This window comes from Candidatus Kuenenia sp., assembly GCF_039794105.1.
Taxonomy (GTDB): domain Bacteria; phylum Planctomycetota; class Brocadiia; order Brocadiales; family Brocadiaceae; genus Kuenenia.
Window position 1 is genome coordinate 57,672 of sequence record NZ_JBDIWA010000007.1, and the last position, 57,671, is coordinate 115,342.

The 57,671-nt window shown below is 41.4% G+C and carries 51 protein-coding genes (1 of these 51 only partly in view); 20 read left to right on the top strand and 31 right to left on the bottom strand.

All coding sequences use genetic code 11. From position 1 onward, the window contains the following. The 9 genes from ABJL82_RS05765 to ABJL82_RS05805 all read right to left on the bottom strand — a co-directional run. Positions 1-543, bottom strand: partial view of a ribonuclease Z gene (locus ABJL82_RS05765; protein WP_347273773.1) — the 5' portion only. The gene continues 225 nt to the left of window position 1, outside the view; only the first 543 of its 768 coding nucleotides appear in the window; it begins with the start codon at positions 541-543; its stop codon lies off the left edge, out of view. A gap of 171 nt (positions 544-714) precedes the next feature. Next, complete coding sequence (locus ABJL82_RS05770) at positions 715-2,640, bottom strand: FAD-dependent oxidoreductase (RefSeq protein ID WP_347273774.1); 1,926 nt, start codon at positions 2,638-2,640, stop codon at positions 715-717. Between the two features lie 363 nt (positions 2,641-3,003). Beyond that, positions 3,004-4,125, bottom strand: a complete 1,122-nt coding sequence (mqnE, locus tag ABJL82_RS05775) for an aminofutalosine synthase MqnE (protein WP_347273832.1) — start codon at positions 4,123-4,125, stop codon at positions 3,004-3,006. Positions 4,126-4,730: 605 nt separating this feature from the next. Next, the gene (locus tag ABJL82_RS05780; protein WP_347273775.1) at positions 4,731-5,873 is read right to left on the bottom strand and encodes a restriction endonuclease subunit S; all 1,143 of its coding nucleotides are present in this window, start codon (positions 5,871-5,873) and stop codon (positions 4,731-4,733) included. Next, complete coding sequence (locus tag ABJL82_RS05785; RefSeq protein WP_347273776.1) at positions 5,870-7,435, bottom strand: N-6 DNA methylase; 1,566 nt, start codon at positions 7,433-7,435, stop codon at positions 5,870-5,872. Before ABJL82_RS05785 ends, ABJL82_RS05780 begins: the two co-directional genes overlap by 4 nt. Then, positions 7,436-8,914 (bottom strand): Fic family protein, encoded by a 1,479-nt coding sequence (locus ABJL82_RS05790; protein ID WP_347273777.1) that lies wholly within the window; start codon positions 8,912-8,914, stop codon positions 7,436-7,438. It abuts the gene before it with no gap. Between the two features lies 1 nt (position 8,915). Further along, positions 8,916-9,089 carry a hypothetical protein gene (locus ABJL82_RS05795; protein WP_347273778.1) on the bottom strand — a complete coding sequence of 58 codons (174 nt, stop codon included), beginning with the start codon at positions 9,087-9,089 and terminating at the stop codon, positions 8,916-8,918. Positions 9,090-9,194: 105 nt separating this feature from the next. Beyond that, a complete protein-coding gene (locus ABJL82_RS05800) occupies positions 9,195-9,614 on the bottom strand; it encodes a PIN domain-containing protein (RefSeq protein WP_347273779.1) in 420 nt (139 codons plus the stop codon). 3 nt (positions 9,615-9,617) lie between these two features. After that, entirely contained in the window at positions 9,618-9,944 is a 327-nt protein-coding gene (locus ABJL82_RS05805; protein ID WP_347273780.1) for a hypothetical protein, read from the bottom strand. Positions 9,945-11,518: 1,574 nt separating this feature from the next. Here ABJL82_RS05805 and ABJL82_RS05810 point away from each other — a divergent pair. After that, positions 11,519-12,202, top strand: coding sequence for a glycosyltransferase family 2 protein (locus ABJL82_RS05810; protein ID WP_347273781.1), 684 nt, complete (start codon positions 11,519-11,521; stop codon positions 12,200-12,202). Positions 12,203-12,260: 58 nt separating this feature from the next. Beyond that, a complete protein-coding gene (locus tag ABJL82_RS05815; RefSeq protein WP_347273782.1) occupies positions 12,261-13,901 on the top strand; it encodes a glycosyltransferase family 39 protein in 1,641 nt (546 codons plus the stop codon). Positions 13,902-13,942: 41 nt separating this feature from the next. Here ABJL82_RS05815 and ABJL82_RS05820 read toward each other — a convergent pair whose 3' ends face one another. After that, positions 13,943-14,137, bottom strand: coding sequence for an inositol monophosphatase family protein (locus ABJL82_RS05820; protein ID WP_347273783.1), 195 nt, complete (start codon positions 14,135-14,137; stop codon positions 13,943-13,945). Between the two features lie 469 nt (positions 14,138-14,606). Between ABJL82_RS05820 and ABJL82_RS05825 the strand changes: the two genes are divergently transcribed. Both ABJL82_RS05825 and ABJL82_RS05830 read left to right on the top strand, forming a co-directional pair. Then, on the top strand, positions 14,607-15,038 hold the full coding sequence (locus ABJL82_RS05825) for a peptidylprolyl isomerase (protein ID WP_347273784.1): 432 nt from the start codon (positions 14,607-14,609) through the stop codon (positions 15,036-15,038). A gap of 25 nt (positions 15,039-15,063) precedes the next feature. Beyond that, positions 15,064-15,450 (top strand): Ig-like domain-containing protein, encoded by a 387-nt coding sequence (locus ABJL82_RS05830; RefSeq protein WP_347273785.1) that lies wholly within the window; start codon positions 15,064-15,066, stop codon positions 15,448-15,450. On the opposite strand, the gene ABJL82_RS05835 is transcribed toward ABJL82_RS05830, so the two are convergent. Beyond that, positions 15,431-16,549, bottom strand: a complete 1,119-nt coding sequence (locus ABJL82_RS05835) for an XdhC/CoxI family protein (protein WP_347273786.1) — start codon at positions 16,547-16,549, stop codon at positions 15,431-15,433. The genes ABJL82_RS05830 and ABJL82_RS05835 overlap by 20 nt on opposite strands. Before the next feature lie 154 nt (positions 16,550-16,703). Between ABJL82_RS05835 and ABJL82_RS05840 the strand changes: the two genes are divergently transcribed. From ABJL82_RS05840 to ABJL82_RS05880, 9 genes are all read left to right on the top strand, one after another. Further along, complete coding sequence (locus ABJL82_RS05840; protein WP_347273787.1) at positions 16,704-17,951, top strand: FAD-dependent oxidoreductase; 1,248 nt, start codon at positions 16,704-16,706, stop codon at positions 17,949-17,951. Between the two features lie 204 nt (positions 17,952-18,155). After that, complete coding sequence (locus tag ABJL82_RS05845; RefSeq protein WP_347273788.1) at positions 18,156-19,103, top strand: UDP-glucuronic acid decarboxylase family protein; 948 nt, start codon at positions 18,156-18,158, stop codon at positions 19,101-19,103. 176 nt (positions 19,104-19,279) lie between these two features. Continuing rightward, positions 19,280-19,852, top strand: coding sequence for a flavodoxin family protein (locus ABJL82_RS05850; protein ID WP_347273789.1), 573 nt, complete (start codon positions 19,280-19,282; stop codon positions 19,850-19,852). 27 nt (positions 19,853-19,879) lie between these two features. Then, complete coding sequence (locus ABJL82_RS05855) at positions 19,880-21,388, top strand: phosphomannomutase/phosphoglucomutase (protein ID WP_347273790.1); 1,509 nt, start codon at positions 19,880-19,882, stop codon at positions 21,386-21,388. Continuing rightward, positions 21,388-22,245 (top strand): HEAT repeat domain-containing protein, encoded by an 858-nt coding sequence (locus tag ABJL82_RS05860; protein ID WP_347273791.1) that lies wholly within the window; start codon positions 21,388-21,390, stop codon positions 22,243-22,245. The genes ABJL82_RS05855 and ABJL82_RS05860 overlap by 1 nt, the downstream gene beginning before the upstream one ends. Before the next feature lie 160 nt (positions 22,246-22,405). After that, positions 22,406-22,915 (top strand): UpxY family transcription antiterminator, encoded by a 510-nt coding sequence (locus ABJL82_RS05865; protein ID WP_347273792.1) that lies wholly within the window; start codon positions 22,406-22,408, stop codon positions 22,913-22,915. A 68-nt stretch (positions 22,916-22,983) separates the two neighbouring features. Next, complete coding sequence (locus ABJL82_RS05870) at positions 22,984-23,556, top strand: winged helix-turn-helix transcriptional regulator (RefSeq protein ID WP_347273793.1); 573 nt, start codon at positions 22,984-22,986, stop codon at positions 23,554-23,556. Positions 23,557-23,706: 150 nt separating this feature from the next. Further along, positions 23,707-24,423: a sulfite exporter TauE/SafE family protein gene (locus tag ABJL82_RS05875; protein WP_347273794.1), complete on the top strand. Its 717-nt coding sequence runs from the start codon at positions 23,707-23,709 to the stop codon at positions 24,421-24,423. 316 nt (positions 24,424-24,739) lie between these two features. After that, the gene (locus tag ABJL82_RS05880) at positions 24,740-24,982 is read left to right on the top strand and encodes a hypothetical protein (RefSeq protein WP_347273795.1); all 243 of its coding nucleotides are present in this window, start codon (positions 24,740-24,742) and stop codon (positions 24,980-24,982) included. On the opposite strand, the gene ABJL82_RS05885 is transcribed toward ABJL82_RS05880, so the two are convergent. Continuing rightward, positions 24,966-26,711 (bottom strand): carbon starvation CstA family protein, encoded by a 1,746-nt coding sequence (locus tag ABJL82_RS05885; protein ID WP_347273796.1) that lies wholly within the window; start codon positions 26,709-26,711, stop codon positions 24,966-24,968. The two genes, ABJL82_RS05880 and ABJL82_RS05885, sit on opposite strands and share 17 nt — an antisense overlap. Before the next feature lie 676 nt (positions 26,712-27,387). On the opposite strand from ABJL82_RS05885, the gene ABJL82_RS05890 reads away from it, so the two are divergent. The 3 genes from ABJL82_RS05890 (at position 27,388) to ABJL82_RS05900 (ending at position 29,264) form a co-directional block, all read left to right on the top strand. After that, positions 27,388-27,921: a hypothetical protein gene (locus ABJL82_RS05890; RefSeq protein WP_347273797.1), complete on the top strand. Its 534-nt coding sequence runs from the start codon at positions 27,388-27,390 to the stop codon at positions 27,919-27,921. Between the two features lie 164 nt (positions 27,922-28,085). After that, positions 28,086-28,646, top strand: a complete 561-nt coding sequence (locus ABJL82_RS05895) for a hypothetical protein (RefSeq protein ID WP_347273798.1) — start codon at positions 28,086-28,088, stop codon at positions 28,644-28,646. A gap of 207 nt (positions 28,647-28,853) precedes the next feature. Then, positions 28,854-29,264 carry a globin family protein gene (locus tag ABJL82_RS05900; RefSeq protein WP_347273799.1) on the top strand — a complete coding sequence of 137 codons (411 nt, stop codon included), beginning with the start codon at positions 28,854-28,856 and terminating at the stop codon, positions 29,262-29,264. A gap of 981 nt (positions 29,265-30,245) precedes the next feature. On the opposite strand, the gene ahbC is transcribed toward ABJL82_RS05900, so the two are convergent. The 11 genes from ahbC to ABJL82_RS05955 form a co-directional block, all read right to left on the bottom strand. Beyond that, the gene (gene ahbC, locus ABJL82_RS05905) at positions 30,246-31,469 is read right to left on the bottom strand and encodes a 12,18-didecarboxysiroheme deacetylase (protein WP_347273800.1); all 1,224 of its coding nucleotides are present in this window, start codon (positions 31,467-31,469) and stop codon (positions 30,246-30,248) included. 164 nt (positions 31,470-31,633) lie between these two features. Beyond that, positions 31,634-32,779: a PQQ-binding-like beta-propeller repeat protein gene (locus ABJL82_RS05910; protein ID WP_347273801.1), complete on the bottom strand. Its 1,146-nt coding sequence runs from the start codon at positions 32,777-32,779 to the stop codon at positions 31,634-31,636. A 218-nt stretch (positions 32,780-32,997) separates the two neighbouring features. Further along, positions 32,998-33,831 carry a LysM peptidoglycan-binding domain-containing protein gene (locus ABJL82_RS05915; RefSeq protein ID WP_347273802.1) on the bottom strand — a complete coding sequence of 278 codons (834 nt, stop codon included), beginning with the start codon at positions 33,829-33,831 and terminating at the stop codon, positions 32,998-33,000. Positions 33,832-34,342: 511 nt separating this feature from the next. Next, on the bottom strand, positions 34,343-37,816 hold the full coding sequence (gene secD, locus ABJL82_RS05920) for a protein translocase subunit SecD (RefSeq protein WP_347273803.1): 3,474 nt from the start codon (positions 37,814-37,816) through the stop codon (positions 34,343-34,345). Between the two features lie 80 nt (positions 37,817-37,896). Continuing rightward, entirely contained in the window at positions 37,897-38,283 is a 387-nt protein-coding gene (gene yajC, locus ABJL82_RS05925; RefSeq protein ID WP_347273804.1) for a preprotein translocase subunit YajC, read from the bottom strand. 103 nt (positions 38,284-38,386) lie between these two features. After that, on the bottom strand, positions 38,387-39,493 hold the full coding sequence (gene tgt, locus ABJL82_RS05930; protein WP_347273805.1) for a tRNA guanosine(34) transglycosylase Tgt: 1,107 nt from the start codon (positions 39,491-39,493) through the stop codon (positions 38,387-38,389). Between the two features lie 25 nt (positions 39,494-39,518). Continuing rightward, positions 39,519-40,706, bottom strand: coding sequence for a SpoIID/LytB domain-containing protein (locus ABJL82_RS05935; RefSeq protein WP_347273806.1), 1,188 nt, complete (start codon positions 40,704-40,706; stop codon positions 39,519-39,521). Between the two features lie 63 nt (positions 40,707-40,769). Then, on the bottom strand, positions 40,770-41,405 hold the full coding sequence (locus ABJL82_RS05940) for an epoxyqueuosine reductase QueH (protein WP_347273807.1): 636 nt from the start codon (positions 41,403-41,405) through the stop codon (positions 40,770-40,772). Between the two features lie 22 nt (positions 41,406-41,427). Further along, entirely contained in the window at positions 41,428-42,459 is a 1,032-nt protein-coding gene (gene ruvB, locus ABJL82_RS05945) for a Holliday junction branch migration DNA helicase RuvB (RefSeq protein ID WP_347273808.1), read from the bottom strand. Between the two features lie 45 nt (positions 42,460-42,504). Continuing rightward, positions 42,505-43,095: a Holliday junction branch migration protein RuvA gene (gene ruvA / locus ABJL82_RS05950; protein WP_347273809.1), complete on the bottom strand. Its 591-nt coding sequence runs from the start codon at positions 43,093-43,095 to the stop codon at positions 42,505-42,507. Between the two features lie 237 nt (positions 43,096-43,332). Continuing rightward, a complete protein-coding gene (locus tag ABJL82_RS05955; RefSeq protein WP_347273810.1) occupies positions 43,333-44,478 on the bottom strand; it encodes a tetratricopeptide repeat protein in 1,146 nt (381 codons plus the stop codon). Positions 44,479-44,889: 411 nt separating this feature from the next. Here ABJL82_RS05955 and ABJL82_RS05960 point away from each other — a divergent pair, with 411 nt between their 5' ends. Continuing rightward, positions 44,890-45,582 (top strand): hypothetical protein, encoded by a 693-nt coding sequence (locus ABJL82_RS05960; protein WP_347273811.1) that lies wholly within the window; start codon positions 44,890-44,892, stop codon positions 45,580-45,582. A 636-nt stretch (positions 45,583-46,218) separates the two neighbouring features. Further along, positions 46,219-48,171 carry a SulP family inorganic anion transporter gene (locus ABJL82_RS05965; protein ID WP_347273812.1) on the top strand — a complete coding sequence of 651 codons (1,953 nt, stop codon included), beginning with the start codon at positions 46,219-46,221 and terminating at the stop codon, positions 48,169-48,171. A 149-nt stretch (positions 48,172-48,320) separates the two neighbouring features. On the opposite strand, the gene ABJL82_RS05970 is transcribed toward ABJL82_RS05965, so the two are convergent. Further along, positions 48,321-49,310 (bottom strand): cache domain-containing protein, encoded by a 990-nt coding sequence (locus ABJL82_RS05970; RefSeq protein WP_347273813.1) that lies wholly within the window; start codon positions 49,308-49,310, stop codon positions 48,321-48,323. Between the two features lie 324 nt (positions 49,311-49,634). On the opposite strand from ABJL82_RS05970, the gene ABJL82_RS05975 reads away from it, so the two are divergent. Beyond that, complete coding sequence (locus ABJL82_RS05975) at positions 49,635-50,126, top strand: DUF456 domain-containing protein (protein WP_347273814.1); 492 nt, start codon at positions 49,635-49,637, stop codon at positions 50,124-50,126. Positions 50,127-50,150: 24 nt separating this feature from the next. Here the strand turns inward: ABJL82_RS05975 and ABJL82_RS05980 are convergent, their stop codons facing one another. From ABJL82_RS05980 to ABJL82_RS05990, 3 genes are read right to left on the bottom strand one after another with little or no spacing between them, the layout of a single operon-like run. Then, positions 50,151-51,938, bottom strand: coding sequence for an ATP-binding protein (locus tag ABJL82_RS05980; RefSeq protein WP_347273815.1), 1,788 nt, complete (start codon positions 51,936-51,938; stop codon positions 50,151-50,153). Further along, positions 51,932-52,624, bottom strand: a complete 693-nt coding sequence (locus tag ABJL82_RS05985) for a response regulator transcription factor (RefSeq protein WP_347273816.1) — start codon at positions 52,622-52,624, stop codon at positions 51,932-51,934. The genes ABJL82_RS05980 and ABJL82_RS05985 overlap by 7 nt, the downstream gene beginning before the upstream one ends. Continuing rightward, positions 52,617-53,204, bottom strand: coding sequence for a hypothetical protein (locus ABJL82_RS05990; RefSeq protein ID WP_347273817.1), 588 nt, complete (start codon positions 53,202-53,204; stop codon positions 52,617-52,619). Before ABJL82_RS05990 ends, ABJL82_RS05985 begins: the two co-directional genes overlap by 8 nt. A 254-nt stretch (positions 53,205-53,458) precedes the next feature. On the opposite strand from ABJL82_RS05990, the gene ABJL82_RS05995 reads away from it, so the two are divergent. Continuing rightward, positions 53,459-53,902 (top strand): hypothetical protein, encoded by a 444-nt coding sequence (locus tag ABJL82_RS05995; protein ID WP_347273818.1) that lies wholly within the window; start codon positions 53,459-53,461, stop codon positions 53,900-53,902. Between the two features lie 144 nt (positions 53,903-54,046). Here ABJL82_RS05995 and ABJL82_RS06000 read toward each other — a convergent pair whose 3' ends face one another. From ABJL82_RS06000 to ABJL82_RS06015, 4 genes are all read right to left on the bottom strand, one after another. After that, positions 54,047-54,814, bottom strand: coding sequence for a type III pantothenate kinase (locus ABJL82_RS06000; protein ID WP_347273819.1), 768 nt, complete (start codon positions 54,812-54,814; stop codon positions 54,047-54,049). 14 nt (positions 54,815-54,828) lie between these two features. Then, the gene (gene obgE / locus ABJL82_RS06005) at positions 54,829-55,833 is read right to left on the bottom strand and encodes a GTPase ObgE (protein WP_347273820.1); all 1,005 of its coding nucleotides are present in this window, start codon (positions 55,831-55,833) and stop codon (positions 54,829-54,831) included. Between the two features lie 259 nt (positions 55,834-56,092). Next, entirely contained in the window at positions 56,093-56,662 is a 570-nt protein-coding gene (locus tag ABJL82_RS06010; RefSeq protein WP_347273821.1) for an isoprenylcysteine carboxylmethyltransferase family protein, read from the bottom strand. Then, complete coding sequence (locus tag ABJL82_RS06015) at positions 56,634-57,665, bottom strand: BadF/BadG/BcrA/BcrD ATPase family protein (protein ID WP_347273822.1); 1,032 nt, start codon at positions 57,663-57,665, stop codon at positions 56,634-56,636. The genes ABJL82_RS06010 and ABJL82_RS06015 overlap by 29 nt, the downstream gene beginning before the upstream one ends. Positions 57,666-57,671 lie beyond the last annotated feature (6 nt).

Here is a 57,671-nt window from a genome sequence, read left to right on the forward strand (position 1 = left end):
AACTAACAGATCGGTATTTTTTGCCAGAAGAATTATGCCGTCGCAGTAATCAGTATCTCCGGAATAAGCAATTGTCCTGCCTGCAGAAGACTCTATCCTGTAGCCTATGCTTTGGGATGAGTGCTGCACGGGTTCTGCGGTAATTTTCCATCCGTCATAAGTGAGTTCGCCACTCTCTATTTCCTTCAGATGTAGGTCAAAGGTCTTTGGCGTAATCGTGTTGCCGTAAACAGAAACTAATCCCTGATGGAACTTGTGCAAACCACAGGGGCCTGTAATGTAAAGAGGTTTTGTCCTCACCGGAGAATCATATTTCATGGCGAAAAGGAAGGAGACGAGATCCAGGGAGTGGTCAGGATGGAAGTGCGAATAGTAGATATAATCAACATCCGCATAGGTAACGCCGGCAAGAAGCAACTGGCGTAATGAACCGGGGCCTGTGTCAAATACAAGGTGTTTGTCCTTGACTTTTATCAAAGTACACGGATATGCCCTTGATTTTGAAGGCGCTCCTGTACCAGAACCGATGATGGTCAATTCCATTTTTAAAAATTATCGCTGTACATCAGCCAAAAAGAGTTTTACCACGAAGAAAAATCGAAAGTCCGCAGTCCACAATCGGCAAATTGCAAATTGCCGATTGCGGATTGTTTTTGACTTTTAAATCTATGCCCCCAGTCCCTTTTTGGATGGGGTTTGGAGGTGGGCGGATTACTATATCTTTAACCCTATTTCCACCCCTTCGGCAATTGCCTCAAGCGCTGTTCTGCCCTCTTTTGCATCGCCAATGGTATATACTTCAGGAGCGAAGGATTGAAGCATTGGTTCAAGCTCTGTGTTGTGCTGGTGCAGTGTGGGAATGACTATCGTGTCAAACCCCTCTAGTTTTTCGTCCGGCTGCCTCCTGCGGCTTATGATAATGTAATCGCTCCCTATTTCGGTTACTTTCGCGTTTACAATAAGCGTGGCGCCTTGTTTTCTCAGGCGTTCGCATACATGAAACCTGGGGTGTGCAACCAGTCCAAGCCCCAGGACTCGCCTCATCTCAATAACGAAAACCTTTTTTCCCCGCGAAGATAGAAAATCAGCTAATTCGCATCCTTCTGCTGCTCCTCCGATAATCGCCACGTTATTGCCAATAGTGTCAAGTGAGGAAAACGCCTGCTTGACGGTTAATGCGCCGCTTTCCCGCATACCATTTATTTCGACAGGGACGTCTTTGGCTCCCTGCGCAAGGACAACGACGTCAGCCCCAAATTGTTTAATGTTATCCTCGTTTGCTTCTTTGTTTAGCTCTACCGGGATATGCTTCTTTTCTATTTGTTTTGTTATATAACGGAGGTACTTCTTTACAGGTTCCTTTTTCGGAGGCATGGAGGCATAGCGCAAATTACCGCCGAGTTCTCCGCTTTTTTCCCACAACGAGACGTCGTGCCCTCTGCCCGCCAGCGTTATGGCCGCAGACATACCCGCAGGGCCGCCACCGACAATCAGCACCTTTTTGGGTTTTGCGGTTTGTTGCAGGTGAATGCGTTCGTCTTTTCCAATATAGGGATTTACCGTACAAATGAGTTTTTTATCCGAGATGCTTTCTATACATCTGTTGCAGCTGAAGCATACCTGTATATCATCAAGGCTTCCTTCTTTTACCTTATTTGGCCAATAGGGGTCGGCGATAAGCGAACGTCCCAGAACAATAAGATCCGCCTTGTTTTCTTTCAGCGCTTCTTCAGCCATTGCGGGATCCTGAATCCTTCCCACGGCTAACACGGGTATGTTTACAATTGCCTTAATCCCTTCCGCGAGGTGAATGAAACATCCTTCATCCAGATAATAGCAGGGTATGTTTAAAAAGGCCGATGCATAATTACACGCTGATACATGAATGGCGCTCGCCCCCGCCCTTTCCAGTATCTTTGCAATTTCTTTGCTCTCTTCCAGCTTCAGTCCTGTTTCGGTATACTCATCTGCGCTGATCCGGCAAATAACGGGGTAATCCGCCGGAACCTTTTTTCTTATCCCTTCAACAATTTCTCTTCCGAATCGTGCCCTTCGCGTGGCGTCGCCTCCATAATCGTCCGTTCGTGTATTGGATTCAGCCGAGAAAAACTGATTCACAAGATACCCGTGCGCCATGTGAATTTCTATGCCGTCAAAACCGGCTTTTAACGCCCGTTCCGCACCGCAGGCAAAAGCATTGATAATCGCTTTGATTTCGTCGATGGTCAATTCCTTCGGCATTTCCTTTGTTAAAGGGCTGGGTATAGCCGAAGGGGCAACGGTTCCCGTTCCGGTAAAATACGGCAGCGCTTCTCTGCCTGCATGGCTTAACTGAAGTACGATTTTCCCTTCAACTGCGTGGACGGCATCAACAAGGTTTTTCAATTCAGGGATGAACGTATCATTATGAATGCACATCATGCCGTCATTTACCCTGCCCACAGGGTCAACGGCAGAGTTTTCAACCGTAATATATCCTGCGCCGCCAAGGGCGCGTTCTCTGTAATAATTGATGAGTTCTTTAGTGACAAAACCTTCCGCATTGCAGAGATGCGTCTCCATAGGAGACATCACAATACGATTCCTGGTATTCAGGGAACCTATGCGGAAGGGACTGAAAAGATTGGGAAATGCTGTCATCTGTAATACGGTCTCCAAAAATAGGTGAGAGAAAAACTGTGATATACGTGCCTTAGTACCTTATCAGTAATTTATTTGAGTTTTGGCAAAATATTTAATTGTAAAATCCGAAATGCTAAATACGAAATACGAAACAAATCCTAATTACAAAGCATAAAATTCAAAACATCCCTGTCTGCGTGTGATCACGCACAGGCAGGCAACAATACGAAGCACGAAATACGAAAGATGCGCTTGTTTAGAAAATTAAATCATTTTGTCATTAGAATTTGTTTCGTATTTCGTGCTTCGTGTTTGTTTGGTTCTGGCTATGCCAGCTTGGAGGTGGTTAAACCATTACAACATTTCTTGTGTATCAGTAACTCAAACTCCCTCCAGTACTGCATCCCGGGGTTTTCCTGTCACGGGATTGTAGAGGGTGTCCCTTTCAACGGGTTCACGCCCTGCCTCCCTGATCAGTCGAATAATTTCAGTTACGGAAAGCGCTTCAGGTGTATTTGCTCCCGCGGCATGGGTGATCTTTTCCTCCTGCACAGTGCCGTCAATATCGTCCACCCCGAAACTGAGGGAAATCTGGGAAAGTTTTATGCCCAGCATGATCCAGAACGCCTTGAGGTGGTCAAAATTATCAAGCATCAGACGGCTGATAGCGATCACCTTAAGATCAAGCATAGCGGTAGTGTTTGCATAAAAAGACAATTCAGTGTTTTGGGGGTGGAATGCGAGCGGGATAAAAGACATAAACCCGCCTGTTTCATCCTGCAATTCCCTAAGTTTTATGAGATGATTGACTCTGTCTTCCGGTGTTTCCACATGACCATACAGCATAGTGGCATTGCTCCTGAGGCCTAGATTGTGGGCTTTCCTCATTACCTGAAGCCATCTTTCCCCGCTGATCTTTTCCGGGCAGAGTTTTTCCCGAACCTGTGGAGAGAACACCTCTGCGCCTCCTCCGGGAAGAGAACCCAGCCCAGCCTCTTTCAGTTTTTCCAAGGTATCCGTTACGGAAAGCCCTGCAATTTGGGACAGGTGTTCAATCTCTACGGCAGTAAATGCCTGTATGTGAATATCGGGATGTTTTTCGTGAATTGCATTCAGCATTTCGACATAAAAATCAAAGGGAAGTTCAGGGTGCAAACCGCCCACTATGTGGAATTCCGTTGCTCCCTCCAGCGAAGCAGCGGCGGCTTTGTCCATGATTTCCACCATGTCCATGGCGTATCCGTTGGGGTCTTCCTGTTTTTTGCTAAACGCACAAAACTTGCACTGATTCTTGCAAATGTTGGAATAATTGATATGGCGGTTAATGATATAGTATGCCGTGTTGCCGTTCTTCCGCTCCCGGATGCTGTTGGCAACAAGGCCTATATGAAGGAGATCATTCGATTTGAAAAGCCGTACGCCGTCTTCAAATCCTAAACGTTCCTGCTGTTCCGCCTTTTGAAGAATGTCATAAATAGAAGATTGTTTTAAAAGCCGTTCCATCATTGAAAAAATATCAGAAATGTACTTTTAAATCAAGGACTATAGTAATGCTCTGCAAAAACCTTTTTTTGTAAGTTTTTGTAGATTGAAGATTGTTGCCTGAATCTTTCTCCAAATAGACCGCTTCCGTGTGTGCGGTGAATTTTTATCAAATCGGCATCAGTGATTGCGGATTGCGGCGGGTTCAAGTTTGCAAACCTGAACCCGCGAATGTAGTTTCCAGCGCCAGTATGTTCCCAAAAGTAGCGGCAAGGCATGCCTTGCCGCTACTTTTGGGAACAAGAACGAAAAATTCATGTAGTGCGACTAGGTTCGTCGTACTATTTGAGTAGACCTTATTCCTTATCGCACTGCTTTTTTTGGTGCGACGAACCTCGTCGCACTACATGAATTTAGGGTAAAGTCTCGCCTTTCCCTTAAGTCTGTATGAAAACCTTTTAACATTTTTTCCAAAGGCTCACGGATTTTATCTTTTGGAGAGTAGGCTAAAAATTCAAAAATTGCTGTTATCCATTGACGAGTGATATTGTTTGAGGGCGTATTATACAATTCGTTAATAAGGTACGGAAGTATTTGCAATTTCATATCATCACGTACAAAAAGTCTTAAAACTTCCTTCTGACTTTTTTGTTTATACACATCTCCCCGTGAAATGCCTTCTGGCTCAGACAGCCATACAGATTTTCCAACTCCTGTAAGCTTTGTTTGTATTGCTCTTTTAACGCTTCTGTTTTTTCTACGATTCGGGCAAATTTGGTTTGGAGTTCGAGGGGTGGTTTTATCATTTTTATTTTCTCAAACTCACCTTTGGTTAATATTTTCTTCATTCCTTTTGAAGCATGATTTTGAATATACTTTTTGGAGATTTTAAATAACCAATACAAATACAATGGCTCAACGTCCTTATTTGGTTGAATGGCATTTATCTGTTGATTGAAAGAAACAGTTCTGTCTGTTAATGCGGCTCTACCAACTGATTCAATGCTTCCTGCTATACAAGCAACAAGTAATGAACCGCTACTTGCTGTCCTTGCATTCTTTAATCCTCTTTCTGATAAGCATTCTACTGCCTTTATTACATAAGTATTGTCTGAGGTTATATTATCTGTTTTAATCCATTCGATAAAATTCGAAGAATAGTTATCAGGGTTTTTTCTTGATGGAGTGTTTCCAGTTATGATTTCACCAAAATATTTAAGCTCTACTTTATCAAATTTTTTCTTGTTACATGATACTTCACCAAACATCTCCAAAAAGGTGCTTTTCAAAAATTCATCCAGCAGGCGGATGCTTTCTTTGCGTTGGGCTATAAGATTTTCGGCTTTGCTTAATAGGTTGGCGATGTGGAGTTGGTATTCTTTGCTTTCAGGAATATCTAAAACTATTTTACTTAAACCCTCTCTGGTAATTTGTGGTTGGGCCGCACCTGTAATAACATCTTTAAAACCTCTCCTATTCAATGCATAATACAGAAACTTTTGGTCAACATCTTCACTAATATTGTCCAATGCCATTGCATTAGATGTGATGTAGGATTTTGGTTCTGTACTATTTATTGTTCCACATGTTGCACCTCTACAAGTAATCGCTAAAGTTGGAAATTGATGATTGTATTCTTTGTATCTTCCTATAATTCCATTGGCTCCATAAACAGGAAATCCTTCCGTTGACAATTCTGAAATCGGTAGGTTCTTCCATTGCTTAAGCTTGGAAATATCAGTAAGTCTTACTTTTTTCCACTTCATCATACAAACTCCTTTAATTCAGCCAAAGCTTTTTGAATAGCGGCTTCAATAGTTTCCAATTTCCCGAAAATCACATTCGGCTTTTCATAGCTTACTTCTTCATATACCTCTTCTTTGTAGGTGCTCAGGTTCAGGTCGTAGTTGTTTTCTGTAATTTCTTTTTTCGGCACCATAAAGTATTTCAATTTTCGGTCGGTGTCTTTCTTGGCATCCCGTTGTTTAAGGCGTTGCACAATGTCGTGCAAATCGCTGTCGGCAATTTTATTACGCTTGTCGTCCAATGTGTAGCCGTCTGCCTGCATATCGTAAAACCACACGTTGTTGGTTTCACCGCCTTTTGTAAAAATCAAAATAGCTGTGCTTACTCCTGCGTATGGTTTAAATGCTCCGCTGGGTACAGCTATCACGGCTTTCAGTTCGGCTTTTTCAATAATCAGTTTCCGCACGGCTTCAAATGCTTTACCGCTGTTTTGTATTACACCGCTGGGCACAATCACGGCAGCCGTTCCGCCAATTTTCAGCATATTGAACATACGTTCTACAAACAGCAGTTCGGTTTTTGTGGTGGGCAGTTTCAGCCCTTCGTTAATATCGCCTTTATCAATGTTGCCCGTAAATGGCGGGTTTGCCATGATGATGTCGAACTGGTTGTCTTCGTTGTAGCTTTTGCTCAGGGTGTCTTTGTAGTCAATTTTAGGTTCGTCAATGCCGTGCATCATCATGTTCATCAAACTCAAACGCACCATAGTGGTGTCAATATCGTAACCCACAAAACTTTGGTCGAGAATTGTTTTTGCTTTTTGAGTAAGCACGGCACTAATGGCGGCACGTTCAAACCCGTCTTCGTCTTTCTGCAATTTGGCAGGGTCTTTCTTTCTTACCAGGTCGGTTAATATATATTGATAAGCACCCAAAAGAAAACCGCCTGTTCCGCAGGCGGGGTCGGCAATACGTTGTCCCAATTGCGGAGCCACCAGTTCAGCCATGAGTTTGATAATGTGGCGTGGGGTGCGGAATTGTCCGTTTTTTCCTGCCGTGGCAATTTCACTCAACAGCATTTCATACACATCGCCCTGTATGTCCTGAAAAGCATGGCCGCCTTTGGTGGCGTCTTTTTCAATCTCCTTGAAAATTTCTTCCACAATGTTAATGGCAGAGACCAGCAAACTTGCCTTGGGCATAATGAACACCGCATTGGCCATGTGCCTGGTAAAAGGTGATGTTTCTCCGTTCAGGTCTTTCAAAAATGGAAACACTTTCATCTGCACATGTAGCAGCATTTCGTCTGCCGGTTTGTGTTTGAAAACACTCCAACGCAGTTTGCTTTTATCAATGGTTTCGCTGCTGCCCGGAATGGTGAATTTTCCTTTAAAGCGGCTGGTATATTTTTCACCTGTAAACTCCGCATCTCGTTCACGCTTGGCTTCTAAATCGTCCAAACGCTTCATAAAAATGAGGTAGGTAATTTGCTCAATGGCGGTTAAGGGGTTGGCAATGCCGCCTTCCCAGAAGTTTTGCCAGAGCTTGTCTATAAGCGATTTTAATTGTGCGTTGTTTTGGAGCATTTATTTTTTCTTTTTCAATATTTCTTTAAGTGCTTTGCCTTTGGCGGTGAGGCGGTATTTTTGAGTTGGGCTATTGGGTGATTCAGGTTGTGTCATTTCTATCAGCATTTCAATCAGAGCAGGGTTTAAATAGTTATCTCTGAAAGTTTGCCCATGCTTTAAGCCGAGAAGCTGCATCAAATCATTTCGGGAGTGTTCGTTTTCCATCAAGCGTATAAGCGCCTTTACTTGGTCGGTACTTGGTCGGTGCTTGGTCGGTGCTTGGTCGGCGCCTGACCGGTAGAGTATCGTTTTAAAGTCCTCAGCCTGTATAAATCGAGGTTCCAAAAGCCCTGCGGTCAGGCACTTGTCCACGATATCCGTAGTGCCCGTGCCAAGCCGTTCGATATAACCGGCTAAGTACAGCGGTTCGGCAAGCAAGGGGTTGGCCGGGACGGACGTGTGCAATTGTTTCAGTTTTTCAGTTGTCCATCCCATGGGTAAAGCACCGGGGTTCCAAATTTCTATGCGGTCTCTAAACACCATTACCTGCACACTGGCATTGCTGGTATAATCGCGGTGCGCTATGGCATTGACAATGGCTTCGGCCACCGCATCTTTGGGAATTTCATACGAGCCGGGGATGGAAATTTGTTCCACCCGCGTTTCTATGCGATAATCCAATTTGGTAAGAACAAACTCCAATGCCTGGTCAGCTAATTCAAACAATGTTCCCTTAAACACTTTGTAGGATGGGATGGGTTTTTCTACGACAGTTCCGGCAAAAGAGGCGCAACGCACTTCTGAATTGATAAAAAAACGCTGAGGTTCTTTTCCGAAAAGCAATAGAGTCGCATTGGTTATTCTGCCCTCCGCATAAAGATTGAGATGCGTGAGAATTTTCTCCTTAGGTTCTGCTTCACTCAGGGGAAAGCCCCTTTTTAATTGAGCAATCCGCACAAACCGTATTACTTTTTCATTGTCAATATCATCCAGAGTGGCTTTCTCATGAAAGCTGACGTCAAAGGGTCCTGTGCGAATAATTTCTTTTTCTTCCAGATAACGAACCAGTGCAGCATATACCGCAGACTTTAATTCATCAACGGTGTTAAATTTTTTCCGGATCAGCACTTCCTGGGCTTTGTTGATGAGTTGGTTTACTTTGGGGTGTCTTTCGTGGGTTTTATGATCCGTTAGAAAAACGAACCGGGTTTTGTGTAATTCAGTAGCGTGAAGAAACTCCATCTCTGTAGGTGAAATACCGACTTCATTTTCAGAACCGTATTCCTTTCCAAAAATTCCCATATAGATGTCGCTTTGTTCAACTTCATTCAGGTAAAGCGCATCTGCACGTTGATCAATGGCCGGGAGTAGTTCAAAAAGAAAAGGTTCAAAGAATTTCCCCAACAGTGGGTCGGCACAGATGTATTCATGCAGAGCTTTACGCTCCTGCGAAAACTCTGTTTGTACACTACTGATGAATATTTTTCTCTTTGCCATATTATGCCGCCAATACTTTTTCGGTCAAACGTAAAATTTCATCAATCTCTTTTTGATTGAAAATGCCTCTGATTCCTTCGGGGTGTATCATGGTAAAAGGCGATTCGATCAGGTTGCGTTTGCTTACTTCGTTTCTTAGGTGGCGAAAGACACTGTCATAGCCCGCCAATATCACGAAGCGATAATGTTTTCAAGTTGCTGTTTTGGAAGGGGCAAGCTAACCGTTGCTAATCAGCCACGTTGCTTTTTGCGTCGGCTGAATTAGCCTGGCTGGGCTTTCTCATATTATTTCAATTCCCCTTTTAAGACAAATATCACTGAAATCAGCATCGTTGAAAGTTGCTAGCCAGTTAACTTTCACATTAACATCTTCAAGAATCAGTCTCATTAAGCAATCTACCAAGCTTAGAGGACGATTAGCCTGCAATGAAGATGAAAAGCATAATTCCAATGCGCTTTCACGATAGGGTTCGTCACCTAAAAATGTAATGTTTGGCCGCTTAAGATATAATTCGAATTGTTGCAGGGCGCTGCGATTTCTTGATAACCTTGTCCTGAGCGTTTCGTAGAGAGTGGGCCAAGGCAGCACAAGATAGCAAATGTCAAGGTATTCCGAAATCTCCTTAACTTTCTCTTGATGTTGATCTCTTGGATCAAACATCGCAAACCAGATGGATGTATCTACAAGGGTGTACTCCATAGCTCAAATTTCTTCATCTTCAAATTCTGACTCACTGACAGCGTATCCACTCCAGGGGGGCGATTTTCTTGTTCCAAAAATAAAGCGACCTTTCATCTTTTTAGTCTTATTATCGCTCCAAATCACGTATATTCTGGTCTTTTTTGTTATATCAATTGACTCCTTGATGTCTCCTTTGAGAGCCTCGATGAGATCGTCCGAAAATTCGTATTTAAGGTATGCCAAACTATCACCACACTCTACAGCATCGTGCTCATCCAGCCACGTGTAAAATCCTTCGTAATCTCCACGTACACCAAAATCATATGATATCCATATAGCACTTTTCACAATTTTCTCCTTTCAATTGAGTTGCCTAACGCTGCTCAATCTTTTTTTATAAGTGTTTGCCAAAAAGTATGCAAATGAAGATTTTTTTTCATAGCCCTTGTGACATTTGCCTTATGTCTTTTCAGATGTTGAGCAATCAAACTTGCACTGAAATGACCTCAGCATATAATAAGTATCCACAGATACGTGGGGATTAATTTTTCGTAACACTTTAGCTTTTTGAAAAAGTCCGACAATAACGATGTGCCTCATTAATGTAAGGGACAAAACATTGCCATAATCCAGTATAGATGCGTGCTTAGTATCAGGAGCATCCCTGCTCCTGACTACCCGCCATCAAGGATGCTGGCGGTACATTTCTCAAACCGGCAAATGTTTCGCCCATACCTTTTCAAAAAACTAAAGTGTTACAATTTTTCTATAACCATTCTGGAATTACGCCGTAAGAGCATCTTGAAAATAAGCGAGGTTGAGAATGGCTGAGTAATGGCTATCTCCTTATTGAATAAAGTGTTAATGAAAACACAAAACTACAATGATTCGTAAGGATAACATATTTTATGCTGTTCTCAACCCTTATTTTTCAGGCTTTTTTGAGTGGTATTTGAGTGACATTTGCATGGCTTTCCCTGCGATGCCTTACATGCGCAAAAGGAAACCGCCCGTTATCTGGTAGAAGACAAAAAAGCAGAATATATATTCACGGTGAAAGATAATCAAAAAACCATGAAACAAGCCATTCAGGAACTGAATCTCAGTTCTTTTCCCCCCCTCAGCACGAAACAATTGAAAAAGGCCACGTCCGCATAGAAATCCGCAGGATTTGTACCAGCACCGAATTAAACGAATATCTTGATTTCCCCTACGTTAAGCAGGTATTTTGCATTCATAGAATATTTACAGAAGTCAAGACCGGCAAAAAAACCGAGGAAATTGTTTACAGTATTACCAGCCTGACACAACAAAAGGCAAGTCTCAAAACCATTCTTAAGTTTTTCCGCGGACACTGGTCAATAGAACTTGTACTGAGTTTATCGAAGTAAATGGACTTCATTCTGTGCGTGATACCGCTTTCCGTGAAGATCATTCTCAAATACGCACGAAAAATGCCCCTAGGGCAATGGCTTCTTTGAGGAATCTGGTGGTTGGGCTTTTTCATTTTCTCCAGGTAACAAATATTGCAAAGACGCTCAGAAATTTTGCGGCAAGACCTTTTCTTTCACTTCAGATGCTTCGCTGGTAATGTAGAGAACAAAAAAGCCTTTATTTTTTTTACTCTCTCTCTCTCTCTCTCTCTCTCTTTCGTTACTACAGGGATATTCCCGTTACATTTTGTTTGTTTTGCTCATTCTTGCCCATTCTTGCCTATTTACATGAGAACTCTATCGTTTTTTGCTTTCTTCTCCACTTATTGACGGGAGCTTTTGGCGCAAATTCTTGATCCACGTCTTTCGTAGGGTGACTTTGACGTTGCCGTGTCCTTTTTTGTGATATGTGTTGACTTTTTTAAGAAATTAAGATAGGTTCCTGTGCCAGAGCTGTTTTTATGAGACAAAAAACTTTGCCAGAACAAAATGAAACTTTCCATAATAATGCCCGTCTTCAACGAAGAGCAAACGGTCTCTGAAGTAATTGAGCGCGTTAAAGCAATTCCTATTGATAAAGAAATAATACTGGTGAATGACGCATCATCAGACGGTACGTTTGAAATTGTAAAAAAGCTGTCTTCCCGCGATATTAAAATAATTCATCATCCTGTGAATCATGGTAAAGGAGCTGCTATCCGTACAGGCCTGAATATCGCATGCGGCGATGTTGTCGTCATACAGGACGCAGACCTGGAATACAACCCGAATGATTTTCTTCAAATGATTGCGCCAATCAATGAGAAAAAGGCCGATGTTGTATACGGTGTACGTTTGCTCAAAACACAGAAACTGATTATGCGCACAGGCAACAGATTTTTAACCTTTGTGACGAACTTTATATACGGACAGCATTTGAAGGACATGGAAACATGCTACAAGATGATGAGGCGTGAAATTGCCGTAAGCCTGGATCTCGAATGCCGCCGCTTTGATGTGGAGGCGGAAATAACGGCTAAATTGCTGCGTGGAGGATACACAATATATGAAGTTCCCATCAGTTATCATGCACGGTATGAAAATAAGAAACTTACCATGTTTGACGGATTGCCCGCATTGAAAGCGCTATGGAAATACCGGCATTGGAACCCTTGCCCGGATACGCCTCTCTAAAAGAATACATAGTTCAGGATTGTGTTTTGCGAAATTTTATTTTGCGATAACAATGAAAATGGCATACACAGAAGTTGTTCTCAACGGAGAGAATGAACGTTATAAAACCTCTGGATGGGGAATTGTATTAGCTATTACCGGATTTTATTGTCTTTTTTCAACACTTCTTACGGTTGGCAATTACCATTTATCCGGGGACAGCTTTGACTATCTTACCCTTGCGCGGAATATTTTCCGGGGAGAAGGGTTTTCGCGTGTCGGGCAGGTTGAGGTATACCGGCAGCCCGGATATCCTTATCTTATTGCAGGATTTTTATTCCTTTTCCGTGATCTTGAGCTGACAGGGCACGTTGTCTCGCTATTCTGCGGAGCCCTTTCAATTCCCGCAGTATTTTGGGCGGCAAAACAATTTTTACCCGCTCGTTATGCGCTTTACAGCACAGTGCTGCTTGCCGTAAATCCATTTTTTGCTCATGCAGGCTCTGAGGCCTTATCAGAAACCTCGAACGCTTTATTTTCCATTATTGCGTTAGGTTTTCTGTTTGCCGCCTACCGGCAAACAACCTTTAAATCGGTAGTTTCCAGTGTGTTTTTTGGACTCTTTTGTGCTGTCGCGTATTTCTGCAGAAGTGAAAGCCTTCTTCTTCTGCCTGCGGGAATTATTTTCCTGATCGTATTCAAATGGAAAGAACGCTTAAAGTGTTCCCTGTGCGTTATTGCCGCAGTCATTGCGTTAACTGTTGCCTGTTTTCCTTACTGGAATATGTTGAAGACAGCTACAGGTCGTTTCAATCTGGGAGGGAACAGTGTGAACCTGATCTGGTACCAAAGCACGCTGGATAAAAGGCCTCCAAAATCATTTGATCCCGATTGGGCCCCGCGGCCATTTGATCCTTTGTGGCCGTCTGTTACCCATCCTGCGGATTTCAATCCGGGACGCTATGTCAGGCTAAACGCTCCCGAATTAATAAAACGTTATGTGTGTAATACTATCACATACCTGACACCTTTGGCAGAAATACTGTTTTTTGGATTTGGATTTGTTCTGTTATTTTCCGGTATAAGGCGGGGGCCTGGAATTACAAAACAAAATGTATTTCATGGTATATGGGCAGGGCTCTTTCCCTTGCTTACTCTTTCGTTCCGGGCGGGTACAGACCGGTTGCTTATTCCCTATCTTCCTGTTTTTTCCATTTTAATGGCAATTGGACTGCTGGGGATAAGCGAATGGATTCAGGAAAGAATTCCATTTTTTCGCTTTAAATCGCCCACATTGAAAATAATAATCATTATTTTTATACTCCTGTTGCCAATGATAAAAATGACGAGGCATATTGGCCGGGGGGAAAATTGGAGACATTTCCGCTATCGCGACGTTGGCGACTATATTAAAAAAGATTTAAAAGGAGGGCAAAGTATAAAAATTGTAGCAGATGACAGCGCGCCTGCTTTCTTTGCAGGAGGAGATGCGATAGCTATTCCAGACACTACAAAATATAAGAAATTAATTGAACAAATGGATGCTTACGGCGCTCAATATCTCATTGTAACACGGGAAAAATCGCCAATTGGCGGTATAAAAATTCCTGAACTGAAAAACCCTGCGCATCATGATGAATTGAGACTACTCAAAACATTTCCCGGAGAAATAGATTTGTATCGGCGCACAGAATACCATACACCGCTATCTGAAAAGTAGGGGATTCAGGATTTTGTTACCTTACACCATCACCGCAGTTATTATGTAATAGAAGGAATGATAATATTTTCCCCCGTTCCTACAAAAAACTGATTGACCATGTTTTGTTTATTATATTTTAGAGACGAATTGGTTTCTATATCTGTTATTTTCCCATTGCTCTGTTCAACAATTGCCTGTCCCGCTGCCGTATCCCATTCCATTGTAGGGCCGAATCTGAGATAATTATGGGACATTTCCCATATTGCCTGCTTGATCTTGTTGGGAAAATAAGGGAAGTGCCCCCTATATTCCTCCAAAATCCGAAACAATTTCAAAATTACAAATTCAAATGCTCCCCTCCAAACGCCAAACCTCGTTTTTAATTTATTTCATTTTTGCCTGTAATGCCACTTATGCGCTGCAATCTATTTACTTCTTGATATGAATCCAGAGAAATGTTATTTTTTTGTTAATGGGGAAAATGAAGTACATTTCTCTGGAAATCTCTTCCGCATTGTTACCAGGAAAAGACCTGATTATACAGACTAAATCATCGGCTTATCATGCATTCAAATTACGTGGAATAGCACTGCCGGATATTTTTTATTCCTGCCATGTAAAACCTGTCATTTTTCGACTTTGCAAATGGTGAAGGTAATGGTTGGTGATATATTTTAAACTATTTTACTTTTACCCTTAAGTATGAAACGAAAGGAGAAAAAAATGGCACAAGTAAAACCGGGCGATACCATTCATGTTCACTATACGGGCAAATTAAGAGACGGCACGATCTTTGATTCTTCCGTTAACCGTGAACCATTGGAATTTACTGTTGGAGAGGGGCAATTAATTCCTGGTTTTGAGCAAATGGTAGTAGGGATGAATCCCGGCGAATCAAGGACGGCAACAATTCCACAGGGCATGGCTTACGGCCCTTATTATAATGAAATGGTATTAAAGGTGGATAGAAGCCAGGTCCCCGACAACGTAGAACCCAAAGTAGGCCAGCAAATACAAATGCGAAACAATGAAGATGGCAGGGAGATAATTGCGACAATAACGGAGGTCTCTGCGTATAGCGTCACACTTGACGGCAATCATCCTTTGGCAGGGAAAGACCTGACCTTTGATGTTCATCTCGTAGGAATTCTTTAAATGTTTTATCGTATACATGGTGTATATGCCAAAGAAAAATATGTATGAAAAAGCAATTTTTGTTTTAGGCATATTATCTTTTTTCCTCTTAAACTCATGTGCCCAAACGCCTGCCCCCCGCGATGAAATAAATTTGTTTGCAACTCCTTTTAAATTGAACGTACACTCCGGATCGGTAAATAAAGGTTTCATTGAAGTGCTGGATAAACAAGGTATGCCAATTTCAGGTGCAATAATTAAGGTATTCAGCACTTCTCCAGCGGTGGCCGTGGTAAAACCGGAAGAAATTACGACAGACTCTTTGGGAAAAGCCAGTGTATCGATATATGGTATTTCCCCGGGAGGAACGAAAATTATCTTTTCCGCTGAGGGGAGGGATGTTTCGATTGACGTTATTTTTTCGGAACATTAAGGGGATTTGCATTCACTTTTGATGCTTGCATTTTTAACGAACCTCCGTCGCCGCCATAGCGAATCATTATAATTTCCGCCATAATGCTTACTGCTATTTCTTCCGGGGTAACGGCTCCGATATTCAAGCCTATAGGGGCGTGTATTTCTTTGATCTTCTCAAGGGAAGCATCTTCTTTCAAGAGACTTTTGAATATTTCCAGCGATTTCCTTTTGCTGCCCAAAAGCCCGATGAAACGGGCTTGCGTTTGCGTGGCGGCAAACAAGGCCAGATCATCGTAACGATGCCCGCGTGTGGCTACTACTATATAACTATCTTTGGTTAACGGAATATTCTCAAGGCACTTCCTGTAGTTAGAGATGATACATACTTTTGCAGCAGGAAAAACTTCTTTTTGAACATAATCCTTTCGGTCATCCACAATAAAGACGTCAAAGTCCAGCATAGCGGCGATTCGCGAAACCGCCCTGTTTACGTGCCCTCCCCCGATTAGGATAAGTGCTGGCCTCGCCCGAAACCCTTCTATGTATATATCTGTTCCGTCGCTTGCCTGAAAAAATATTTTCTCCCCGTGAAGAGCAATATTTCCGGCAACCCCGATTGCTTCCCTTTCAAGTGTTTCACTACCCAGGCTTCCCTGTTTTGTACCGTCTGCTTTAACAAGAAATTTTGCCCCCGGGACATGTTTCCCTCCTCTATCGTTTACGACTGTTGCAAGGGCAAGAGAGGCGTATCCTTCATAGGCAAGGAGTATTTCTTTTGCAAATATTTCAAAGGAGTGTGGTGTTATCAGGGGATCAATAAAAAAAGACATAGTCCCTCCGCATACCATGCCGTCTCTTGCGGAGAATTCCTCGTTCAAATCATACGTGCGGAGCACAGGCATACCATTCTCCTTCAGGAGTTGTTTTGCCTGAGACCATATTTCCCCTTCTATGCACCCGCCGCCGAGAGCGCCGATACTACTGCCATCCTTGAGGATTAACATTTTTGCGCCGTCTTTTTGCGGGGTAGAACCCTTTGTGCAAACAACAGTAACCAGTACGCAGGGTTCTTTTGTTTCTGCTAAGCGAAGAATTTCTTTAAAAATTTCGTACATATCGTTAAAAGCGTATAAAGAAAAACCCTGTCGGTAATTTATGTGCAGGATGTAAGAATAATTTGATTATAAATAGCTATTATAATACCATGTATTTGGTTTAATTATAATCATAATAACGGCATTTATTTTACGTGAATGTACTGGTGTTTTTATGGGAAAAACATATTTAATTGTGGGCAGCGGGCCTGCCGGTATTACCGCAGCGGAGCGCATACGTAATCTGGACAGTGATGCGGAAATTATCGTAATATCTGAAGAAAAGACCCCCATGTTCTACCGTCCAAGAATTCCGGAATACTCTGTGGGAAAGATAGGCATTGAGGGGATTGTGGTGAAAAAAAAAGATTTTTACGTGCAAAAAAAAATCCAGCTTCATTTAGGAACAAGGGCAACAAAACTTGACAAGAAGAAGAGGGTGGTAGAGACATCTGAAGGGAATATCTATGGATATGATAAACTTCTTATTGCTACGGGAATCTTACCAATAGAACCAAAATTTCCGGGGAGCCGTCTTGAAGGCGTTTTTACTATGCATGATTTGATTCAGGCGGAAAGATTAAAGGTTGCCGTCAGGGACGCAAAACAGGTTGTTGTGGTTGGCGGAGGTCTTTTGGGCATGGATATGGCAGAAGAATTCAGGACAACTGGAATGCAAGTTGTTTTTCTCGTAAGGAGAAATAGTTTAGGCGACCCCTTTTTTGATGAATACGGCGGTAAATTAATACGCGATGAATTTAAGAATATGGGTGTTGAAGTCATTGCCGATGCAGAGGTTCAGGCGCTTGACGGTACAAACAATCAGTTAGCATCGGTACTGTTAAAGGACGGGAGAAGATTTGGCAGTAATCTTTGTTTTATAGCAATAGGCGCAACCCATGCGGTTGACTGGCTAAAAGACAGCGGTTTGAAAATAGAGAATGGCGTTTTGGTTGACAGGTATCTGAGAAGCCACGATGACGATGATGCTATTTTTTCAGCCGGTAATGCGGCGCAAATCATGGATCCTGTTTTTGAAAAACATATTGTTCAAACCAATTGGATCAATGCAATAGCGCAAGGCGACATTGCCGGCAACAACATGGCGGGAGGAGGGCTGAGGAAATATGAGACAACGTCAAATTATTTCAAGCGAGTAGGGGATCTTTTTTTTAATCTTATTGGAACAGGCAATCTACGGATAGAAGGGGGGAAAAGAAATTATTTCAAAGGAAAAACCCCGAAGGAATATGTTATGGTCACGACAAAAGAGGGAAGGGTTGTTGGCGCTGTTGTTTGCGGCCGACACAAAATCACCGTAAAATTAAAAGAATCAATAGAGAAGCAAAATGATTTTTCAAATATGGATAAATTAATCGATCAGGAAGAAAAGAGCATAGAAGACTTGTCAAAATTGTTTTAACTTCTCAATAAATTGAGGAAAACAACCCCCCCAGTCCCCTTTATTAATGGGGAATAAGGTGGAAATTATTATAAAAACCTCAACTTATTGAGAAGTTACAGATTATTTTAACAAGATTTCACGCTTGAATATAAATGGAAAAGCGGTAAAATCCAACGTAACACTATTTAATAATGATATTTGCAGAATTTGGGAGAATATTGATTGAGAACGCTAATAACAGGAGGCGCCGGATTTATTGGTTCGCATCTTTGTGAGTATTTTATAGAAAAAGGGCATGAAGTTCTCTGTATAGACAATCTTTTGACAGGCAGTCCGGATAATATTTCTCATTTAATTGGAAATAACCGTTTCCGGTTTATAAAACACAATGTAAGCGATTATATATACGTAGACGGGCGCATCGATAATGTATTGCATTTTGCTTCTCCCGCCAGCCCCTTTGATTATTTAAATTATCCTATACAAACGCTAAAGGTCGGCTCCCTTGGCACTTTGAACAGTCTGGGGCTGGCAAAGGCAAAAGGGGCGCGATTTCTTCTCGCCTCTACTTCCGAAACATATGGCGACCCCCAGGTACACCCCCAAAGGGAGGATTATTGGGGACATGTTAATCCTGTAGGTCCCAGGGGCGTATACGATGAGGCGAAACGATTTGCGGAAGCAATGACAATGGCATACCATCGATATCACAAGATGGATACAAAAATAGTCAGAATATTTAATACCTATGGGCCGAAAATGCGCATTAAAGACGGGCGTGCCCTCCCAAACTTCATGTGCCAGGCAATAAGAGGTGAAGATATTACTGTATATGGAAACGGCTCACAGACAAGGAGTTTTTGTTTTATATCGGACCTTGTGGAAGGCATTTACCGATTGCTCGTTTCAGAGGAAAATAATCCGGTAAACATCGGGAACCCTGAAGAAATAACGATTCTGCAACTGGCAGAAATGATACTCTCCCTTACTAACAGCAAAAGCAAGATTGTATTTAAGGAGCTTCCCATAGACGACCCGAAAGTCCGGCAGCCGGACATATCCAAAGCCAGAAGCCTCTTACATTGGGAGCCAGGGGTTTCCAGGGATATTGGTTTGCAAAAGACACTAAAATATTTCCAGGACACGTTGAACAAAAACAAACAGCACTAAATTCTATATGCGAATTATCTTCACATATGAATCAAATTTTGGAAGAAATTTCGTGAACCATTGATTGCGCAGATTTTACCAAAGCAATCAACACTACGTGTGGTCCGTGAAATCAGTGGTTTTAATCTGTCCTTATCAATCAGAGGCTTGGCCTCACATATCACTGAGGTATTTTTGTGAAAGTTATTGCGGTCTTTGGCAGTCCTCGCAGCGGTGGGAATTCTGATATAATACTCGACCATCTTATTAAGGGCATTGAAGCGAATGGCATATGCGTAGAAAAGATTATTTTGCGGAATTTGAGTTTCAGCCCATGTATTTCATGCGGAAGATGCATGCAAACGGGGATTTGTGCCGTTAACGACGATATGCAAAAAGTATATCCCCACATTGTTGAAGCTAGTGGCATAATCGTGGCATCTCCAATTTATTTTATGGGGGTGAGCGCCCAGCTAAAGGCATTTATTGACCGTTTTCAGGTATTTTGGTCGCGTAAATATATTTTACATCTACCGGTAAGGAAAGATGGGATTACCGCCAAAGGTTTTTTTATTGCCACTGCCGCGCGCCGGGAGAGTGATGGACTTTTTGCCGGGGCAATAAAAACAATGAAATCCTTTTTTCACGTAATTGACGCGGAATACGCCGGTGATATGCTGTGTTCAGAACTGGAAGAAAAAGGCGCGGTATATAAAAAACAGGCCATCCTTAAACAAGCATTTGATACCGGCAAAACATTATTTATCTGATGTATTAGATTTTAATTGAGTAGTTTTATGGGAAATCAAAAAGGAAAACATCGTTGTCCGGGGGAGCCCTACGAGATCAACGATTCTGTATGTAAAGGCAGGCAAAGGGTAAACTACCCCAAATGTAATGTATGTCTGGAAAAAGTAGAAGCTCAACACGAGACTGAACAATCAAAATCAGAAACAGTGGTATCGGCGGGTATTTTCAAAAGTTATGATATTCGGGGAAAATATCCTTCAGAACTTGATGATCTGACTGCCAGGAAGATAGGGACTTCCATTGCCTTGTTTTTTAAAGAAAACAACCCTCGTTCAAAAAACATCGTTGTTGGCAGAGATATGAGGACTTCTTCCAGGTCATTGGCAAACGCACTTATTGAAGGCATTTGTTCCACGGGAACAAACGTGATAAATATCGGCGTTGTGCCGACGGAAATGACCTATTTTGCCGTGGGTTATTACGGGTATGATGGCGGCGTAATGGTAACGGCGTCGCATAATCCCGCGGAATATAACGGATTTAAAATATGCAGAGAGCAGGCAATGCCGGTCAGTTTTGAATCAGGAATAGAAAGAATCGCAAAATTAACAAAACAATACCATCCGCCCCGCATTGACCAGCTTGGAAAGGTAATCTTAAATAATGTTTTTAAAGATTATAAAAAACATGTGTTGAAATTTGCAAACAACCTAAGACCCCTTCGCATTGTTGTGGACGCGGGAAATGGTATGGCCGGAAAAATCATTCCCTTCGTTTGTGAAGGGCTTCCAATAGAAATTATTCCGTTATATTTTGAACTTGATGGGAGCTTTCCCAACCACGAGGCAAATCCACTCAAACCTGAAAATGTTGAAGATTTGCAAAAAAAAGTAAGAGAGACAAAGGCACACCTGGGGGTTGCCTTTGATGGAGATGCAGACCGGTGTGTTTTTGCAGACGAAATGGGGAGGGTAATAGGATGCGATATTATTACCGCGCTGGTAGCGCAAAAATTTCTTAAACAGGAACCAGGCGCTGCGATTGTATATGACCTCCGGTCGAGCAAGGTTGTTCCGGAAGAAATAAAAGCCGCAGGTGGAATTCCCTGCCGTGAACGGGTAGGCCACGCATACATGAAAGCCGCCTTACGAGAAAAAAATGCACCATTTGGCGGAGAACTTTCCGGACATTATTATTTCAGGGATAACTACTATTCCGACTCGGGGATTATCATATTTTTTTTGATCCTGGAACTTTTAAGTTTAAGGAGGGCTCCTTTTTCCAGCATACTCGCACCACTAAAAAGATATTGTTCCTCGGGGGAAACAAATTTTGAGGTAAAAGAAAAGGATGCGAAATTAGAAGAAATTGTCAAAAAATTTTCTAACGCAAAAATAGACTATCTTGATGGAGTAACCGTTGAATACAACGATTGGTGGTTCAATGTCAGAAAATCAAACACAGAGCCTCTTCTGAGATTGAATATAGAAGGAAAAACACCGGAAATTATGGAAAAGGGAAAAAAAACGCTTATCAGCATTATTAAGGGGAAATAATGTCCACATCTGCCTTTCTTTTTCGGCTTAGTTTTTCACGAATTGCCATGTATGCTGCGATTGCAGTCTTTTTCCTGCTGTCACTCCCTCAACTTATCGGCATAGGAACAAACGCCGATGCGGAGGTCTTTGATATTAAATTTACAAATGGGAAATTATCCGTAAAACTGGACGATACTCCGTTGGAAAAGGTGTTAAAGGAAATTATGGCGCAAAGCGGCGCAAGAATATGGCTGACAGATTCAATTGACACAAAAGTCTCTATGGAATATCAGGATGTTCCTATCAGAGAAGGGATACGCAGGATTTTGAAAGACAAAAATTACGCCTTCAGTTATGATCCCAACGAATTAAAAGAAGGAAAAATATCAATAGTCAGCGCCAATAAATCGAAGGAAATTTACACGCCAACAAGCCAAAAACCACCAGAAAAATTAATCAAACGAAAAGACAAAAAAAAGAAAAAAGATCCCAAGTTTGAAGCGCTTGCCAAAGACGCATTGGAAAATGAAGATGCCGAAAAAAGAGAAGATGCTATAATAGCCCTGGGAGAAACTGAAGATAAAAAAGCAATAGAAATTATCGCTAAAGCATTGGAAAAAGATACAAATGTAGACGTACGATTAAGCGCCATCGATGCATTGCTGGAAATAGATATAGATGACGCATCTATAATAAAACCAATTTCCAAAGCTGCTCTCAGCGACAAAGATCCGTGGGTTCGCGAAAGCGCCGTAGAAGCATTGGGCGAAATAGAGAGCAAGGAGGCTATTGAAATTATTAAGCAGGCGCTTAATGATGAAGATGGCTCCGTTCGGGAAATAGCACAGGAAATTCTGGACGATATAAACAAATAACCATTTTTGTTTTTTATATTGACATTTAACAAATAATCGTTTAAATTAACTAACGTTTATATTTTTAAACAGTAGAAATTGCACAATTTCTCACATCTCCCAATTGTGAGGCCCCGCTCCTCCCGCAGGTTTATTGACCTGCGGGAGGTTTTTTAAAAACATGGAAAAAAACGTTGCCTACTGGTTTGCGGTTCACACAAGATCTCGTCATGAAAAGCAAGTAGATTCCTTCTTAAGGGAAAAGAATATCAGCTCCTTCCTTCCACTAGTGAAAACAATCAGCCGCAGACGGGACAGAAAAAAATTTATTGATGTTCCTCTTTTCCCAGGGTATTTGTTTGTCAATATAACACTGGATAATCTATATGAAATAAAAAGCACACGGGGAGTGGTAAGGATTATTGGCGACGGGGAAGGCTTTATTCCTTCTCCTATTCCGGATGCAGAAATAAACAATTTAAAGACATTGATAAACAGCAATGTTGCGATAGATCCTTACAAATATTTGCAAAAAGGCACGAAGGTTCGGGTTGTTTCTGGCCCGCTAATTGGTTTAGAGGGACTACTGGTCAAAAGGAAGACGAATTATCGCGTTGTGGTTTCTATAGACATTTTGCAAAAATCTACGTCAGCAGAAATTAGCATAGCGGATATTGAATCAATTGATTAGTGTTGCCTCAAATTAATACCAATAATCTTTTTTCAGATTAAAATCAGACAGATAATAAATAAAGATGTATGGCAAACGACGAAGAAATCACACAATATAATATCCTTGAAAAATTGTCGGACAGCGACCGGATTTCCCAGCGCCAATTATCCACGCAGTTGGGCATTAACGTTGCTTCTATAAATTTTGCGATAAAAAAACTTACAAAGAGGGGGTTGATAAAAGTTTTGGGGACAAACCCAAGAAAGATTCGCTATATTTTAACTTCAAAAGGGATTACAGAAAAGACGCAGATTGCCTATAATTTTTTAAACAGAAATTTTCGTTTTTACAAGGCGGTGAGAAAAGATGTTGAAAGCAAGATACAAGAGATACCTTTTAACGGTCAAACTCGTGTTGCACTCTATGGCGTCACAGACCTTATGGAAATTGCGTATTTAGTGATCCAGGATAAAGAATTAGATCTGGTCGCTGTAGTTGATGATGAGATGAAGATTAGAATTTTCGGTTATCATGTCATCGGACTCGAAGAAATAAGTACCTGCTCTCCTGATTACCTGCTTTTAACAAAAGAGCCGGATATTGAGGATGTAAAAAAATATGTACCGGATTCAGTCAAAATTGTAGATATACGTGTATAACGCCTCCCCCCCCGGTTTCTCCGCAGCAAATGCATACCAACGCAGCAGTTCTATTTAAAAATTCCCGGTTTCGTAGTTCAATTCTCTCTTTTGCCATCCTGTCAGTTTGTAAGTTAACTTGCCTAACTTGAGTCAGGAAATAACAATATAATGGAACAATGGCTACTTATTTTATCTTCTGCGCTCATAGCGTCTGTTATGGCTGCAATTGTCGGTACGGGAGGGGGCATAATTTTACTTCCTGTTTTGGTTGCAATATTTGGGGTACGCGATGCTGTTCCGATGTATGCCGTTGCCCAGCTTGTTGGCAACCTGAGTCGAGTTGGATTTAACCGGCGATTTATACAATTTCGTGTCGTTTTTTGGTTTGCTGTCGGAGCCGTTCCTTTTTCCATTCTCGGCGCCTGGCTTTTCACCAAATTGCCAGATACTGGTCTTCTCAGGATTTTGGGTGGCTTTTTAATCTGTTCCGTCATTTGGCGGCATTGGCGCGGACGTCTGATCACAGGATTCCGCCCGCATTGGTTTGCCCCCATCGGATCTATGTTTTCTTTGATTTCTGCAATTTCCGGCAGTGCCGGTCCATTTCTTGCGCCATTTTATCTTTCATACGGGCTCATCAAGGGTGCGTTCATCGGAACCGAGGCTTTAGGGACTGCGGCAATACATGTTGTAAAGCTTGTCTCTTATCAGAGTTTTGGCGCGATTTCATCATCTACCTGGGTCTGCGGGCTTTCTATTTGTCCGGTAATGATCCTTGGCGCCTTCGTTGGAAAGAGCATATTAGAGAGATTGTCTATTCAGGCATTTATGAGAATTATCGAAGCTGTGATTACCGGATTTGGACTATGGTTTCTCATAAAATGAAATTTTGGCAACACTTTGGTTTTTTGAAAACTTACTTGTTACGATTTTTTTTAATATGTGTACGCGGTGTAATCTGTGGTTCCTCTTTCATATTTCGTACTTGTTTGGCACTGGTTTGTCTATGTTATGGTTGGGCGAACTATCGCTAAATTTAATTTAATGTGCTTTATGAATTTTGTATTATATTAAATACATTTTGTTTCATTTTTTTATCCACTGCTAAAAAAAAATTCAATACTCATCAGCATCAATAGTAAACATATGCAAAAAAAAACAATGACCAAAAAAAAGAGAAAATACCTTTGGGGGGGGATTTTTGCCGTCGAAGAAAAAAAACAACCAATGCCGCAAGGCGGCATTCCTGGCAAATGTCGCAGAAAAAAGATATGAGGACGCCCCTGCAATGGCATTGCCGGAACAAAAAATCACTGCCATAGGGAAGATGACTAATTCACTGATTGCGAATAGCGTAGGGGGCGAAGCATTTGCTATAAATTGTCATAAATGCGTTCATACCCAAACGGGCAAATGCTTCGCCCCTACTAAATTGTTACGATAGTTTTCCTGTAGTTCAGTAGTGTTTTTACCGCAACCCAAATAATGCCGAAAGAAAGGCCGAGAAGTACAATATCTGCAATAATAAGCGGCACATTGCCCTTTGGTATAAACTGGCGAACAAGCATTCCAACGAGCATTGTCAGCGTAGTGATAATCATAAATACTGCGGGTATCGCCGTGAGCCATAGATTCCTTCTTTTTGACAACAGCCAGAATGAAATTATTATTAAGGTAAATGCCGCAAGGAGCTGGTTGCTCGTCCCGAAAATTAACCATATATTGCTTACCGTATTTTTGTATGCAAGCCCAATCATTAAACCAACCGCCATCCCCGAATTTACCCAATAATACCCAAGAATCTTCGGTGTGCGTTGAAAAACCGTTCTCCATAATTCTTCAAAAAGATAGCGGTTTAATCTTACGGAGGTATCAAGAGTCGTAATGACAAATCCCTCTAAAAGAAGCATTCCGAAGAGTATCCCTAAAGGCAACGGCAATCCTAGCCCGATGTGAAGAGAGCGTCCGAGCGCAAGGGCAAAGGTTAATATTGGATTACATTTAAATCCTGATTCTTCAGAGGGAAATACAAGCTGTTTATACTGGGCCATATCGAGTCCCATAATAACGGTAATGATAACACAAAGGGCAAGAAACGATTCCAGAAGCATCCCATAATAGCCCACCGTATGCGCAGCGCCTTCGGATTTGATTTGTTTTGCGGTGGTGCCGCCGGCGCAAAGTGCGTGGAATCCGGAAATAGCCCCGCACGCAATAGTGATAAAAAGTCCGGGCCACAGGAAACCGAGATACGATGCGCCTTCTTTCATATTATTTGCGGGGAAATTTACTTCAACACCCCGTATTCCGGATGCGATAATTCCCAGAAAAAGCAATATCAGGCCGATATATAGAAGATGCACATTAATAAAATCCCTCGACTGTAAAAATAACCAGACGGGTACACCGGCCGCAACGATGGTGTACAGGGAAATGAGAAACATCCAGTGTTTTGGTTCCATGGTTATCGGCATATAGATTCCGGCGGCAACCGAAACAATACAAATAAAAATGGCGAAAAGAGAGCATTTTATGACAGAAACGTTGCGTTTAATGTAAAGATAGCCCATCAGCGGCGCAAAAACAGTTACAATAATAACCGACATCGATGCTATTCCGCCTATAAATACTTTGCCCCCTGCTTCATCTGCCCACCGAAAGAATTTCTGGTCTTTGCTGAGACCGATATGTGCACTATCAATGATTGACGTCAGTGCGGTTGCAGATGCGTTGAGAAATGTTGCATTCACCAGAACCAGCATAACGATGGCGAAGGAAATGATCATAACAAACGCAGCCGGGCCAAATGACTTTCTGGCGATTTCGCCAATAGATTTCCCCCCTTCCCGCACACTTATAAAGAGAGCGGAAAAATCATGGACAGCGCCGAAGAATATCCCGCCGAGTAATATCCATAGCCATGCGGGCCCCCATCCGTAGATTAGCGCCATAACAGGGCCTATTATTGGCCCTGCACCGGCAATGGCTGCGAAATGATGCGCAAAAACAATAGGGGTTGCGGTGGGCACGTAATCGCGTCCGTCATTTATTTCTACCGCAGGGGTTTTTCTTCCGGAATCAACTCCCAAGGTATTTGATACGAAACGGGAGTAAAATCTACCCGCCAGCAAAAAACAGACAACGGAAATGCACAGAATAAAAATTGGATTCATTGATATGTTTTTTTATTATATAAGTTCGAAAAAATAGAAGAAACGTAATTTCTCAATAGGTTGAGATTTTTATAATAATTCTTTTACAATGGCAACCTTTTCCAGCAAACTCTGTAATTTTGCCTGTTAATTGATTTTCTATGAATCTCCATAACGTCTCTTATGTACCCGGCGAAATGCCAACCAAAACCGACTTTTTTAACATTCCATTCCACCGCCTTATGATACATGGTAATCATGGCATGGGTATTAACGGCATAGTATCAACTTCGTTTATCTGCGTCAATTAATATCCATCTCACTGCACCACTTATTGTTCTATCAATTCATTATATCGCACTTTCTTCGTATCTTATTGTAAATATAGGGCGTCAAAATTAAAAATAGTTTAATTTCCTTGAATGCCTTTGAATTACAGAAATGACATTTTTTACGCATATATTTATACGTTTTTAAATTGCTTTGATCCCTTGTTATATGCCCCCTTTGCATGCCCCCTTTCAGGTCTACCCATTTTAGGGTATTGAAAAAAAAAGAAAATAGTTTAAAAATACAGTTAATACTTTTTTTATTAAAAGTGTATTTATATGTTTTTCTGTAATCCCAAAGTCCCCGCTGTTGTTTTGTTAAATAAATTTTCATCATTACTATTTTAAACGAAAGGAGGTGTTACATAATGAAGTATCTTACCCTGTTTTTTTGTCTTTTAGCCGCAAGTGTTGTTGTAAATGTTCCTGTAACCTCTAATGTGATTATGGCACAAGGGAAAGCACTGGAGCACGAAGAAGTTATAGAGCCAACAAAGGAATTAATGAAAGAAATAGAAAATCGGTTAAATAATATTTTGTCGGGAATCCTGGAGAATAATTTGAAATATGTCGCGAATGAAGCCGGTGCGATTGTTGATAAAAGTTACAAGATAAACCAGATTTTCTTTGATTTTAACAGGAAGGGAAATTCCTGGTTTAAACGTGCAGGCATCGATCCGGCTGATACCGAGGAAATTGCAAAACATAAAGAAGAGTTTACATTATATCAGAGTGGAATCGTGTACAAGGCTTTGAACGTTCGAAAAATGGCCATGACCGGGAGTCAGGAAGAAACCTTAAGGGCATTTACGGATATGATTGAAACAACCTGTTTTGATTGTCACAGAAAAAATAGGGACTGGCTGCTTGAACAGCCCGGAAGCCACGGCCCTGGCAGATAAAACACAAGGCTGTAAAAATAAATATTTTAATGATTTAATTTGTCGAAAAGCAGGAAAAACGCTGTTTTCTGGTTTACGAGAGTTTGGTATTTATTGAATAATGACACGAACATTAAACGCCATTGCCGCTTTTCATACATAATTTTTATAAGGAGAAAATGCATATGAGAAAAAAGGGTAAAAAACGAGCAATTATGGTTATTGTATCTTTTATAGCTTTAATAAGTGTTTTAGGTGTATTTATGGGAGGTATTGCTTCGGGAAAAGATATTGAAAAAAAACATACGGCAGAATACGCGCCAATACGATCGTTGATGTTTATAATAAGTTCTCATACATCAAATATTCTGGATGCTATCATGATGGGTGATTATGATTCGGTGAAAAAAGAAGCAGAGGTCGTCGTTGAGAAAAGCGAGAGCTTGTTAAAAAGTTTTTTCCCGGAAGGGGAACCTGTTGGTAAATGGATGGAAGACGCAGGTATTTCAGGTTTAGATCAAAACAATCCAAAGGTGGTACAGGCGGTGAAAGATGATGTTGAAAAATACGTACTCAAGATTACCAGCTCGGCAAAAAAAATAGCAGAAATTTCTACAAAACAAAATATTGCAGAGACGTATAATAATTTTGATTTGATGTTAAGGGATGTTTGCTTTAAATGTCATGAGACATATCGTGCCAAGTGGCCAGAATGGCCTGAATGGATGCGGATAGGTGGGGGATAAAAACCGTTTTAATAATCGTAACACTTTAGTTTTTTGAAAAAAGCAATTTTTAAATCATTGTAAATAAATAACTTGCGCCGTTTGGTTAAAAATTATATTAAAATACAAGCTGCCATAAAATAGTCACTTACAAATTAATTTTTCAAAATTCTAAAGTGTTACTGAAAATCTTTATTATGTTCTGTGAGAACATTGCAGGAGGAGATAATGAGACCTGAACAAATAGAGCTGGTTCGGAAAACATTTGCAAAAATTCAACCTATTTCCGACAATGCGGCGGAAATGTTTTACCAGCATTTGTTTGAGATGGACCCTTCATTAAAACCTCTTTTTAAAAGAGATATGAAGAAACAAGGGCGTATGCTCATGCAAATGATTGACTTTGCCGTAAAAGGTTTAGACGATCCGGAAACGATCCTGCCAACAATTCAGGCACTGGGAAAACGTCATATTGGATATGGAGTAAAAGAAGAATATTATGACACTGTCGGCAAGGCTTTGCTTTGGACTTTAGAGCAGGGTTTGGGTTCTGATTTTACACAAGAGGCCAAAGAAGCATGGGGCGATGCATATAAATTACTGGCAAGTGTCATGATAGATGGCAGTAAAAATAGTTGATTACATCATATGCTTTGTAGTTCCCTTAAGGATTATCTACCCCCAGAGACCCATGCAGAAGTAAGAGAGGATTTACTGTAGTTATTTTGTATCTATTCAGCGTAATAAATCAAATAGTATGTCTTTGTCTGCCTCTTACGCCGGGTCAGTGGAATTATGTAGAATGGGTCAAACGGAGCCGACCCATCGATTATTACTTTTTAATGGTAACTATTCAGCAGAAACATTACCCGACTCCCGGCGGGTTCAGGTTTGTAACCAGAACCCATGAGTTTATACAGATAATGGGGCCATGTACTGCGGTAAGACTCCAATGATCAAATAAAAAAATCCTTGGCTCGAAAATAAGACTACAAAAAACAGCTCAAGTACATGTACCGCAATATGATATGGCTATAAAACCATTTTCATCGTTTCTGGGTGTTGCTAATGCAATATGATGATTGTTTGGAATTTGGCATTTATTTGTCATTTCTTCTGCCAATAGAAGGGTGTGATTGAAAGTATAAAGCTTTTTTTGGTTCATGCATCGTCGTGAGCCTCAGCAAAACGGTTATAAACCCGAACCCGAGTACCATTACGTTCCCAATTTAATGGATTACGCTGAATAGTTACTTTTAATGTATATATGGCGAAGTGCCTTTTTGCTCATAACGAAACAATCGCTTCGCTCTACAACCTTGAAATTCCTAAAAGTTACACTATGCTGCATGGATAAGGCTTTTACGGCTATACAGGCACAACCGATTTAGCTATAGATTTGCCCCTCTCGTAAAACGTTACGCCCGCGCTATGAATATGCCCGATCTCATCAGGGTTGCTGATATTGTTGAAAAGGGACAAGTCAACTGTGTATGGCAGGTGCAGGTCTCGATTTCGCCCATGATTTGTAGCACGTCTTCGGCGTCAATTCTTGCACAACCTGTAAAGTTCAGCCCTACATGGCATAGGCAACTGTCTAATCAACGAAGGTATTTACACCTATACCAGTATTTTTTGTTTGCTTTCCTTGCCATCTACTGTCCCGCAGTCAATTTCTTCATCTGTTAAGTAGCATGCGGGGTCATGCTCCCATATATCGCCGTAGAATGCCTCTGCCCTTGCTCTAAAGTTTCCTCCGCATATATTCAGCCATTTACACAAGGCGCAACGCCCTTTTATATAGGGGTTTTTGTTTTTAAGTTTTGCCATTAGTTCATTTGATGTATCTTCCCATATTTCGCTGAACTTTCTCTTTCTCACGTTTCCAAATGAATATTGCCTCCAGAATTGATCTGCGTAAACCTCGCCATCCCAACTAATACAGGCCAATCCTTTACCGGAGCTGTTTCCCTCGTTCCACTGAAGAAGTTCCAATACATCCTTTGCCCTCTTCGCGTCTTCTTTCAACAGGCGCAAGTAAATATACGGGCCATCCGCATGATTATCTACTGTAAGCACTTCTATCTTCTTCCCTTTGTCGTGGGATTCTTTTGTTTTATTTATTATTAAATCCACGACTTTCCGCGTTTCTTCGTGAGAAAGATCCTCTTCGATCAAATTGGAACCTCTTCCCGAGTACACCAAATGGTAAAAACATACCCGTGGTATATTTTCCTTTTCAATAAGCTGGAATATCCCCGGTATATCATGCGCATTGCGCTTGTTGATTGTAAAACGAAGACCAACTTTTATGCCGGCTGCCATACAATTTCTTATGCCTTCTATTGCCAGGTCAAATGCTCCCGGAATGCCCCGGAAACGGTCGTTTGTTTCCCTAAGTCCGTCCAGACTGATTCCAACATAAGAAAGGCCGAATTTTTTCAATTCATCCGCCTTTTCTTTCGTAATCAATGTACCGTTGGTACTTATTACCGCCCGTAATCCTTGAGACTTGGCATATTCTATCAATTCCAGGAGGTCTGGGCGCATGAGTGGCTCTCCACCGGAAAAAAGGATCACCGGGGCGCCGTACTCAGCTATGTCATCCAACATTGCCTTTGCCTCTTTTGTTGATAATTCATTTGGATATTCGATATCTTTCGATTGAGAATAACAGTGTACGCATTTTAAATTACATCTTTGGCCTACATTCCAAACCACAACGGGTTTTTTATCTTTTGAAAATTGCAATAAATGCGACGGAAGTTTTTTGGATTCTCTTCCATATCTTAAAGCATCAGAAGGTTCAACCGTCCCACAATATAATTTTGATATACCAATCATATCTTTCTCCTGTTAATAGGAAACATACACAACAACGACTAACAACACCTACTTAAAAATAGCATTATTTTCGCAGTATATATTTCTCTCTATGATGAATAAATTATCATTTATATAATAATATTTATTTTAACAAAATAATGTCCATAAATATATTCTAAAATCTACTGCCCAACTGCATAAAGGCGCCAATCAGCGCAGCCAATGTAAATATTGTTTCGGGAATCTATTGCCGGCGAAGAAAGCAATGAGTTTTTAAAATCAAGTTTCCACTTAAGAGAGCCGTCTTTATTTATAGCGTATAAATGACCATCCCATGATCCAACATAAATAATGTCGTTTGCATCGACCGTTGGAGTTGCAGTGACAGGTTTATTTGTTTTAAACTTCCACCTTAAAATTCCATCATTCTTCACTGCACATACACCGCCATCATGTGTGCCAATGCAGATTGTTCCATCAGAGCAGAGTACTGGCGAAGAGTGCGTACGGGAGCCAAGATCAAATCCCCATTTCAGTGTACCGTCCACATTAACCGCATATAATTTCCCAGTTACATCGGCAATATATATTACCTCGTTGCCAATTGCGGGAGAAGCGTCTATTTTACCATCTGTCCGGAATTTCCACATCAAACCACCATCCTTTTTAATGGCATACAGGTGTTTATCCCACGAACCGACGTAAATTGTATTATTTTGCCCGATAGCAGGAGATGATGCTATAATTGCAGCGCCTGTCTTAAATTTCCATAAGAGCTTTCCTTGAGCATCGACTGCATAAAGATTGCCATCATAGGCGCCAAAATAAACATTGCCATCTGCATCAATAACCGGCGAGGAATGGATGGACGTATTTGTGTTGAATTTCCATTTCATTTTTCCGTAAGCATCAACTGTATAAAGATTTCCATCAACCGATCCAAAACAGACGTCTCCATTTGGCCCCACTGCTGGCGTCGCAAAAATCTCATCTCCCGACTTAAATGCCCATAAAACCTTCCCTTCAGGCGATACTGCCAGCAAATTACTATCCGTGCTTGTTATATAAATATTTCCTTCTTTAGAAATTACAGGAGAAGACCATATCTCACCGGCGCTGGAAACATACCACTTTATCTCATTTTTTAAAGGACCAGCGAAAGGCGTTTTGCCTGTCCTTTCACTGTTGTATTTGAACATGGGAAATGCACTGTTGGCGTCTGTTGCGTAAATACTCCCCATATTGACATAATCGCATATCCCAATAGTGGATATAAGAAAACAAAATATACGTATTAAAGACTTTACCGAATTATTTTCTAATTTCATTTATTTCATTTCCTTATTTAAATTAGGCTGGGTTTTAAAAGACTAAAAACCTTACAACAAACGAGGTCAAAATAGCGGCTTTTAGTCCTGCACACAGGGGAAAACCTTGTTTATACACCTTGTTTTGCCCTGCCGTGAACGCAGGTGGAACCTGCAGGGATAAGATATGCAAGATATGCTGGATACCGACATAGATAAAAGGGGAAAGTCCACTAATATTAAATGTCCGGAATAACCAATTCCTGGCCGGCCTTTAATGCATTTTCATTTTTTATATTGTGTTTGTTTGCATTTAATATTTTTTTCCATTTTGATCCGTCTTTATAATATTTTAAAGCAATTTTATACAAAGAATCTCCCGCCTGCACGACGTGTTTCTTTACGGCTGTTGTTTGTTCAGTTACCTCATGCGTCACCAAACGTGTACTTCTTTCCGTTGATACCTGCGTAGGAGTTTCATTTTTATTCGGTATAATGAGTTCCGTACCCACACGAATATTGTTGCGGTCATAAATCCGATCCTGGTTTGCATTAAAAATCAGCAGCCATTTATTATCATCGCCATAATATTTCTTTGCAATTTTATGCAGGGTGTCTCTCTCTTGCACCTTATACGTCACGACGTTTGACTTTTGCGACGATTCTGCGGGTAGAATGCTTTCTTCCTGATACTTGTGTTCCAGATTTTTGATAGCCTGTTTTTGACTGCTTGTCGCAATTTTGTTTTCGGCATTGCCAGCATTCCTCAATTCACCCTCAATTACATAGTCTTGTTCTTCAACTGCCGGTTCCTGGTCAATGTTCTCTTTTTTTGGCTCACCCCCTCCACTGATTTTGTCCTCCTTCTTTGCCAGGTCTTCGCCCTGTGGAGATAAGCCCTCCGGATTCTTAGGGAGTTCATTCAGACTTAATAAATCCGGTGATGCATCACTATCTATTTCAGGAATGGGGATAATAGGTTCTTTCACATTGGTTCTTGTGCTAAGAAAAACTCCAATAATTGCAAGAATAATCACTCCCAAGATAACGCCGACCTGCACATCTCTTTTCATAATTTTTGTCCCTTTCTTTTGCTGCGATAGGAATGAATACTTAAAAACCAACCCAGAACCATGTTTTGCTTTTTGTGAAAATATTATGTCGTCCATCCAAGACTATAACCAAACAAATATGATTTTAGAAATTTGGCGATAAAATGGCTTTCTAAAAAACAGATTTATTTGACTAAGCATACTATCAAACACACCCCTTAATCCCCTCTTGATAGATGGGACTTCTTGTCTCCCCTCTAAAAAGAGTGGCCGGAGATGTGTAAATTTTTCGAAAAATATAATATGGCCTATTAATATCAATAGGGTGGGTTGGCGCACGGACAAACAAGTTTGCCCGTGCGCCAACCCACCCTTAATTCCCATCACAGCAGGAACTTTTTATATTTTCCGCACTTGGGACAGTTTAGAGGAATGGACTAAACTATTATCCAGACAATACTCCTGCCGGATAAATCATTTGCACTATTCAAATTTACCGATACACAAAGCCTTCAAAGGTCTACCATCGGTTTTATGCATTATTTGTTACAACCGCCTTTCCTTTTTGCTTTTGTAAGGTATGGCTTGTTTTTGGCGCAGATTGTCCACTAAGCAACAACGGAGAAGCTATAAAAATAGAAGAATACGTGCCCACTATAATACCCGTTAACATAACAAAGGCAAATCCATGAATTTCCGCCCCGCCAAGGAAGAACAATGAGAACAATACGCCAATAGTGGTAACGCTTGTCAATATTGTTCGGCTTAACGTCTGGCTAATACTTTCGTTGATGAGTTGTGCGTTTAATATCTTGCCGCGTCCCCCCATATTCTCCCTGATTCTGTCAAAAACAATTATGGTATCATTCAGCGAATATCCCACTACTGCAAGAAACGCCGCTACCATTGAACTGTCGAATTTCATATTGCCAAATAAATAGTCCGCCGCAGCCACAACTCCCAACGTTACGAGAATATCATGAATAACCGCAATAATTGCTGCAGAACCAAATCTGAAATCCCCAAAACGAAACCATACGTAAAATATAGTTGCAGCACAAGCAAAGAAGACCCCTAGAATAGCGCGGCTCTTCATTTCATCTGCCACCGTGGAGCCAATGCTTACCACTCTCTTTAGCGGATTGGGAACAACAAACGCCTTTTGAATCGCTTCCTTCGCCGCTCCAACATTTTGTTGTTCGTTGAAGGCTAACGTAACCGTTTGATATTCCTTGTCCATTGCAAGATTTTCCGCCAATAAACCTGCATAACCCGCAGAGTTCAAAGTCTTTTCTATCGTTTCCCTGCGAAGGGGTTTCGACAGTGTCATGTTAAACTGGAAGTCGCCAATTTCCTGAAAGGCTACATTGATTTCTTCTTCATACAGGTTGTCCTTGAATTTGTTTATAATATCCTCTTTGATTTTTTCCTGTATCTTTTCCGCGCTCAATGGATTCAGGTGGATTGCAAATGTTTGCGCCGGTGCGTCCAAGGTATAGATGCTTTTAATCATGTTTTTCATCGCCCTGATTTTGCTTATCATGCTGACAAAATCTGATTTACTTATTTTTTCTTTTAATTCCACCTTTACGGCAGCCGTATCCTCGTCAAAATAAACCCCTGGCAATGAAATTTTTTCGTTAAAGGATTGCTTTATATTTTGCAAAGCCGTTCTTGGCCCTTCAATTCTTAGTTTGCTAACACTGCCTCTTTTTTCACTCCCCGGCTGTTCGGTCACTTTGACATTATTAAAACCCTGTCTGTTTAATTCAATCTCTAACAATACCGGGGCTATTTGTTTGTTTAAATCAGCTTCTATAAAAGGTCCTGGCATTTGCGCCTGCAATGTTTCAACCACGTCGCCCAGAGTTATCTTAGCCTCCTGGAATACAAGATGGTCTTTAAGCCCGTTTACCATTGCACCAATCAGGTTTAACCGTTCCGGTTCTTCATCAATCCCGGCAGTATTTAATAAATATTTATTGGCAAGGAGGTTGACAGGCATTATGGACGCCACATCTTCCTCGCTATATCCAGCCTGTTTCAGATTTTTTTGCACTGCTAATTCATCTATTGGCCTTTGCAATTTTAAATTAAATATTGTCGGCTTTATAAAATCGATACTCTGGAATAATTCAGTCTGGCCAAATGCATTGCTTATATCCGCAACAATTTTTTGCTTTTCCTTTTCTTCGTTTATCTCTTTAATCCTTATGCCAAACTCATCTGCCTTTGAAACAAACTGCGTCAGGTTTTCGCCCGACCATATGCTCTGCACCTCTGCTTCCTCATAACCCGCATCTTTTAATGATGTTCTGATAAAACCAGGTGTCGTTTCATTTTTCAGGTGTAAATGCACGAGCGTTCCGCCGGTAAAATCTATATCATACTTTTTGTCCCCGCGAATGACAAAAAAGGTCATGCCGCCAAGAACACATACTCCGGAGACGATAAATAAAATATGCCGTATGCTAAGGAACCTGATGTTTGGAACACCAATTATCCTCAACATCGAAAAACTCTTTACCCATTTGAAATCCATTAACAATTCATATATTGTTCTCGTAACAAATATTGCGGTAAACAAGTTTATAATCAAACCAATGATCAATATCCATGCAAAGCCTTTTACCGGGCCGGTGCCGACGGAGGCAAGTATTACGCCGGTGATTAGCGTCGTAATATTAGAATCGAAAATTGCGGAAAATGCCTTTTGGTATCCTGCTTTCACCGCAGCGCGAATAGGTTTTCCCTTTGCCCTTTCTTCACGGATTCTTTCGTAAATAAGCACATTCGCATCTACGCCCATACCTATCATGAGCACCAACCCTGCAATTCCGGGAAGCGTTAATGTTGCGTTCAGCAGTGCCATTATCCCAATGATCAAAAACACATTCAATGCATTCGCAAAATTTGCAACCCAGCCTATGCCAAGATAGTAAATACCAATAAAAAGGACAACAAAGATTCCCCCGATAATACCAGCCGTCAGGCCCTTATTGATAGAATCCCTTCCCAGGCTTGGGCCAACCATGGTCTCCATTTCCAGTTCCAGGTCTGCCGGAAGACTTCCCGCCCTCATTGTCGCAATAAGTTCGTTGACTTCGTCCTGTGTAAAGTTCCCCTCAATAATGCCCTTCCCCGGTATGCGGTCACGTATTGTTGGGGCGGAATATAAAATTCCATCCAAAATAATCGCCAGTGGCTTGCCGATGTTTCTCTCTGTAATTTGCCCGAATTTCGATTTTCCCGCGGCGTCAAATTCAAAACCGACAACAGGCTCTATCCCCTTTGTATCCGCATAAATCCTGGATAAATGCTCTCCGGTGATTTCTGTTGTATTTCTCACGAGGAACCACTTCCCTTCCTCTCCCTCTTCACCTTTTCGTTTCCGCAGCCAGTGTTTGTAATATCCGGGAACGCTTTTTCCTTCCGTTGCGTCTTTATATTCAACGCTATCTGTGCTTGCGGCCAGGCGGAACTCCAGTTTCCCCAGCTTGGTTATGCGGTTTTTCAGGCTTTCCGTTTCACTCCTTGTTGCCCCCGGTACCTGAATAAGGATTCTCCGATGACCCTGCTCCTGTATCCTGTATTCCATTACACCCTGCGGATCTATCCTCTTTTTTAATACCTCAATAATTTCTTTTGTAATGCCAGGACGGTCTTCCCTGTCATCTACCCGGACCGTATAAAGCAACTCCGAACCGCCTTTAAGGTCCAATCCGAGTTTAATCTTCCCCTTTGTAAAATATTCAACGGTCTTGGTGGTTATCTTTTTGCCATCTGTACCAATTTCCTCGCCGATGATCGTTTCACGGATAATAGGATTCGTTACCAAAAAATGTGTCCATGCTTTCTCAACTATTTTGCTTTCAATGACTTTGCCATCTGCCTCTTTTACCATCTCTCTCTTTAAGACCTTTTCCGCTGGTGGATACAAGATCATAAATCCAATAGCAATCACTATCACAATGAGAGGTATCTTCCACCTTAAGTTTTTTCCCATTTCCGTTTCCGTCTCCTCAAACGGCTCCCTTTCCGTTGTTCATGAAAAATTTGTCAAATCAACACAAAAGAGCAAAGTATCTACTTCTTTCCCTTGCTCTCTTTTTCCTTACTTTCTGGCGTTATCGCCTCTGCTTCCGTTTCTTCCTCGGCATCACTATCATGCGAGGTTTCTAATACCGTGGCAATTGAACTCCTGTCCACCTTAACTTTAACGTCTTTTGACTCATCTATGCGAATAACTACCTCAGTTTCCCGCACAGAGGTAACAACCCCGTGAATACCCCCCGCGGTAATGACCCTGTCACTCTTTCTTATCCGGGACAATAATGCTTTACGCTCCTTTTCTTTTCTCTTTTGAGGCCGGAGTATTAAAAAATACATTACCACAAACATAAGTATAAATGGAAGCAATAAAGACATCATCCCGCCGGGACCTTTTCCAGCCGCTTGTAATAGAACAAGCATAATATTCCTCCTTATTATTAAAAAAAATTAACCGAACCTTTCCCCGTCAACTTCACCATATGCGGCCAATGCCGCCAACACGATATTGTTGAAAAAAAATCTTTCAATTATTTATGTACACTGAAAAAAACTGCTCCTTAAAGCTTCGGAACTCTCCCCTTTCAATAGCGTCCCTTATCTGTTGCATTAACTGTTGAAAATAAAAAATATTATGCAATGAGAGCAACGTTAACCCCAGGGTTTCTTTTGCGACAAAGAGGTGTCTCAAATATGCCCTTGAAAAATTTTTACACGTATAACAATCACACATTTCATCCAACGGCCCTGTATCGTCTTTGTACCGGCTATTGAGTATTTTCACCTTTCCCAAATGAGTAAAAGCACAGCCGTTTCTGCCGTTGCGAGTCGGAACAACGCAGTCAAACATATCAACCCCCCGTTCTACCGCGTGAAGAATATCTTCGGGGAAGCCAACGCCCATTAAATATCTTGGCTTTTCCGGAGGCAAATACTCAACTGTATAATCCAGTACCTCGTTCATCAATAAGCTTCCCTCGCCAACGCTTAATCCGCCTATGGCATAGCCCTGAAAATTCATTTTTTCAAGATGTTTTGCGCATTCGATGCGAAGTTCCTCGAAAACGCTTCCCTGGACTATGCCAAAAAGCGCCTGGTCTTCATTGTCATGGGAATCCAAACACCGCGCAGCCCAATTAAGCGTTCTCTCAACTGCAATACTTGCCCGGTCTTTTTCACAGGGATACGGAACGCATTCATCAAATGCCATAATAATATTCGCCCCGATGTCATTCTGTATTTTTATCACCTTCTCAGGGGTAAGGAACAATTTTGAACCATCGATAGGAGATTGAAATTCCACGCCATTGTTTGATATTTTTGTCAATCTGCTTAACGAAAAAACCTGGAATCCCCCGCTATCCGTTATAATAGCGCCCTTCCATCCCATAAAACGGTGAAGTCCGCCAAGTTGTTTAATAATTTCCGCACCTGGCCGCAGACATAAATGATACGCGTTACATAAAATTATTTCCGCCCCTGTTTCTTCGATCTGCAGCGGGGTTAACGTTTTAACCGTGCCTTGCGTTCCGACAGGCATGAAAACCGGGGTAGGAATAATCTGGCCAGCCAAATGTAATTCGCCGCGCCTTGCTTTTGTTTGTTTATCTGCTGCCAAAACCTTGAAAAACAATTATTCCCCCCAAAAGAATTGGTGATTAATATATCCGCCTTAACTCACTTTTTGGATAATAATGTCCCAAAATCTCTCTCCAATTAAACCCTTTTTTCGCCATGCCCTGTACGCCATACTGGCAAAGCCCGACGCCATGCCCCCAGCCTTTGCCGGAAAAGGTAATATTTTTGCCATTATTCCTGGCGGTAAATGCGGTGCTATATAAATTATTTGGCCCGACGAGCAGCCTGAATCTGTTTGCATTCATCTGTTCCTTCCCTTTTGCATCAATAATTTCAACCTCAGAACCATGATCCCCCGGACCATGATTCACCGTCTTAACAGAAACGATATTTGAAACGTTAACCTTCGCTTTTTGTAATTTCTTTAGTATTGCGGATTTCTCAATATTCACGCTCCATGTGTAATATTTGGAATTTTCGCAGTACCCGCATTTTACCCCGGACAGCGGAGGAAGTTTTTCCCTGCCAAATACTAAATTGACGTCCTCGGTATGTCCGCCGCAGGTGCTGTGAAAATAGGCAGAAAATATCTCTCCATTATATGCCATAACAATGCCCGCCGTATCCTGTACAATCTTTCCGCTTTTCGCAGTTTCCCCAAGCATGCCCCTGTATGCAAGCTCTGACTTGTCCAGGTGGAACGGTTCTTGTTTATTGGCCTTCTTTCTACTTTCCACATAAGTTCTTATGGCGACTGTCTGGGAACGTAAAGCGTCTTCCTCCCATGAATTCGGCATTTCACACCCAAGCACGCCTACCACAAAATTCTCAATATTAATTTCTTCGATAACCGAAAATTCCTTGTCTGTTTGCGGTAATATCCGCATTTCGCCGCGATAGGGGATGGAATTCAATACAATACCGCTACCCCCTAAATTTTTGATCCTTAACTCGCTATTGTAATGCCTCCTGCCGCCTATGTGAATCCAGCCATTTTCGATAAAAACATTCGTTTTGTCCAACATCACACCTTCATCTACAACGTTGGACAAACCCCCCAAAATCTGATATCGCCCATCAACCGATAATTCAGCTTTTTTAACCCTATCCAGAAGGAGTATCCTGACGTTGAGAGCGCTTTCATCGCGGGAAGCATAGTCCCGCCCCCCTTCTTCTACTTTTGTAATATCCCTCTTGCATGACAGATGAGTGACTGCAACAAGAATCGGCACAATGAACATTATTGCTATATAGAGTGTTTTGTGCATGATTTTATACCAAAAAAATGGCAACAATTTCGTTTTTGAAAAACCCCGGTAAGGGGGAACATGTCATCTTGAACAATGGCATATTTCGCCACCGCTTTTTGTCGTCAACCCCCCGGAAGTATCTTCATTCTCCTTGCACTGAGGGCTATTTCCCTTGTACAATTCCCGGGTCGTATCTTTGTATCTTTCATATTCACTGAAGACACAACCACAATAGCCCTGCCGGTAAATCATGTTTTTTCGTGCAATTTCATTGCTATGCTCAGATAAATAACGATAATCACGATACAAAAAAGGGATCTCTTTTTCTTTTGATAGCCTTTCGGAAATTTCTTTTAATTGTGCATGGTCCTGATACCTGCTGAATAACATTGTAGAGGTGAAGGCGTCATACGTATGCTTTTTTGCATACGATGCGGCACAATCAAGCCTCATGGCATAGCAATCTGCGCAACGGTTGCTTCCCTCATAATTCACATTTTTCAAAAAATCTCTTAATCCATACTCTTCGTTAAAAATAATTTTTACTGGATTTTTTTCCTGAAAAACCCGCAATGCTTTTATTCTACGGCGAAATTCAAGCAATGGATGTATATTCGGATTATAAAAAAACCCGGTAACAGCAAAACCTTCTTTTTTCAATTCATTGAGTGGCGCACATAAACAACATGCGCAACAGATATGTAATAATAGCTGCATATTTGTTTGAAAAATTCCTTTGCTATTGAAATATCTTTTTTTGCGCCGGTATTTGTTTATGAACACCGAGATGCTCGTATGTTTGTTTTGTGGCAATTCTCCCCCGCGGTGTTTTTTCCAAATAACCCCTTTGGATAAGGAAGGATTCATACACTTCTTCTATAGTATCTTCTTGTTCATTTACCGACACTGCTATCGTTTTTAATCCGATAGGACCCCCTCCGCTTTTTACAACCGTTTGCAAGATCTTGCGGTCCATTTCGCATAAACCATTTTCGTCTACGCCCAACATCTCCAGCCCCCTGAGTGCTATTTTCTCGTCTATCACATCCTTCCCGTCTTCCCCAAGCACCTGGGCCACATCCCGAATTCTCCTTAAAAACCTGTTTGCAATCCTCGGAGTACCCCGCGACCGCTTTGCTATTGCTTCTGCCCCCTTCACCTCAATTGGTATCGCAAGCTTGCGCGCAGAATTACACACAATTTTATACAGATCTTCCCATGGATAAAATTCCAGTTTCTCAAGCACCCCAAACCGTGACCGTAACGGTGCAGTAAGCAACCCCTCACGGGTAGTGGCTCCAATAAGCGTAAACTTTTGCAGGTTTATTTTTACCGACCTTGCCTTTTGCCCCTGGTCAATGATTATATCAATGGAGAAATCTTCCATTGCAGAATACAAGTATTCTTCTACATTAGTATTTAATCGGTGAATCTCATCGATAAAAAGAATTTCACCGTGCTGTAAATTGGTTAAAATGCCTGCAAGGTCTGCCGGTTTATCCAATATGGGACCCGAAGTCGACCTTATAGCGGTATTCGTTTCACTCGCAATGATTTGCGACAACGTCGTTTTCCCCAAACCAGGCGGGCCGGAAAACAAGACGTGATCAATTGGTTCACCCCTTTTTTTTGCTGCTTTTATATAGATATGCAGGTTTTCTTTTATACGATCTTGTCCTATGAAATCACTAAATCTTTTCGGTCTAAGCGTAAGATCAAGATTATTATCTTCAATAACCGTGGAAGAAGACAATATCTCTTCATTTAACATGCCTGATTCCTTACATAGTAAATTAACAACCCTTACAGCACTCTATTATGTTTTAAACTTCAAGGCTTCCCGCACAAGAATTTCTATATTGTCCACCGAATTCAGTTTTTTTACGGCCTCTTTTACCGCGTTTTCCGCCACAGGCCTGCCATATCCTAAAGAAATTAACGCCATAATTGCATCGTCGGCAAATGCTCTTTGCCTGCCATCCATTTCTATGTCTATGGATGCTTTTGCCCCTTTAACGCTTTCCTTTAGTTCCAACACAATTCGTTCCGCTGTTTTTTTTCCCACCCCTTTAATTCGCATTAATGCCTTTGTATCTTCTCTGGCTATTGCACACTTAATATCGTTTGCCGTACTGCCGGATAGTATGGCAATTGCCATAGTTGGCCCAACACCATTTACCGATAGCAATAGCTGGAATAAGCCCCTTTCTTCATCTGAGGCAAATCCAAACAGTTTTATGCCATCTTCTCTCAAAAACAACTGAGTATGAATTGTAACTTCGCCACGGCTGGGAATTTTTTCAAAAGTAGAGATTGGAATGTGTAATAAATAACCAACGCCTGCAACTTCCAAGACCAACTTGGTGGGAGATTTGCTAATCACTTGCCCCCGGATGTAATCTAACATAAGAATACCTTCCGCAACCCACTGCTATATAACATCCAGCGCTATTCCTGCCATTTTCTTTGCGGCCTTTCCGCAAAACATGCCTCCTGCCACTTTATACCGCCAACACTTGTATATGCCTGAAGGGAGTTTCTGTTTTGTTGATTTCTAAGAAAAACTTACTTGCGGAACACGAAAAAATGCTGACCTTCAGATTGCAATCTGCCTAAACCGACCCTGGCAAACCAAACTGCTAAATCAACCTCTTGCCCTCTTCAGGGAACCCGTCTTTTTGCCAGGGAATTTCTCGCTATTGTTGTGCCCATCATACGATTGTCCCAATTGCAATCCTTTTTGCATCAATATTGCCTTTATTTCGTTAAGCGAGGTTTCCCCAAAATTTTTAAATGTCAACAAATCTGGTTCTGAAATTCTTGTCAGATCTCTTAAGGTACGAATATTCATTTTTTCAAGACAATTTCTGCTCCGGACAGAAAGTTCGAAGTCGGAAATGGGGATATTTAACACGTCACCTTCATGCCCCTGTTTTTTCGACGCCTCTTCATCAAAAACCATTTCCGAAGAAGCCTTTGCACTCTTTAGGCAAAATGATGCCCTTTCGTGCATAGGCTCTACATCCAAAACGGCTTCATAACAAAAAACTGCGTCATCATATTTTCCATTGTCTTCGTATAATATCCCCAAATTCATGTATGCATTTTTATAGGCGGGACGGAGGTTGACGCATCGTTCATAATATTCAATCGCAAGGTCATCTTCCCCGGCGATATCGTAATTAAATGCCATTTGGAAAAGAGATTTCGCATGATTTGGTTCGATCTGAAGCGCCTTGTCGTAATGCACGAAGGCCTCTTCATACATCCCTAAGGACTCCAGGCAATGCCCCCATTGATAATGCAGTTCTGCGTTGTCGTTGTGTGACTGTGAAAAATTCTTTATTACCTTTAATGCCTCATTGCTGTCGCCCGTCATTCTTTTTGTCTCGGCAATATCCATGCAGATATCAAATTCTTCCTCATCTGATTTTTTCGCCCGTTCAAAACACTCTAACGCATTTTTATGGTCACCCAATTCCTGATAACATTTCCCCAGGTAATACGAGCCTATTTTCCTTGTCTTTACTTCATTCAACAAGCCCATAGCTTCTTTTGTTTCTCCAGTGACCCAAAAACATATTCCCAGCAATAACTTTTTGTCTTTCAGTTTAGCGTTATCAGTTTCCTTCTTTATCCCTTCCCTTAATGACTCTATTTTTTTATCAAAGATCTTCCTGTTTTCTAAAAAGCCTAAAACTTTTTGTTTTATCTCAGCAACAGTCTCCCTTGAAATTGTTTCAGCATCAAGGAGTTTATTGATATCTAACTCAGATACCGTATCTGCCATATTACCGAATCTCCATCTGTTTTACTAAAATTCTATTACTTAAAAGACATCCTTTTAAGGTATTTAAGGGATTGAGTTTAACAAACTTAAACTTTAAATTCAACTAAATTTTCCGCCTGAAACGTTACAACATACATATAAATAATTACTTATGATTTTGAGGAAAAATGAACTTTTAAACACGCCTAAATTATAGAATTGGTCCCTAAAAAAATTTCATTTAGCATTTTTTCACTTTTCCATGGCTTTGAAAATATGATATAAGTGGAAAATATCCGGCGGGACAAAGTTTCAAAAGCAAAGGTAAAAAGATGTTGAAACCACAGATTTCCAGGCTTGCTTCGTTTTTGTATAATAAGCTTCCATGCAACACTTTTTTTGTTTTTTATCATTTGAGAATGCAATAATCTGATGGAATTTATCACAACTAACTTCGAAAATCTTATTTATATCTATGAACATATTTTCTGGCTTAAAGAATGCCTTACCCTATTGCAATCGTCACTTGTTTTTCTCCTTGTATTATGGATTTTGCGAAGAAAGCAAAAAATAGAATTCCTCCTCTATCTTTCCGCTTGCGTGGGCATTGCATGTGTTTATTTTGGCGACAATGAATACTGGAGTGATAATGACATTCTCAAATTTATTGCCCCGGCTGCATTATATTTTTTTTATAATACAAAAGGGAAAGAGAGAAATGCCATCCTCTTTGCGTTTCTTACGCCTTATTCTATAATCTCTTACGAGTTTTACCGAGGTTTGGAATTCGCAATAGCATCCATGATTTCACATTCCCTGATTATTTTCAGTATTATTGTTGCAAAAAATACTTATTATCTCTCTCTGTTTATTAGTGTCGTGGTAGGGCTTCTCTTTAATTATATTGGGGTTACTGCTCCACCCAGCACAAGCGAACTTTTTGTAAATCCTGCACTGATCACATTAGCAACCATATGGCTTGAAATATATAAAAAAAATCCTCTTTACACAAATTTTCTGAAAATCTTTTGGATTACGCTCATTTGTTTTGCTTATTTCGGTAGCTGGTTTTTTTACTTTATCCAGCCATTTGTCGCATATTTCTTTCAACCAAATCTCTCCTAATGCGGACAAGCCGGAACCAAACAGCATAGAACAGGAAGAAAAGATACAGAGAAGGTTGGCATTGCAGCCTTTTTCGAAAAACCATACATGCCTACTCCTGCCGACAAGCCCCGCTTCCCGCGAAAAAAGTTGATCATTTTATAAGTCTCTAAAACCATAAATGCGCAAACAGAGTATCCTTGCAAAATGAAATGCTTATTTCTCGTCCGAAATAAAACATAGAACAAGGTAGATGTTGTAAATAGCTCATGCTTAATGAAATGTTGTAGGGGCGGAGCATTTGCCAGTTTTGGTATGAACGCATTTATGGCAATTTATAGCAAATGATTAGCCCCCTGCTGTTATGTATAGGAATTTCAATCTTCTTGTAGAGACGCATGCATGCGTCTCTACAAGAAGATCAACCACGGAATAAAGTTACTGCCAAAGGCAGGCAGTCTGATTTAATGTTTAGGGCTTTCAATGTTTTTAGTTAAGCAATGAACAAGCCCACCTCATGTACAATATAAGAGAGCCTTTGTTTTCGGAGCGCAATTTGCTTGACTTGTGACTACTATTTTGGAAGAAGTGGTGTGACAAGAAGGTGCTATCGTATAAAAGTATTCTTAAGATTGACAAATAAGGAGGTAAATGGGTGTGTCGAAATTAAACGGTGCTCAAGAGCCCGTTCCGAATGCCGGCTTTTCCGGAATGGGACAAAATTTTAAAAAAGACTTTAATGCGGGATTCCTGGTTTTTTTAATTGCACTTCCGTTGTGTCTGGGGATTTCTCTTGCCTGTGGTTATCCGGCAATAGCAGGCATATTCACTGCGGTTGTAGGCGCAATCGTTACAACGTTTATTAGTAATTCGCAGTTAACAATAAAAGGGCCGGCCGCGGGGCTAATTGTTATTGCAATTGGTGCAGTTACCGATTTCGGGTATACCGGGGGAAGAGACATCGCCGCAGATATTCAAGCCTACAGAATGGCGCTGGGGGTAGGCGTCGCCGCCGGCTGCTTACAGATTATATTTGGTCTTCTCCGGGTAGGCTCACTTGGGGATTTTTTCCCCTTATGTGCCGTACATGGCATGTTAGCCGCCATTGGCATTATTGTCATCCTCAAACAATTTCCCATAGTATTAGGCGGTACTGCTGCAGGTGAACCTTTTGAATTAATGGCAGAGATACCCAGGGTTATCATTGATATGAATCCTTACATAGCTGCAATAGGCATCGGCAGTTTATTTATCATGTTTGGTATCCCAAAGATAAAACATAAGTATAAAATCCTGCAAAAAATTCCTCCGCCAATGTTTGTGCTATTTTTTGCAATACCGCTTTGTTTATATCTTGGAGTACCAAATGAGGGCATTTATGTCTTTGAAGGATATGAATATAACCTCGGAAAAGAATTCATGGTAAATATTCCGGGCAATATGTTCAAGGCAATCGCCTTCCCGGATTTTTCTTCATTAAAATACATCGCAGGATGGAAATGGGTGATAATGTTTGCACTGATAGGAAGCATTGAATCCCTTCTTAGCGCAAAGGCGATAGATATTCTTGATCCATGGAAAAGGAAAACAAACCTTGACAGGGATTTGTTTGCTGTTGGAATAGGAAACACACTGTGTGCATTTGTCGGCGGACTGCCTATGATATCTGAAATTGTGCGTAGTAAGGCAAATATAGACAATGGAGCGCGCACACGTTTTGCAAACCTGTACCATGGTCTATTGTTGCTGCTTTTCGTCGCGCTTGTGCCTTCTCTCCTTTGCAAAATACCACTGGCAGCACTAGCAGCAATGCTTGTATACACAGGGTTTCAGTTAACCGCGCCAAAGGAATTTGTTCATACATACAAGATTGGCAAGGAACAGTTGGTCATATTTGTCACTACGTTAGTAGCCGTATTGGCAACTGACCTCGTCATAGGTATTGCCATTGGCATAGGAGCAAAATTTTTCATACATATCATAAACGGTGTGCCCCTTCGCTCATTATTCAGGCCGTATCTGGATGTTAAGATAAAGGACGATAAGACGGTAGTAATTTTCGCAAGCGATTCGGCTGTTTTTAGCAACTGGATTCCGTTCAGGAAACAGGTAGAATACTTCCTTAAAGAAGGTAAAAATGTAATATTGAACATGTCAAAAACAAAGCTTATTGATCATAGTGTTATGGGAAAGCTCAGCGAGTTCGAGCATGAATTCGAACGTAAAAATCTTACCCTGGAAGTAGTTGGTTTAGAGGCTCATCAAAAGCTGTCGGGACATAAACTTTCTGCCATGAAACATAACAGGGATTTAATCGTAAGAAAACATGTAAGTATTGTTGCTGAAACGGGAGCCCATGCACTGATAAGGAAAGGCTTTAGGAGCCTTGATATTGCCAGGTTCGCAAGCATAGAACCGGTCAAAAAACTGACGGATACGCCAAATGCCGCATATTCTTTAGTGCGCATTGAAGCACTGCTGCAAAATGAAAAAGCCGATGAGCTTTTTGAGTATTTACGTGAGGAAATATTACCAAAACACCCCAATACAATTGTCAGTATTGAAGACGTCGAAATGGTGTTGCCTCACGAAAGAAGGTCGGAAAAATAGGACAAATGTGATTACCATAAATTACCGTGGCGCTTTTCGTGCCACGGTAATTTTTTCCCCCTGAAGATCCATAAAATCGAAATGCAGTTGCCGGCAGGTGCGATCTTCCGGACATTAATTGAAATCTGAAGAAGACGGTGGAAGGATGTTTATAACAGGTTTTTTTTCCTGATACACCGGTGAAATACAATAGAAATAGCAAAGATAACAGTTGCGACAACTACAAGGTACGCTTCCAGCACGCTAAAAGAATGCAAGACTTCTTTTTCATCCATTTCCACAAGGAGAAACCATTTCACATCCCTTAAACCGTCAAGGGGTGTATATGCGCTGATCACGGGAAGGTTGCGATAATCCTTCACTCGTTGTATGTAGGTATTGCCAAGAATGACATCTCGCGAAGATTTTGTGTCTATTTTCATTTTTAAAATAGTATTTTCTTTGAGAAATCTTGACTTTGTTCTCATTAATTTGTCTTCGCCAATAATATAAATCTCTCCTGTCTTTCCCAATCCATCCCATTGTGACACAATAGCGTCAAGTTTCGAATAGGATATTTCAACAATAATTACCCCTAAAAATGTATTGGCATTATCAAAAACAGGGCAGGCGCCAATGCACATGAAGTCCCTTGTTTTCTCATTAAAGGTTATATCTGAAAAATAAAGGCGTGTTAACCCTTCCGTGAAGACTTCATTTAGTGTCGTTGAAACAAAATGACTGCTTTTTAAATTTTCTCCGCGAAACGATTCGCCTTTTACTCCATAGACAACAAATCCCTCTGCATCCACTAGGTATATGTTTTGGAGTCCATGCTGCGTCAAAAAATGCACAAAAAGGTATCCATAATCACTTTCTGCTTGTTTATAACGGGGATCATCAAAACCGCCTTCCTTAAACGCAGCGGCAAAAACCGGTAAACTTTGTATAATGAGTGGATTTTTGGAGAGGATATTAATATCACCGTACCGTTCACGGAAAAAGTTCTGTATCTGTGTTTTTTTAATTTCCCGAACGGAAAAGAGGTGGTTCTGTACCTGCTTTCGAAGCCCAGACCCCAGGATTTTAAAGGAAAGCAACCCCATAGCAATCAAAAACGTAATTATTGCTATTATGGCAGTTAAAAGTGTTTTATTCACAGAATTCAAGGTAATCAAAAAATGAGAAAAAATTTGTATGGAGATGAGTATTCTGGAAAATCTGTAATAACAATAAATTAACGATAGATAAAATTCAAGATTTTTCCAGACATTTCCTGTAAAATACCATTCCGTCTAACTTCTCAATAAGTTGGGGTTTTTATAATAATTTCGACCGTCTGCAATCTGTATTTTGCCGACTGCCGACTCCATAGTATTTACCATTAATAAAAGTGGGTTGTTTACCTCAACTTATTTAGAAGTCACATTCCGGCAATACGTTTTGACCGGATATCAATGTTACCTTTAAAACAGTTTTGCAAAATGGATATTTGGGAAATAATACTATTTGCCGTATCAATGGTTATCATGCTTGCAGGCATGCTGGGCATTGTGCTTCCAATACTCCCCAGTATCCCGTTAATTTGGTTCGGCGCTTTTTTTTATGCCGTCTTCACGGGTTTCAGCGAAATAACGTGGAAACTGTTGTTGCTATTTGCTCTGTTAACGGTATTTTCCATAGTTATCGAAAACATAGGCAATGTGTACGGCGCCAGGAGATTCGGCGCTACGAAATGGGGCATTGCAGGGTCGATACTGGGCAGCGTTGCGGGATTTTTCTGGGCTGGGGCAATTGGATTAATTGTAGGGCCTGTTATCGGCACCATTATTTTTGAAATGATAGGCGGGAAAAATTACGCAGGCGCTATGAAATCAGGCTTGGGTAATTTTGTCGGTTTTGTTGGCGGAACCCTGATGAAAGGGATTATTGGAGCTGCAATGATCGTTATTTTTGTATGGAAGGTTTTTGGCTAAGAAAAACACCTTCCCATGCCAACGTTATTTACCATCAAAAGCGGCTGACGGTTTTTGTTGTTTTTGCGGCAATATGACCGTAAAGGTACTCCCCTTGCCAACCGTACTTTTTAGTTTTATGGCGCCATTATGCAGGTTTACTATATGTTTGACGATAGAAAGACCCAACCCTGTTCCGCCCATTTCCCTTGAACGTGCCGGATCTATCCGGTAGAACCTCTCAAAAATACGGGGAATATGCTCGTGTGGTATTCCGATGCCCGTATCTGAAACTTCGATCTGTATTGTTTCCTCCGCAGGGGAAATTGAAAGCCCGACGTCACCGCCCACGTGCGTATATTTTATTGCATTGTCAAGCAGGTTCGTCAGCAACTGCCTTAAAAGGTATTCATTTGATTCTACAGTAGGTAGGTTTTGTGAGATGTGCGGGCGAAACGATTGTTTCTTTTCCTTGCAGTGTTCCTTGTAGGTGTGCAATATATCCTCAATACACGCATATAGGTTCAATTCATGAAGCTCCGTTTTCAATTCGTTCGTTTCCAGCTTTGAGAGTTCTAAAATATCTTTGATCAAATTATCAAGTCTTTGTGTATGTTTCATAATAACTTTCAAACTGTTATACGTATGCCCGCCATCAGCGGTATGGTTTTCCAACAGCGTTTCCACATAACCCTTGATGGAAGTAAGAGGCGTCCTTAATTCGTGGGAAACATTAGCGACAAATTCCTTCCGGGTGTTCTCCAATTTTCTTAAATCTGTAATGTCGTGGAATACAATAAGAATCCCTATGGTATTATTGTCCTTTTGAAGCAGGGAAAACTGCGTCTGGAGCAGCTTTTTCTTTGGGGAGGCGTATTCTATTTCTGTCGTAAATCCGGCATTGGTTTTCATTATCTGTTTTACCAGTATTTGCAGCGTTTCGTTTCTTATTCTTTCCCACAAATAATCCCTGCCAGGCGATATCTCTGCTATGCCAAAAAATGTCTTTGCCATATTGTTTATAAGCAGAATCCTTTCCTGTAAATCCACCACCATAATGGCGTCTTTCATATTATTTATAATAGCCGTCAGCCGTTTTTCACTATCGGAAATTATTTGTTGTTGCGTCTGCAAACGGTTTCCCATCGTATTAACGGCCTTAGCAAGCTCCTTTGTGCCATTCCGTGAAGAAATATCCGCCCGCGTCGTAAAATCGCCACGGAGAAAATTCTTAACAATTCGGGTGATTTCAGCTACCGGTGAGAGGATTCGTTCGATAATGATGAATCCTATGGCAGCACTGACAGCAAAAAAAATCAAAAGGCACACGGCAATTTTTTTTGAAACAGAAGAAATCGCGGCGTGAGCGTGTTCAAGAGGGGAAATAACGACAAGGCTCTTTATGCCCACATCAGGGATCCCAATGGATACTGAAATGAGGGATACCTGTAGTGATTCATCGTGAAATATATTGTTATTAGAACCTTTACGCAGGTATGCGACAACGTTATCCTCCGTGAATGCTTCCGGTATATTTTTATTTAAGAAAGCATAAGCAATACCTCCGGCAGCATCCGTGATAACAATGCCGACCTTGAGTAAATTACCGATATCTTCACTGGCGGAAATAATTTTTTCCCTGTTGTTTCCCGGCAACACCTTTTCCAAAGAACGATATACCGCAGATGACTTTGAGAGAATGTTTTCGTTGAGAAGGGCGACATGATGCGATTTCAGAGTTCTGTGTACGTAATAAAAGGCGGGTAAGAAACAAACGGATAACAGGAGAAAAAGGAGAAGACATGTTTTAAAAACCGGCTTGTGTTTCAACATGCTTGCCATTCCATGAATTTGTATCCAATGCCTCGTATCGTTATGATGTGATTTTTAAACGACTTTAGTTTTTTTCGCAGAGACGCTATATGAACATCAATCGTCCTGTCAACAATAATTGTTTCCACTCCAGCGATTGCATCAATCAATTGGTCTCTGGTAAATACGCGGCCCGGTTTGCCTGCCAATTGACACAATAGTTTGAATTCTGTAAGTGTGAGGGGGATGAGATCGCGTCCAATTTTTACTTCATAATTGTCCAGGTTGATTTTCAGATCGCCTATTTCTATCAATTCCTTTTTAGAGGAAGCATTCTTTGTGCGTCTTAGTACGGAATGTACCCGCGCTACAAGTTCTTTCGGGCTGAATGGCTTTGTAACATAATCGTCTGCTCCGAGTTTAAGGCCGAGTGTTATGTCGCCTTCTTCTCCCCTGGCGGTCAGCATGATTATGGCAGCACCGGACAATGCTTCATCTGCCTTTAAACGCTTGCATACTTCCAGGCCATTCATTCCGGGAAGCATAATATCCAGGATGATAAGCGCCGGATGTTCCGATTTCGACAACGCAAGCGCGGTCTCGCCATCCAGGGCGGTAATCGTTTTGTAACCATCCTTTTCCAGATGGTACATAATAAGGTTTACAATATCCTGTTCATCGTCTACGATCAGTATGGTTTCATTCATTTGTACCAGGCTGCCCGTTTTCATTCCGATAGTAATAATAGTACACAATTTGTGCGAACGTCTCTAAGGCGGCGTCACCTTTTCCAAGGGTTGCAAGATATTCTTTAAAGGCGGGTATATTTTTAAAATTTTCTGACACATAATGCGCCACAAATGTTTCTGCGGAAAGAAAGTTTAGTTCCGACCCCTTATCTTCGGGACTCTGATAGATTTTAAACGCCACAATATCGGTAATTTTTTTTAAGTCGGCGTCTTTTGCCGTAGAGATAAGATTTTTTACTACCTCAAATTCAAGGAAATGATTCTCCCGGTAATATTCGTAAATTATATCTGCGAACCGATGAACGGACAACATTCCTTTGTTAAGATGTGACAGCTTTTCCTGGAAGGAATGAACGTCGGGAAAATTTTCTGATATGTATTGGACAATAGCATCTATCGCGGCGAGATAGTTTGCTTTTTCCCCAAGGTTTTCCTGTCTCTCATATATCTTGTATGCCACGAGGTCTGTTATTTTTTTGAGCGAAACATCTTTTTTGCCGGAAAGGGCGTTTTTAAGCAATTGTTTATCGATGGTCATGTATTTTCCTTTGAGAAAGAAAACGGGTAATTTTGTACTTTGACAAGATAAGGATATGTTTTAAAATATTGAAACAATTGTGGCAACAATAAAATTGGCAAAATAAAAGAAAGAGGTACGGTTAATTACGTAATTTGCCACATTAATACATACCGTACAAATGTAGTTGATGTTTTAGAAAACGAAACGTTTGCATAGGGATTGACGCAATGTTTCTTTAACAGCGTACACATAATACAGGGTGGATTGTTCAAATGAAAACAGAATCAAAAAAAAGGGCGCTTTCACCAATAAGACTGCCCAAGTATAACTTCACCCTTCGTGCTCCTGAATTTCAAAAGGAGGGGGAAGAGTTTATTATCTGGTTTTTCGAAGGGATCATTGAAAAGGTACCGGATTATGTTGAATGTCTTATGTATTTAGGCAATGCTTACACTGAAACGGGCAGGTATGAAAAGGGTCTTCTGATTGATCTGAAATTGTGCCGCCTGCAAAAAGATGACCCGTTTGTACATTACAATCTGGCATGCAGCTATGCATTGCTTAAAAATACGGAAGAAGCGTTTATTGCGCTGGAAAAGGCAATAGATTTGGGCTACAACGATATTTACTATATTAAAAACGACAAAGACCTTGCGGTTCTTAGAAAAGACCTTCGGTTTAAAAACCTGTTAAAAAAAATCTCAAAAAAAGCGTAATAGCCGGGAAACCGGTAACAGGGATAGTAGTATCAAGGTGGTTTTTGGGGGAAACGTGTTGCCGGTATGCACTTACAAAAGAAGCTTGTTTTTGGCAGGATAGGACGCCATAAAAGATATCCGATCAGCGCAGGAGCGAACCGTTTACCTGCATCTCTCCCGCCATGCCTTGTACGTCCATTGGATGCCTTCCAGCGTCAGGTGCGGCGTTACGGAGGCGATTGCCGGTATCTCCCGCGCCAGTATAGGTGCGCTTCCCCCTGTTGCAATGATTGCCGGTGTATCGCGGAGCTCCTTGCAAATCATTTCAATGTATTGTTTTACCATTCCGATTGCGCCCCAGTAAATTCCTGACCGTATTGCTTCGATGGTGTTTCTCCCTAAAATAGTATCCGGTTTTTTCGTGATGGATACTTCTGGCAGCAGAGCAGTAGCATGGTGTAATGTCTTTGAAGAAATAGCCATGCCGGGAGCAATAATACCGCCGAGAAAGGCGCCGTGATTATTTATAACGTCAACAGTAATTGCAGTGCCGGCGTCAATTATTATTGCCGAATCATGGAATCGTTCATATGCGGCAACCGCATTCATCAATCTGTCGGCGCCAATTTTCTCCGGGTACTCTGCAAAAACAGACAAAGGAATGGGAATATCTTTTCCGATTTTCTGGGGCGACGTATGTAACCGGGTTTTTATGCATTCGAAGAGCACCTCTTCCGGTTTTGGGTTTACGGAGGAAATAATCACTGCAGAAACACTGTTTTTGAGAGAACAAGTGGATATTGCTTTTGCGAAACTATCATGCAGCATATGCGGCTCGCTGCTACTGAGGGAAAAGGGTGTGAGTAAAACGTCCCCCTCAAAAACTCCGGCGTGAATGTTTGTATTGCCAATATCAATTGCCAGCCACATGGCGCCGCTCCCGGTTAAGCAGTGTCTTTTTGTAATGTTTTGGACAACAAATAAATCAGGCTACTCAAATTTTTCCCAGTTATTGTTGAGACGGGGCAGACAGTCTGGGAAATATTTTCTTCAAGCTTTTTAATGCATGCAGCGCCCGTTTCTTCGTCAAGGAGATCCATTTTATTCGCCACAACAATTTCGGTCTTTTCCGTGAGTTTTGGATTGTATTGCTTTAATTCATTGCGGATAATACGGTATGCTTCCGACGGGTCTTTTTCCGGGAAAACAGATACGTCCAGCATGTGTACCAGCACCTTTGTTCTCTCAATATGCCGTAAAAATTCGTCTCCAAGCCCTATCCCTTTATGTGCGCCTTCTATGAGGCCGGGGATGTCTGCGACGATAAAGCGCCGAAAGTTTTCTATTTCTACAACACCCAGTTGTGGTTGTAATGTGGTAAAGGGATAATCTGCTATTTTTGGTCTTGCTTTGGAAATGCGTGAGAGCAATGTAGATTTTCCCGCGTTGGGCATACCAATAAGACCGGCGTCCGCAAAAAGTTTTAGCTCTAAAATCAGCCACCGTACCTCGCCGGGCTGCCCATCTTCTGCCTCACGGGGGACGCGGTTCGTTGCGGTGGCAAAATGCTTGTTTCCCCTACCGCCCTTTCCGCCTCTGGCGATGACTATGCTTTCTCCCGCAGTGCTCATGTCCTTCAGGATACGGCCGCTCTCTTTGTCTTTTATTAAGGTGCCTCGCGGCAATAAGAGGACGATATCTTTTCCGTCCTTGCCGTTTTTGTTCGATCCTTTTCCGTGGCCGCCATTATCTGCAATGTGTTTGACCCGGGAGGTAATGTCTAAAAGGGTTTCTATCTTTTCGCTTGCCAGCAATATAATATCGCCCCCTTTCCCGCCATCGCCTCCATTCGGACCGCCATGTGGTACATATTTTTCTCTGCGGAAACTGACGCAGCCGTTTCCCCCGTCCCCGCCTTTTACATAAATAACGGCTTCATCTACAAACATAGTACGTAACTCCGAAAGAATACAAGGATAAACAAAAAGGATACGTAATCAAAAAAACGATATCCCGAAAATAAAAGGTAAAATGTATAGTAATGCTATGGGTTTGCCTGGTTAATAGTGTAGAGAGGTCTTAAAATCAGGGGTGATTGATGCATCATATAAAATGTAAAGTTTTTTTAGTTTAACCCACCTGGCCGTTGTGTTGCAATAGGAATTCTTTGACTGTTCGGTATCGACACATCAATAACCCATCTTTGCATTATTCTCTTCTTTGTTTACTTTTAATTCCAGGCAGCCATCTTGGGACCTGCCGGCAATACTCTTCGTATTGCTTGCCAAAACGTCCTTTCAGCTCAGGCTCTTCAAAATAAACAACCAATATATGCGCTATCATACTAATCACTATCGCATAAATAAGTATGCCCAGATTCGCAGAGAAGAGAACTTCTCCCCAGATTATCATTAGTTCCGCCAACATAATCGGATTGCGCACAATACGGAAAAACCCGCCGGTAACAAGATTTTTCGGCGCATCCAACATGAGGGGAGTCCCCCTGCCTTTATGACTGAAAACCCAAAGACAGTGTATCCACATAACCATGCCGGCACATACAAGAATCCCTCCTCCCCATATGCCAATCGCCGGAGGGATCGTCGCCTTTACCGTAATTATACGATGCGCCGCACATGGCAAAACAACCATGAATACGGCAATGAACAAGAGGGCGTTCAACAGCGATTTCCCCCACAATATTACCGTATTCTGTGTCTTGCTCTGCCGAACCCTTGGTCGATACAATTTAAATGCCGCCACCGCCGTTCCTTTCACTATTCCCGCCGGTACAATTCCCCTGCGGTTTTTCCATGCCGGCAAGCTTCAATGCCAGGATTACCGCGCCTTTTGCCTGATCTTCCGCAAGCGACACCGGCATTGCCCCAGGCACAGATTGCCTTACTTTATGCACAAGGTGTTTTTCGACAAAATCGCTATTGCGCAATACTCCACCTGCTAGTACCAGTGGAAAACTTTCTTTCGTAAAAGAAAGTTCTTTTGCCACCGCCAATACTCCATGACATAGTTCATCGGCCGCATTTGTTAAAATATGAAGCGCAACGGTATCACCCGATTTTGCTGCTTTATGTACCAGTTTTGCAATACCGGCAACACGGGCGTATTCCGGAGGTTTTTTCAAAATATGCGCTGCCATTTCCGCCGGTGTGCTAAAGTGTAATTCCTTAAGGATATATTCCGCAAGATGGGTTTGGCGGTCCCTTCCGTCGTATGCCCTCATGATTGCCCGCAGAGCCATCTTCCCTATTTCGTAACCGCTCCCTTCATTATCCAGAAAATTGCCCCAACCCCCTGCCTTTGCCGTTTTTCCGTCAAAACGTTCTCCATACACTATGGAACCCGTGCCGGAAATTACCACAACTCCATGCCGCTTGCCTGCCCCGGCAACAAGAGAAATAATTGCATCCGTATACACCTCAATCTGCATATCTCCGGCAAATAAATGTTTATACCGTGACTCCTCACCATAACGGTCTGTTACCTGACAGATTACCTTTCTCATTGTATGCCTTGTCTCTTCTTCTCCAACCCCGGCTAAGCCTGCACACAAGGCTTCTATCCTGAATTCCGGAACGGACGATGAGTGGATAGCGCAGGAAATAGACTCCTGCATTGCGGCTATTATCCCATCAGTATTAACCAGATTGGGATTCGCAGGGCCGCCCCTCCCCTGCCCGATTATCTTTCCTGTATCATCAGAAAGCAGGCAAGAGGTCTTTGTACCCCCGCCATCAATTCCCAATACACATTTTTTCATCATAGACTG

Bases quoted from the DNA above. Each gene is read 5' to 3' on its own strand.
- ABJL82_RS05990 (WP_347273817.1), bottom strand. From the start codon at position 53,204: ATGACCATCGATAAACAATTGCTTAAAAACGCCCTTTCCGGCAAAAAA.
- ABJL82_RS05770 (WP_347273774.1), bottom strand. From the start codon at position 2,640: ATGACAGCATTTCCCAATCTTTTCAGTCCCTTCCGCATAGGTTCCCTG.
- ruvA (WP_347273809.1), bottom strand. From the start codon at position 43,095: ATGTTAGATTACATCCGGGGGCAAGTGATTAGCAAATCTCCCACCAAG.
- ABJL82_RS05790 (WP_347273777.1), bottom strand. From the start codon at position 8,914: ATGGCAAAGAGAAAAATATTCATCAGTAGTGTACAAACAGAGTTTTCG.
- ABJL82_RS05885 (WP_347273796.1), bottom strand. From the start codon at position 26,711: ATGAATCCAATTTTTATTCTGTGCATTTCCGTTGTCTGTTTTTTGCTG.
- ABJL82_RS05860 (WP_347273791.1), top strand. From the start codon at position 21,388: ATGTCCACATCTGCCTTTCTTTTTCGGCTTAGTTTTTCACGAATTGCC.
- secD (WP_347273803.1), bottom strand. From the start codon at position 37,816: ATGGGAAAAAACTTAAGGTGGAAGATACCTCTCATTGTGATAGTGATT.
- ABJL82_RS05865 (WP_347273792.1), top strand. From the start codon at position 22,406: ATGGAAAAAAACGTTGCCTACTGGTTTGCGGTTCACACAAGATCTCGT.
- ABJL82_RS05895 (WP_347273798.1), top strand. From the start codon at position 28,086: ATGAGAAAAAAGGGTAAAAAACGAGCAATTATGGTTATTGTATCTTTT.
- ABJL82_RS05900 (WP_347273799.1), top strand. From the start codon at position 28,854: ATGAGACCTGAACAAATAGAGCTGGTTCGGAAAACATTTGCAAAAATT.
- ABJL82_RS05915 (WP_347273802.1), bottom strand. From the start codon at position 33,831: ATGAAAAGAGATGTGCAGGTCGGCGTTATCTTGGGAGTGATTATTCTT.
- ABJL82_RS05835 (WP_347273786.1), bottom strand. From the start codon at position 16,549: ATGTACGAAATTTTTAAAGAAATTCTTCGCTTAGCAGAAACAAAAGAA.
- ABJL82_RS05910 (WP_347273801.1), bottom strand. From the start codon at position 32,779: ATGAAATTAGAAAATAATTCGGTAAAGTCTTTAATACGTATATTTTGT.
- ABJL82_RS05825 (WP_347273784.1), top strand. From the start codon at position 14,607: ATGGCACAAGTAAAACCGGGCGATACCATTCATGTTCACTATACGGGC.
- ABJL82_RS05800 (WP_347273779.1), bottom strand. From the start codon at position 9,614: ATGGAGTACACCCTTGTAGATACATCCATCTGGTTTGCGATGTTTGAT.
- ABJL82_RS05780 (WP_347273775.1), bottom strand. From the start codon at position 5,873: ATGATGAAGTGGAAAAAAGTAAGACTTACTGATATTTCCAAGCTTAAG.
- ABJL82_RS05810 (WP_347273781.1), top strand. From the start codon at position 11,519: ATGAAACTTTCCATAATAATGCCCGTCTTCAACGAAGAGCAAACGGTC.
- ABJL82_RS06000 (WP_347273819.1), bottom strand. From the start codon at position 54,814: ATGTGGCTGGCAATTGATATTGGCAATACAAACATTCACGCCGGAGTT.
- ABJL82_RS05975 (WP_347273814.1), top strand. From the start codon at position 49,635: ATGGATATTTGGGAAATAATACTATTTGCCGTATCAATGGTTATCATG.
- ABJL82_RS05830 (WP_347273785.1), top strand. From the start codon at position 15,064: ATGCCAAAGAAAAATATGTATGAAAAAGCAATTTTTGTTTTAGGCATA.
- ABJL82_RS05855 (WP_347273790.1), top strand. From the start codon at position 19,880: ATGGGAAATCAAAAAGGAAAACATCGTTGTCCGGGGGAGCCCTACGAG.
- ABJL82_RS05955 (WP_347273810.1), bottom strand. From the start codon at position 44,478: ATGGCAGATACGGTATCTGAGTTAGATATCAATAAACTCCTTGATGCT.
- obgE (WP_347273820.1), bottom strand. From the start codon at position 55,833: ATGTTTGTAGATGAAGCCGTTATTTATGTAAAAGGCGGGGACGGGGGA.
- ABJL82_RS05940 (WP_347273807.1), bottom strand. From the start codon at position 41,405: ATGCAGCTATTATTACATATCTGTTGCGCATGTTGTTTATGTGCGCCA.
- ABJL82_RS05840 (WP_347273787.1), top strand. From the start codon at position 16,704: ATGGGAAAAACATATTTAATTGTGGGCAGCGGGCCTGCCGGTATTACC.
- yajC (WP_347273804.1), bottom strand. From the start codon at position 38,283: ATGCTTGTTCTATTACAAGCGGCTGGAAAAGGTCCCGGCGGGATGATG.
- ABJL82_RS05960 (WP_347273811.1), top strand. From the start codon at position 44,890: ATGGAATTTATCACAACTAACTTCGAAAATCTTATTTATATCTATGAA.
- ABJL82_RS05980 (WP_347273815.1), bottom strand. From the start codon at position 51,938: ATGTTGAAACACAAGCCGGTTTTTAAAACATGTCTTCTCCTTTTTCTC.
- ABJL82_RS05875 (WP_347273794.1), top strand. From the start codon at position 23,707: ATGGAACAATGGCTACTTATTTTATCTTCTGCGCTCATAGCGTCTGTT.
- ABJL82_RS05935 (WP_347273806.1), bottom strand. From the start codon at position 40,706: ATGCACAAAACACTCTATATAGCAATAATGTTCATTGTGCCGATTCTT.
- ABJL82_RS06015 (WP_347273822.1), bottom strand. From the start codon at position 57,665: ATGATGAAAAAATGTGTATTGGGAATTGATGGCGGGGGTACAAAGACC.
- mqnE (WP_347273832.1), bottom strand. From the start codon at position 4,125: ATGGAACGGCTTTTAAAACAATCTTCTATTTATGACATTCTTCAAAAG.
- ABJL82_RS05890 (WP_347273797.1), top strand. From the start codon at position 27,388: ATGAAGTATCTTACCCTGTTTTTTTGTCTTTTAGCCGCAAGTGTTGTT.
- ahbC (WP_347273800.1), bottom strand. From the start codon at position 31,469: ATGATTGGTATATCAAAATTATATTGTGGGACGGTTGAACCTTCTGAT.
- ABJL82_RS05870 (WP_347273793.1), top strand. From the start codon at position 22,984: ATGGCAAACGACGAAGAAATCACACAATATAATATCCTTGAAAAATTG.
- ABJL82_RS05820 (WP_347273783.1), bottom strand. From the start codon at position 14,137: ATGTCCCATAATTATCTCAGATTCGGCCCTACAATGGAATGGGATACG.
- ABJL82_RS05985 (WP_347273816.1), bottom strand. From the start codon at position 52,624: ATGAATGAAACCATACTGATCGTAGACGATGAACAGGATATTGTAAAC.
- ABJL82_RS05785 (WP_347273776.1), bottom strand. From the start codon at position 7,435: ATGCTCCAAAACAACGCACAATTAAAATCGCTTATAGACAAGCTCTGG.
- ruvB (WP_347273808.1), bottom strand. From the start codon at position 42,459: ATGTTAAATGAAGAGATATTGTCTTCTTCCACGGTTATTGAAGATAAT.
- ABJL82_RS05815 (WP_347273782.1), top strand. From the start codon at position 12,261: ATGGCATACACAGAAGTTGTTCTCAACGGAGAGAATGAACGTTATAAA.
- ABJL82_RS05995 (WP_347273818.1), top strand. From the start codon at position 53,459: ATGAAAACAGAATCAAAAAAAAGGGCGCTTTCACCAATAAGACTGCCC.